The organism is Streptomyces sp. NPDC027189, from assembly GCF_055566975.1.
This window is the reverse complement of record NZ_JBVHRI010000028.1, coordinates 57,138-110,391: the sequence shown is the minus strand read 5'-3', so window position 1 is coordinate 110,391 and position 53,254 is coordinate 57,138. Positions and strand designations below refer to the sequence as shown.

46 protein-coding genes and 2 pseudogenes (1 of these 48 running past the window's edge) are annotated in these 53,254 nt (G+C 70.9%); 16 read left to right on the top strand and 32 right to left on the bottom strand.

Annotation, left to right across the window (positions count from 1 at the left end):
• Nucleotides 1-501 precede the first annotated feature (501 nt).
• Together ACZ4RZ_RS41600 and ACZ4RZ_RS41595 are read left to right on the top strand one after the other, a co-directional pair.
• Complete coding sequence (locus ACZ4RZ_RS41600) at nucleotides 502-999, top strand: winged helix-turn-helix transcriptional regulator (protein WP_467752755.1); 498 nt, start codon at nucleotides 502-504, stop codon at nucleotides 997-999.
• Between the two features lie 180 nt (nucleotides 1,000-1,179).
• A complete protein-coding gene (locus ACZ4RZ_RS41595) occupies nucleotides 1,180-3,120 on the top strand; it encodes an NAD-binding protein (RefSeq protein ID WP_467752753.1) in 1,941 nt (646 codons plus the stop codon).
• A 167-nt stretch (nucleotides 3,121-3,287) separates the two neighbouring features.
• Here ACZ4RZ_RS41595 and ACZ4RZ_RS41590 read toward each other — a convergent pair whose 3' ends face one another.
• Entirely contained in the window at nucleotides 3,288-5,147 is a 1,860-nt protein-coding gene (locus ACZ4RZ_RS41590) for a S9 family peptidase (protein ID WP_467752751.1), read from the bottom strand.
• 281 nt (nucleotides 5,148-5,428) lie between these two features.
• Between ACZ4RZ_RS41590 and ACZ4RZ_RS41585 the strand changes: the two genes are divergently transcribed.
• Complete coding sequence (locus ACZ4RZ_RS41585; protein WP_467752750.1) at nucleotides 5,429-5,803, top strand: nuclear transport factor 2 family protein; 375 nt, start codon at nucleotides 5,429-5,431, stop codon at nucleotides 5,801-5,803.
• Nucleotides 5,804-5,847: 44 nt separating this feature from the next.
• Nucleotides 5,848-6,711 carry an SURF1 family protein gene (locus tag ACZ4RZ_RS41580; protein ID WP_467752748.1) on the top strand — a complete coding sequence of 288 codons (864 nt, stop codon included), beginning with the start codon at nucleotides 5,848-5,850 and terminating at the stop codon, nucleotides 6,709-6,711.
• A gap of 148 nt (nucleotides 6,712-6,859) precedes the next feature.
• On the opposite strand, the gene ACZ4RZ_RS41575 is transcribed toward ACZ4RZ_RS41580, so the two are convergent.
• The 4 genes from ACZ4RZ_RS41575 to ACZ4RZ_RS41560 all read right to left on the bottom strand — a co-directional run bounded on the left by ACZ4RZ_RS41575 (nucleotide 6,860) and on the right by ACZ4RZ_RS41560 (nucleotide 11,397).
• Nucleotides 6,860-8,002, bottom strand: a complete 1,143-nt coding sequence (locus ACZ4RZ_RS41575) for a hypothetical protein (RefSeq protein WP_467752746.1) — start codon at nucleotides 8,000-8,002, stop codon at nucleotides 6,860-6,862.
• Entirely contained in the window at nucleotides 7,999-8,574 is a 576-nt protein-coding gene (locus ACZ4RZ_RS41570; protein ID WP_467752764.1) for a SigE family RNA polymerase sigma factor, read from the bottom strand. The genes ACZ4RZ_RS41575 and ACZ4RZ_RS41570 overlap by 4 nt, the downstream gene beginning before the upstream one ends.
• A 469-nt stretch (nucleotides 8,575-9,043) precedes the next feature.
• Nucleotides 9,044-10,120: an aspartate-semialdehyde dehydrogenase gene (locus ACZ4RZ_RS41565; protein WP_467752744.1), complete on the bottom strand. Its 1,077-nt coding sequence runs from the start codon at nucleotides 10,118-10,120 to the stop codon at nucleotides 9,044-9,046.
• Nucleotides 10,120-11,397 carry an aspartate kinase gene (locus tag ACZ4RZ_RS41560; RefSeq protein WP_467752742.1) on the bottom strand — a complete coding sequence of 426 codons (1,278 nt, stop codon included), beginning with the start codon at nucleotides 11,395-11,397 and terminating at the stop codon, nucleotides 10,120-10,122. The genes ACZ4RZ_RS41565 and ACZ4RZ_RS41560 overlap by 1 nt, the downstream gene beginning before the upstream one ends.
• Before the next feature lie 259 nt (nucleotides 11,398-11,656).
• Between ACZ4RZ_RS41560 and ACZ4RZ_RS41555 the strand changes: the two are divergent.
• Nucleotides 11,657-11,937 (top strand): annotated as a pseudogene (locus ACZ4RZ_RS41555) (response regulator); the annotation flags it as partial.
• Here ACZ4RZ_RS41555 and ACZ4RZ_RS41550 read toward each other — a convergent pair.
• Nucleotides 11,938-12,300 (bottom strand): annotated as a pseudogene (locus ACZ4RZ_RS41550) (SgcJ/EcaC family oxidoreductase); the annotation flags it as partial.
• A 183-nt stretch (nucleotides 12,301-12,483) separates the two neighbouring features.
• Here ACZ4RZ_RS41550 and ACZ4RZ_RS41545 point away from each other — a divergent pair.
• Complete coding sequence (locus ACZ4RZ_RS41545; RefSeq protein WP_467752740.1) at nucleotides 12,484-13,203, top strand: sulfite exporter TauE/SafE family protein; 720 nt, start codon at nucleotides 12,484-12,486, stop codon at nucleotides 13,201-13,203.
• Between the two features lie 114 nt (nucleotides 13,204-13,317).
• Complete coding sequence (locus tag ACZ4RZ_RS41540) at nucleotides 13,318-13,836, top strand: hypothetical protein (RefSeq protein WP_467752738.1); 519 nt, start codon at nucleotides 13,318-13,320, stop codon at nucleotides 13,834-13,836.
• A gap of 16 nt (nucleotides 13,837-13,852) precedes the next feature.
• Here the strand turns inward: ACZ4RZ_RS41540 and ACZ4RZ_RS41535 are convergent, their stop codons facing one another.
• The 3 genes from ACZ4RZ_RS41535 to ACZ4RZ_RS41525 all read right to left on the bottom strand — a co-directional run bounded on the left by ACZ4RZ_RS41535 (nucleotide 13,853) and on the right by ACZ4RZ_RS41525 (nucleotide 15,530).
• Nucleotides 13,853-14,512, bottom strand: coding sequence for a DUF5063 domain-containing protein (locus tag ACZ4RZ_RS41535; protein ID WP_467752736.1), 660 nt, complete (start codon nucleotides 14,510-14,512; stop codon nucleotides 13,853-13,855).
• Entirely contained in the window at nucleotides 14,505-15,104 is a 600-nt protein-coding gene (gene recR / locus ACZ4RZ_RS41530) for a recombination mediator RecR (protein WP_018529216.1), read from the bottom strand. Before recR ends, ACZ4RZ_RS41535 begins: the two co-directional genes overlap by 8 nt.
• An 81-nt stretch (nucleotides 15,105-15,185) precedes the next feature.
• Nucleotides 15,186-15,530 (bottom strand): YbaB/EbfC family nucleoid-associated protein, encoded by a 345-nt coding sequence (locus tag ACZ4RZ_RS41525; protein ID WP_189773117.1) that lies wholly within the window; start codon nucleotides 15,528-15,530, stop codon nucleotides 15,186-15,188.
• A 278-nt stretch (nucleotides 15,531-15,808) separates the two neighbouring features.
• Between ACZ4RZ_RS41525 and ACZ4RZ_RS41520 the strand changes: the two genes are divergently transcribed.
• A complete protein-coding gene (locus ACZ4RZ_RS41520; protein ID WP_467752734.1) occupies nucleotides 15,809-16,549 on the top strand; it encodes an SLATT domain-containing protein in 741 nt (246 codons plus the stop codon).
• Between the two features lie 88 nt (nucleotides 16,550-16,637).
• On the opposite strand, the gene ACZ4RZ_RS41515 is transcribed toward ACZ4RZ_RS41520, so the two are convergent.
• From ACZ4RZ_RS41515 to ACZ4RZ_RS41490, 6 genes are all read right to left on the bottom strand, one after another.
• A complete protein-coding gene (locus ACZ4RZ_RS41515) occupies nucleotides 16,638-17,585 on the bottom strand; it encodes an NmrA family NAD(P)-binding protein (RefSeq protein ID WP_467752732.1) in 948 nt (315 codons plus the stop codon).
• A 181-nt stretch (nucleotides 17,586-17,766) separates the two neighbouring features.
• A complete protein-coding gene (locus tag ACZ4RZ_RS41510; protein WP_467752730.1) occupies nucleotides 17,767-19,200 on the bottom strand; it encodes a M20/M25/M40 family metallo-hydrolase in 1,434 nt (477 codons plus the stop codon).
• 136 nt (nucleotides 19,201-19,336) lie between these two features.
• Complete coding sequence (locus ACZ4RZ_RS41505; protein ID WP_467752728.1) at nucleotides 19,337-20,869, bottom strand: substrate-binding domain-containing protein; 1,533 nt, start codon at nucleotides 20,867-20,869, stop codon at nucleotides 19,337-19,339.
• Between the two features lie 128 nt (nucleotides 20,870-20,997).
• A complete protein-coding gene (locus tag ACZ4RZ_RS41500; RefSeq protein ID WP_467752726.1) occupies nucleotides 20,998-22,956 on the bottom strand; it encodes a serine/threonine-protein kinase in 1,959 nt (652 codons plus the stop codon).
• 79 nt (nucleotides 22,957-23,035) lie between these two features.
• Nucleotides 23,036-23,536 (bottom strand): MarR family winged helix-turn-helix transcriptional regulator, encoded by a 501-nt coding sequence (locus ACZ4RZ_RS41495; RefSeq protein WP_467752725.1) that lies wholly within the window; start codon nucleotides 23,534-23,536, stop codon nucleotides 23,036-23,038.
• On the bottom strand, nucleotides 23,533-24,177 hold the full coding sequence (locus tag ACZ4RZ_RS41490) for a DJ-1/PfpI family protein (protein WP_467752723.1): 645 nt from the start codon (nucleotides 24,175-24,177) through the stop codon (nucleotides 23,533-23,535). The genes ACZ4RZ_RS41495 and ACZ4RZ_RS41490 overlap by 4 nt, the downstream gene beginning before the upstream one ends.
• 169 nt (nucleotides 24,178-24,346) lie before the next feature.
• Here ACZ4RZ_RS41490 and ACZ4RZ_RS41485 point away from each other — a divergent pair, with 169 nt between their 5' ends.
• The 4 genes from ACZ4RZ_RS41485 to ACZ4RZ_RS41470 all read left to right on the top strand — a co-directional run bounded on the left by ACZ4RZ_RS41485 (nucleotide 24,347) and on the right by ACZ4RZ_RS41470 (nucleotide 29,080).
• Nucleotides 24,347-25,702 (top strand): aminotransferase class III-fold pyridoxal phosphate-dependent enzyme, encoded by a 1,356-nt coding sequence (locus tag ACZ4RZ_RS41485; protein WP_467752721.1) that lies wholly within the window; start codon nucleotides 24,347-24,349, stop codon nucleotides 25,700-25,702.
• A 250-nt stretch (nucleotides 25,703-25,952) separates the two neighbouring features.
• Nucleotides 25,953-26,666 carry a GntR family transcriptional regulator gene (locus ACZ4RZ_RS41480; RefSeq protein ID WP_467752719.1) on the top strand — a complete coding sequence of 238 codons (714 nt, stop codon included), beginning with the start codon at nucleotides 25,953-25,955 and terminating at the stop codon, nucleotides 26,664-26,666.
• A 144-nt stretch (nucleotides 26,667-26,810) separates the two neighbouring features.
• Nucleotides 26,811-27,461 (top strand): hypothetical protein, encoded by a 651-nt coding sequence (locus tag ACZ4RZ_RS41475; RefSeq protein ID WP_362027169.1) that lies wholly within the window; start codon nucleotides 26,811-26,813, stop codon nucleotides 27,459-27,461.
• A gap of 224 nt (nucleotides 27,462-27,685) precedes the next feature.
• A complete protein-coding gene (locus ACZ4RZ_RS41470; protein ID WP_467752762.1) occupies nucleotides 27,686-29,080 on the top strand; it encodes a condensation domain-containing protein in 1,395 nt (464 codons plus the stop codon).
• A 73-nt stretch (nucleotides 29,081-29,153) separates the two neighbouring features.
• Here ACZ4RZ_RS41470 and ACZ4RZ_RS41465 read toward each other — a convergent pair whose 3' ends face one another.
• Both ACZ4RZ_RS41465 and ACZ4RZ_RS41460 read right to left on the bottom strand, forming a co-directional pair.
• On the bottom strand, nucleotides 29,154-30,971 hold the full coding sequence (locus tag ACZ4RZ_RS41465; RefSeq protein WP_467752717.1) for a bifunctional metallophosphatase/5'-nucleotidase: 1,818 nt from the start codon (nucleotides 30,969-30,971) through the stop codon (nucleotides 29,154-29,156).
• A gap of 265 nt (nucleotides 30,972-31,236) precedes the next feature.
• Nucleotides 31,237-32,520, bottom strand: a complete 1,284-nt coding sequence (locus ACZ4RZ_RS41460) for an adenylosuccinate synthase (RefSeq protein WP_467752715.1) — start codon at nucleotides 32,518-32,520, stop codon at nucleotides 31,237-31,239.
• Between the two features lie 191 nt (nucleotides 32,521-32,711).
• Here ACZ4RZ_RS41460 and ACZ4RZ_RS41455 point away from each other — a divergent pair, with 191 nt between their 5' ends.
• The gene (locus ACZ4RZ_RS41455) at nucleotides 32,712-33,575 is read left to right on the top strand and encodes a diacylglycerol kinase family protein (protein WP_467752713.1); all 864 of its coding nucleotides are present in this window, start codon (nucleotides 32,712-32,714) and stop codon (nucleotides 33,573-33,575) included.
• A gap of 155 nt (nucleotides 33,576-33,730) precedes the next feature.
• Here ACZ4RZ_RS41455 and eutC read toward each other — a convergent pair whose 3' ends face one another.
• The gene (eutC, locus tag ACZ4RZ_RS41450) at nucleotides 33,731-34,534 is read right to left on the bottom strand and encodes an ethanolamine ammonia-lyase subunit EutC (protein WP_467752711.1); all 804 of its coding nucleotides are present in this window, start codon (nucleotides 34,532-34,534) and stop codon (nucleotides 33,731-33,733) included.
• Entirely contained in the window at nucleotides 34,531-35,925 is a 1,395-nt protein-coding gene (locus ACZ4RZ_RS41445) for an ethanolamine ammonia-lyase subunit EutB (protein ID WP_467752709.1), read from the bottom strand. The genes eutC and ACZ4RZ_RS41445 overlap by 4 nt, the downstream gene beginning before the upstream one ends.
• Before the next feature lie 205 nt (nucleotides 35,926-36,130).
• On the opposite strand from ACZ4RZ_RS41445, the gene ACZ4RZ_RS41440 reads away from it, so the two are divergent.
• A complete protein-coding gene (locus tag ACZ4RZ_RS41440) occupies nucleotides 36,131-37,651 on the top strand; it encodes an APC family permease (RefSeq protein ID WP_467752707.1) in 1,521 nt (506 codons plus the stop codon).
• Between the two features lie 399 nt (nucleotides 37,652-38,050).
• Here the strand turns inward: ACZ4RZ_RS41440 and ACZ4RZ_RS41435 are convergent, their stop codons facing one another.
• From ACZ4RZ_RS41435 to ACZ4RZ_RS41415, 5 genes are all read right to left on the bottom strand, one after another.
• Entirely contained in the window at nucleotides 38,051-39,271 is a 1,221-nt protein-coding gene (locus ACZ4RZ_RS41435) for a cytochrome P450 (RefSeq protein ID WP_467752705.1), read from the bottom strand.
• Nucleotides 39,272-39,357: 86 nt separating this feature from the next.
• Nucleotides 39,358-40,116, bottom strand: coding sequence for a response regulator (locus ACZ4RZ_RS41430; protein WP_467752703.1), 759 nt, complete (start codon nucleotides 40,114-40,116; stop codon nucleotides 39,358-39,360).
• On the bottom strand, nucleotides 40,113-41,465 hold the full coding sequence (locus ACZ4RZ_RS41425; RefSeq protein ID WP_467752701.1) for a sensor histidine kinase: 1,353 nt from the start codon (nucleotides 41,463-41,465) through the stop codon (nucleotides 40,113-40,115). The genes ACZ4RZ_RS41430 and ACZ4RZ_RS41425 overlap by 4 nt, the downstream gene beginning before the upstream one ends.
• Before the next feature lie 531 nt (nucleotides 41,466-41,996).
• Complete coding sequence (locus ACZ4RZ_RS41420) at nucleotides 41,997-42,677, bottom strand: response regulator (RefSeq protein WP_467752761.1); 681 nt, start codon at nucleotides 42,675-42,677, stop codon at nucleotides 41,997-41,999.
• Nucleotides 42,678-43,477: 800 nt separating this feature from the next.
• Entirely contained in the window at nucleotides 43,478-44,455 is a 978-nt protein-coding gene (locus tag ACZ4RZ_RS41415) for an alpha/beta hydrolase (RefSeq protein WP_467752700.1), read from the bottom strand.
• A gap of 184 nt (nucleotides 44,456-44,639) precedes the next feature.
• Between ACZ4RZ_RS41415 and ACZ4RZ_RS41410 the strand changes: the two genes are divergently transcribed.
• Entirely contained in the window at nucleotides 44,640-45,248 is a 609-nt protein-coding gene (locus ACZ4RZ_RS41410) for a TetR/AcrR family transcriptional regulator (RefSeq protein WP_467752698.1), read from the top strand.
• Nucleotides 45,249-45,517: 269 nt separating this feature from the next.
• Here ACZ4RZ_RS41410 and kynU read toward each other — a convergent pair whose 3' ends face one another.
• The 3 genes from kynU to ACZ4RZ_RS41395 all read right to left on the bottom strand — a co-directional run bounded on the left by kynU (nucleotide 45,518) and on the right by ACZ4RZ_RS41395 (nucleotide 48,183).
• Nucleotides 45,518-46,726 carry a kynureninase gene (gene kynU, locus ACZ4RZ_RS41405; RefSeq protein WP_467752696.1) on the bottom strand — a complete coding sequence of 403 codons (1,209 nt, stop codon included), beginning with the start codon at nucleotides 46,724-46,726 and terminating at the stop codon, nucleotides 45,518-45,520.
• A complete protein-coding gene (locus ACZ4RZ_RS41400) occupies nucleotides 46,719-47,567 on the bottom strand; it encodes a tryptophan 2,3-dioxygenase family protein (protein WP_467752694.1) in 849 nt (282 codons plus the stop codon). The genes kynU and ACZ4RZ_RS41400 overlap by 8 nt, the downstream gene beginning before the upstream one ends.
• A gap of 202 nt (nucleotides 47,568-47,769) precedes the next feature.
• Nucleotides 47,770-48,183 (bottom strand): DUF3151 domain-containing protein, encoded by a 414-nt coding sequence (locus tag ACZ4RZ_RS41395; protein ID WP_467752692.1) that lies wholly within the window; start codon nucleotides 48,181-48,183, stop codon nucleotides 47,770-47,772.
• Between the two features lie 127 nt (nucleotides 48,184-48,310).
• Here ACZ4RZ_RS41395 and ACZ4RZ_RS41390 point away from each other — a divergent pair, with 127 nt between their 5' ends.
• A complete protein-coding gene (locus ACZ4RZ_RS41390) occupies nucleotides 48,311-48,541 on the top strand; it encodes a hypothetical protein (RefSeq protein ID WP_467752690.1) in 231 nt (76 codons plus the stop codon).
• Here the strand turns inward: ACZ4RZ_RS41390 and ACZ4RZ_RS41385 are convergent.
• The 5 genes from ACZ4RZ_RS41385 to ACZ4RZ_RS41365 all read right to left on the bottom strand — a co-directional run.
• Nucleotides 48,510-50,048 carry an MFS transporter gene (locus ACZ4RZ_RS41385; protein WP_467752688.1) on the bottom strand — a complete coding sequence of 513 codons (1,539 nt, stop codon included), beginning with the start codon at nucleotides 50,046-50,048 and terminating at the stop codon, nucleotides 48,510-48,512. The genes ACZ4RZ_RS41390 and ACZ4RZ_RS41385 overlap by 32 nt on opposite strands.
• Nucleotides 50,049-50,111: 63 nt before the next feature.
• Nucleotides 50,112-51,134 (bottom strand): class II fructose-bisphosphate aldolase, encoded by a 1,023-nt coding sequence (fbaA, locus tag ACZ4RZ_RS41380; RefSeq protein WP_467752686.1) that lies wholly within the window; start codon nucleotides 51,132-51,134, stop codon nucleotides 50,112-50,114.
• 185 nt (nucleotides 51,135-51,319) lie between these two features.
• Nucleotides 51,320-51,868, bottom strand: coding sequence for an orotate phosphoribosyltransferase (gene pyrE / locus ACZ4RZ_RS41375; protein WP_467752682.1), 549 nt, complete (start codon nucleotides 51,866-51,868; stop codon nucleotides 51,320-51,322).
• A gap of 10 nt (nucleotides 51,869-51,878) precedes the next feature.
• A complete protein-coding gene (locus ACZ4RZ_RS41370; RefSeq protein ID WP_467752681.1) occupies nucleotides 51,879-52,673 on the bottom strand; it encodes an aldose epimerase family protein in 795 nt (264 codons plus the stop codon).
• A 243-nt stretch (nucleotides 52,674-52,916) separates the two neighbouring features.
• Nucleotides 52,917-53,254, bottom strand: the 3' end of a protein-coding gene (locus ACZ4RZ_RS41365; RefSeq protein ID WP_467752679.1) for an SRPBCC domain-containing protein. 697 nt of this gene lie beyond the right edge of the window; only the last 338 of its 1,035 coding nucleotides appear in the window; its start codon lies off the right edge, out of view; the stop codon is at nucleotides 52,917-52,919.

Genomic DNA, 53,254 nt, shown 5'->3' with positions numbered 1-53,254 from the left:
ATCCGCCGCTACATCATCTGGCGAAACCGCCACGCCGATGACCGGCGCCTATGCGCCCTCGTGGACAGGGCAAACGTTGCCTGATGCGGCACTAGGGAGAGACTACCGGGTGACGGGGCCCGATCCCGTATCGCTCATGTGGGTTAACGGTGGTGCGTCAAGGGGCTGAACCCACAACTCCTCGGCCAAGAGGCGCCTTTTCGGGTAGATGAGTCGACAATCGCGCCTGAGGGGCGCCGGTTTCCTTCCATCTGAAGGGTTGGCCGCTCAAGTGCTTTGCAAATGACGGGCGTTGTTACCCTCAGGTAGGGCGAAAAAAGTGTGGGCAACATCTGCAACGGATCACGACGTGGACGGCCCGCCTCCGATTCCGATGTACCATCTTCCGCTCATCTGGCGCCAGTTGCCCCGATGCACCCCCGCGATGCCGATACGGTGCCCGGTCGCACCCCGCCCGAACAGGACGCGAAGCGTGGTGAGACCGGCCGTACCCTGACGGGCATGAGGCGGACCTCCTTCGCGAACTGGCCCTGCTCCATCGCCCGCACCATGGATCTGCTCGGGGACTGGTGGACGCCGCTCGTCCTGCGCGAGGCGTTCTACGAGGTACGGCGCTTCGACGCGTTCCAGCAGTCGCTGGGGATCGCACGGAACACCTTGGCCGAGCGGTTGCGACGGCTGGTGGACGAGGGGCTGCTGGAGAAGCGGCCCTATCAGAGCGAGCCGGTGCGGTACGAGTACCTGCTCACCGCCAAGGGGCGGGACTTCTTCGGCGTGCTGATGGCCATGAACGCCTGGGGCGACCGATGGCTCGCCGGGGAAGAGGGCGCGCCGATCGTCTTCCGGCACGAGCGGTGCGGGCACGAGGGGCGTGCCGAGGTGGTGTGCTCCTCGTGCGGCGAGATGATGACCGCGGCCGACACTCGGCCGCGGCTCGGGCCCGGGTATCCGGCGCGGCTGGCCGAACGGGCCGAGGTACGGGAGCGGTTCGGGGGGTGAGACGGCCTCTGCGACCTCGTAGCGGAGACATCCTCCACCAAGCCGTGGCGCACGGGGATTCGTCGGTGCTCACCGGCCCGTCCCTGTGGAACCACCCGTACCAGTACGGCAGTCTTCTCCTCCGTGGGAAACCCGGGGAACCTTCCGTCTCAGAGCGCGTCGAGCGATGGCGCCGCACACATGGTGGTGGCCGGGGACGACGCCCTGGCCCACCGGCTGGCCGCCGAACTGCGCGGGGTGTACGGCGAGCAGGTGACCCTGGTCGTGCCGCCCGCCCAGCGGAGCGTGCGACCGCCGGTGGTGGGGCGGACGCGGGCCACGGGCCTGTTCGACCGGGTGTCCGCGGCGGTGAACCGAGCCTCCGGGAACGGGGAATCCGGCGGCACCCGGACGCTCGAACCCCAGGGTGCCGAGCGGCTGTTGGAGGCCACCGAACTCACTGAGGCCATGCTCGCCGACGCGGGCGTCGAGCGGGCCGCCGCGCTGGCGCTCGTGTACGACGACGACGAGACCAACATCCGGGCCGCGCTCACCGCCCGGCGGCTCAACCCGCGGATCCGGCTGGTCCTGCGGCTCTACAACCGGCGCCTGGGCCAGCACATCGAGGCACTCCTCGACCAGGCCTCTGCGTTGGCCGCCGCGCGAGCCGCGGCAGACGCGGCGGCCGCGGGAGTCGACGGTGGCGTCGAGGCGTTCGACGCGTCCACCACCGTGCTGTCCGACGCCGACACCGCCGCGCCCGCGCTGGCCGCGACCGCCGTGGCCGGCACCAGCAAGGTCGTCCAGACCGACGGGCTGATGCTGCACGCGGTGGAGCGGCCGCCGCCGGGGCCCGGAGAGGTCGCCGATCCCGGGCTGTGCACGCTGGCGCTGCTGTCCGCGACGACCAACGACCCCGCCGGCGCCGACGGATCCGAGAGCAGTGGGGCGCAAGGACCGCAACTCCTGCCCGACGAGCGGGCGGTGGCCGCCGCCACCGGGCGCGGCACCGTCGTACTGGAGAACGTCTCGTACTCCGGTCCCGAGCTGTCCGCCGGGCGCAGTGTCGTGCCGTTCGCGTCGCTGCTGTCGCGACGGCTGCGCTGGTCGTTCGCGGGGCTCGTGGGGTGTGTGGTCGGCCTCGCCGTCGCGTCGATGGTGGTCACCGGGGAGCATCCGCTGCGAGCGACCTATCTGACGCTGCTCGATCTCTTCGCCATCAACGACCCCGCCATCGGGAAGCCCCTCGGGCGGCAGATCCTCCAGCTCTTCTCCGGACTCGTCGGGTTGCTGCTGCTGCCGGTGCTGCTGGCCGCCGTGCTGGAGGCGCTCGGTACGTTCCGCAGCGGGTCCGCGTTGCGGCGGCCGCCGCGGGGGCTGTCCGGGCATGTGGTGCTGCTGGGGGTCGGCAAGATCGGCACGCGGGTGTTGGCGCGGCTCCGGGAGCTGCACATTCCCGTCGTGTGCGTCGAGGCCGATCCCGAAGCCCGGGGGCTGGCGCTGGCGCGGCGGCTTCGGGTGCCGGTGGTGCTGGGTGATGTGACGCAGGAGGGGGTCCTGGAGGCCGCCAAGATTCATCGCGCCCATGCGCTGCTCGCGTTGACCAGCGCGGACACCATGAACTTGGAGGCCGCGTTGTACGCGCGGACCGTGCGGCCCGATCTGCGGGTGGTGCTGCGGCTGTACGACGACGACTTCGCGACCGCGGTGTACCGGACCCTGCGGGCCGCGTATCCCGATGCGCTCACCCGGAGCCGGAGCGTGTCCCATCTGGCGGCGCCCGCGTTTGCCGGCGCCATGATGGGGCGGCAGATCCTTGGGGCGATTCCTGTGGAGCGGCGGGTGTTGCTCTTCGCCGCGGTGGATGTGGGTGGGCATCCGCAGTTGGAGGGGCGGACGGTGGGGGAGGCGTTTCGGGCGGGGGCGTGGCGGGTGCTTGCGCTGGACACCGCGGCGCAGCGTGAGCGCCAGGGCCATCCGACGTCGTCCGGCTCGGGGTCCGGCTCGCGCAGCCCTGGGCTGGTGTGGGACCTTCCCTCCACGTACGTGCTCCGCCCCGAGGACCGGGTGGTGCTGGCCGCGACCCGGCGGGGGCTCGCGGAGCTGCTCGGGCGGCGGCGGCGGGAGCGGGCCGGGGCGTAAGGCCTTTTTCGCCCCCTCCGCCCCTGCCCGTCCCGTACCTGGGGGCTGCGCCCCCAGACCCCCCTAAGAGCTCGCGCAGTTTCCCGCGCCCCTGAAGGGGTGCGGGAAACTGCGCGACCAGCCACCACGGGCAGGGGCGGAGGGGGCGGGGGCGGGAAACCCGGCAGTCAGCGGCCCAAGTGCCTCTCCGCGAAGTCCAGTTCCAGGCGGACCTGCTTGATGCGTTCGTCGACGACCAGGGAGCCGTGGCCCGCGTCGTAGCGGTAGACCTCGTGGGTGGCTTCGCGGGCGGCGAGGCGGGTGACGTAGTTGTCGATCTGGCGGATGGGGCAGCGGGGGTCGTTGACGCCTGCGGAGATGTAGACGGGGACCTTGACCGCGTCGACGTAGGTGAGCGGGGAGGACGCCTCGAAGCGTTCGGGGACCTCCTCGGGAGTGCCGCCGAGGAGCGTGCGGTCCATGGCCTTGAGGGCCTCCATCTCGTCGTGGTACGCCGTGACGTAGTCGGCGACCGGGACGGCGGCGATGCCGAGGGTCCACGCGTCGGGCTGCGTGCCGAGGCCCAGGAGGGTGAGGTAGCCGCCCCAGGACCCGCCGGTGAGGATCAGGCGGTCGGGGTCTGCCAGACCGGACGTCACGGCCCATTCGCGGACCGCGGCGATGTCCTCCAGCTCGATCAGGCCGACGCGGTGCTTGAGCGCGTCCGTCCACTCCCGGCCGTAGCCCGTGGAGCCTCGGTAGTTGACCCGGACCACCGCATAGCCGTGGTCCACCCAGGCGGCGGGGCCCGCCGCGAACGAGTCGCTGTCGTGCCAGGTCGGGCCGCCGTGGATGTCGAAGACCGTGGGGAGGGGGCCCGTGGTGCCCGCCGGCTTCTGGACCAGGGCGTGGATGCGGCCGCCGGGGCCCTCGACCCAGACGTCCTCCACCGGGACCGATCCCGGGGACTTCAGGCCGGGGGGATCGAGGACGATCTCGCCGGTCGTCGAGCGGATCGCCGACGGCTCGGCCGCCGAGGACCACAGGTACTCCACCGTGCCGTCCGGGCGGGCCGTCGCCCCGGACACCGTGCCGGGAGACGTCGGGACCCGCGTCAGCTCGCGGGAGGCGAGGTCGTAACGCCACAGGTCGCTGCGCGCCTCGAAGCTGTGGGCGATGAGGAGGGCGGAACCGTCGGGGTACCACTCGGCCGCCACGTCGCCGGGCAGGTCGAGCCCCAGGTCCGTCTCCTCGCCGGTCCCGACGTCCCACACCAGCGGCTCCCAGCGGCCGCGCCGCTGATGCCCGATGAGCAGCCGCGTGTCCCCGTCGACCGGCGCGAAGCCCAGCACCTCCAGGCCCAGTTCGACCGTGCCGCCCTTGGTGTCGTCGAGCTCCGCGACCATCGAGCCGTCCGGGCGCAGCACCCGCAGCGCCGAGTGCATCGCGTCGCCGTGCTCGGTGTGCTCGATGGCGATCAGCGAGCCGTCGTGCGAGAGGTCGCCGACCCCGGCCGACTCGCGGTGGCGGTAGATCTCCACGGGGGCCTCGCCGGCCCGGGCCACATGAATCGTCGAGCCGTCGTCGTCCGTGGAGCGGCCCACCACCGCCGTGCGCCCGTCGCGTCCGATGGCGAGTCCGGCGGGGTAGGAGGGGTCGAGGCCGGAGACGGCCGGGTCGTCGACGTCCCCTCCTGAGGGTTCGCCGGTGAAGCGCTGGCGGCGCCAGATGCCGAACTCGTCGCCGTCCTTGTCGTCGAACCACCAGATCCACTCGCCGTCGGGCGAGAGCACCCCGTCCGTCGTCCCGTTCGCCCGGCGCGTGACCTGGCGCTGCTCCCCCGTCGCGCGGTCCCAGGCGTACAGCTCGTACGTCCCCGTCGCGTTCGAGACGAACAGGGAGCGGTGCGGGGCGGCCTCCGCCCAGTCCGGCAGCGACACCCTCGGCGCCCGGAAGCGCTTCTCCCAGTCGGGCATGGCCGCCTGCCGCTGCTCCCGCGGCTGCTCGACGGCCGCCTGCTGCTCGATGGACCCACTGCTCTCAGTCATGGCCCCATAGTGCCTGGCCCGCCCGACAAGTCGCCGGCGAGGTCCTCAGCCTGTGGACAACTTCGCGGCCATGTGGCTTCTCCGCCGACCGCGCGGCCTTCGTCGCGGCCGACGTGTACGACGCCAGGGAGGCCGTGCCAACCGCTTCCCGGCGGACCGGCCGCGCATCCCGCTCATGTACTCGCAAGGCCGGCCAGGGACAACCCCGCGACGGATAGCGCCGTCCGAGGCATTTGCGCAGGTCAGGCCGACTGTCAGTGGCGGGGTGCAGACTTCTTCGCATGACCGATCTGCGCAAGACAGTCGAGCGGTTCTGGGCCGCCGCCGAGGCCCGGGACTGGGCCGCGTTCTCCGACACCCTGGCCGAGGACGTCGAGTACACGCTGCCGCAGACGCGGGAGCGTATCCGCGGCCGCGAGCGGTACGTCGAGTTCAACCGTGAGTATCCGGGCGACTGGCACCTCACGGTCGAGCGCGTGATAGCCGAGCCCGATCAGGTCGTCACCTGGGCCCACTTCACCGTGGGTCTGGACGAGATGTACGCCATCTCGTTCTTCACCGGGGACGGATCAGGGCGAATAGCCTCCGTCACCGACTTCTGGCCGGAGCCGTACGAACCCCTGGCGGGGCGGGATCACCTGACCGAGCGGTACTGACCCCGCGACCCGGCCGCCCGTACGGGCCCCGTACCTTGGAAGGCGTGTACCGGTTCCTGCTGACGCCCCGCTGGTGGGGGATCAACGTCTTCGTGCTGTTGGCCATCCCCTTCTGCATCTTCATGGGGTCGTGGCAGTTGGGGCGCTTCGAGGACCGGGTCAAGGACCACCGGACGGCGAGCGAACAGGTCACGTCGGCCAGGTCGGAGGCGGCCCGTCCGCTCACCGAGCTGCTGCCCGTGGACCAGAACACATCGGGCAAGCAGGCCACCGCCACCGGACGGTACGACACACAGCTGCTGGTGCCCGACCGCGAGCTGGACGGCAAGCGCGGGTTCTATGTGCTGACGATGCTGCGCATCGACGGTGGCAAGGCACTGCCCGTCGTCCGGGGCTGGCTGCCCGGTGACGCGGACCCGGCGAAGGCACCGGCCGCACCCACCGGCGAGGTCACGGTGACGGGTGCCCTGCAGGCGTCCGAGAGCCCGGGGTCGAACGGCGTCAGTGCGGCCGGCGGGTTCCCCAAGGGGCAGACCGGCGCCATCAGCTCGGCTTCGCTGGTGAACCTGGTGCCGTACAAGCCGTACGACGGGTGGATCACCCTCGACAAGGCGGACAGCGGGATGAAGGCGGTGCCCGCCACCGCGCCGCAGAACAGCGGCCTGGACCTGAAGGCGTTCCAGAACCTCGGCTACACCGGGGAGTGGTTCGTCTTCGCGGGCTTCGTCGTCTTCATGTGGTTCCGGCTGCTGCGCCGCGAGGTGGAGTTCGCACGGGACGCGGCGCTGGGCCTGGCCCCGGACGAGTCCGAGGAGCGGGTCGGGGGCGAGCCGGGGGCCGAGGACGAGGCCGAGCAGCGGCCCGAGGGCGGGACGAGCGCCCCCGCGTCGGCGTCGCCCACCGCCTAGGGATCGCCGCCTCGTCCGAAGACGAAGAGTTCGTCCGAAGACGAAGTGGAAGAAGACGAGGGACAAGGACGCCATCAGGCCCAGGATGTGACGCCTCTCCCCGCAAACCCAAGGAAGCCGCCACGCCCAAGGGGCCGAACGCGTCCGCTCAGGAAGCCGCCAGGATCCCCGTGTGAATAACCGTGCCGGCGCACGCGTTGGAGACCGTCACCGACGATGTGGCCGTGCCCGTCTCCGCCGTGTTGGAGACGAGGACGCTGCCGTCGGCCACCCCGTCCTCCGTGGCGAGCTGTGCCGTGGTGCCGCCCGTCTCGGTGGAGGTGCCGCCGGTGTCGGTGGTGCCCTCCGTGGGGGACGGGTCCGGTGAGGGCTCCGAGGTGGTCGGACAGGTCTCCGAGGGCACCCAGGCGAACTTCACCACGTACGAGGTGCCCGGCTGGAGCACCATGGAGGTGACCTCCGTGGAGGGGTCGGGCAGCCCGGTGGCCGCGTCGCCCGGCACATGCGTCGCCACACCGACCTTTGCGGGGTCCGCAGCGCCCTGCGCCGCCGCGCTCACCGTGCCCGCGCTGGAGACCGTACAGGCGGTCGTGGAGACGTTCGAGACGGTGAAGGAGCCGTAGACCGCGCCGGCGGCGTCCGGGGTGCCGACGGCGCTGGTGGCCCCGCCGAGCTGCTCGGCCGTACACGCGGTCGCGGTCACGGCCGAGGCCGTCGGGTCGGCACCGCCCGTTGCGGCTCCGCCGCCCCCGTCCTTGCCCTTGTCCGGCGTGCCCGTCTGGCCGTCGTTGCCCTTGTCCTTGGAGGTGTCGCCGGAGCCGCCCGCGGCCTTCCCGTCGCCGCCGTCCGGGCCCTTGCCCTCGCCCGCGCCGCCCTGGGCCTGTGAGCTGTTGGCGGCTATGGACGGGTCGGCGTTCGACCCCGAGGAGTTCGAGACGTGCACGAAGGCGGGGACCGCCGTGCCGATGAAGAGCGCGGCGGCCGCCATGCCGACGACGGCCTGGCGCTTGCGGGCTCGTCTGGCCGGAACGGCGCGACGCAGGTGCTCCAGGGTGCCGTCGGTGGGCTCGATCTCCTGGACGGCCTGGTGCAGTAGCCGGCGCAGCGCCAGCTCGTCCGAGCCGAGCCCTTCGGGTCCTGGTCCGTCGGGGTGGTGTCCGTCGGGGCCGTGGTTCACAGTTCCGTTCCCAGCATGTTGCTCGCGCTCGTCTTCGTGGGGCTCGAGCCGGTCCATCGGCTCATGCCACTCGTAGGGCTCGTGTCGGTCGTGGGTGTCACGTCGCTCGCTCATGCCGGGGCCTCCATGGCGACACGGAGCGCCGCGATGCCGCGCGAGCCGTACGCCTTCACCGAGCCCAGCGATATCCCGAGCGTCTCGGCGACCTGGGCCTCGGTCATGTCCGCGAAATAGCGCAGGACCAGGACCTCGCGCTGACGGCGCTGGAGTCCCTTCATGGCCTTGATCAGCGCGTCCCGCTCAAGCTGGTCGTACGCGCCTTCCTCGGCGCTCGCCATGTCGGGCATCGGCTTCGAGAGGAGCTTGAGGCCGAGGATGCGCCGGCGCAGAGCGGAGCGCGAGAGGTTCACGACGGTCTGGCGCAGATAGGCGAGCGTCTTCTCCGGGTCGCGGACGCGCTTGCGCGCCGAGTGCACCCGGATGAAGGCCTCCTGGACGACGTCCTCACAGGAGGCGGTGTCGTCGAGCAGGAGTGCCGCGAGGCCCAGGAGCGACCGGTAGTGGGCGCGGTAGGTCTCGGTGAGGTGGTCGACGGTGGTGCCCGCCGCCAGGCTGTCCTCAGCGCCGTCGCGCTGGTTCGGTATGCGGGCTGGCCGCGCTGCGGGCATGGGCGCGATCACCGGCATGCCGCCGGGCGCGCCGGGGCTGCGGAGTCGGCGGGGTGGACGCAGGGCTGTGCCCCTCGTCTGGACCGCGGTGAATTCGAGTACCTCTGCCACGCCAGTTGGACACGCGTCCCCCCGGGAGGGTTGTACGCATCAGGCATCGCTTTTGCGTCAGGCACCCCGTTTGACAATGCGTCAAATGCCCTCATGCGTACCAGCTCATCCCCTATGCCCCATATGCCATACCGCTCCGGCCGCCCCCTGAATGGCGACCGCAAAGACGCTCCCCGTCCTCCGCGCGGTTGCGGAGGACGGGGAGTGAAATCTTCGAACGCCGAGTGGGTTCGTTTCAAGTGGTCCGGACCATTACTCCGGCCACAGAACTGACATAGATCCTACAAACGAATCCCCGAGGGCCACCGAGATTTCCGGCTGCCGGACATCGGGGGCGCAGAACCTGCGGACCCCGCCCACGCCCAGAACGCAGAACCTACGCCCCGATGATCTCCGCCGCCACCAACTCCGCGATCTGAGCGGTGTTCAATGCAGCACCCTTGCGCAGGTTGTCCCCGCACACAAACAGTTCGAGAGCCGTCGAATCGTCGAGCGCCCGGCGCACCCGGCCCACCCAGGTCGGGTCGGTGCCCACCACATCGGCGGGCGTGGGGAACTCACCGGCGGCGGGGTTGTCGAACAGGACGACACCGGGGGCGGTGGCGAGGATCTCCCGCGCCTTCGCCACCGTGACGTCGCCCTGGAAGCGGGCGTGCACGGTCAGGGAGTGCGTGGTGACGACGGGGACGCGTACGCAGGTCACGGCGACCTTCAGCTCCGGGAGCCCGAGGATCTTGCGTGACTCGTTCCGTACCTTCATCTCCTCCGAGGACCAGCCGTCCTCGGTGAGGGACCCGGCCCACGGGACCACGTTCAGCGCCACCGGCTCCGGGAACGGCCCGGTGTTGTCGCCCACGGCACGTCGCACGTCACCGGGGCTGGTCCCCAGTTCCGTACCGGCGACGAGGGACATCTGCCGGCGCAGGGTTTCGACGCCCGCGCGGCCCGCGCCGCTGACCGCTTGATAGCTGGACACGACCAGCTCGCGCAGTCCGAACTCGGCGTGCAGCGCGCCCAGGGCGACGATCATGGAGAGGGTCGTGCAGTTCGGGTTGGCGATGATCCCGCGCGGGCGCACGCGCGCGGCGTGCGGATTGACCTCGGGCACGACGAGGGGCACGTCCGGGTCCATCCGGAAGGCGCCCGAGTTGTCGACGACGACCGCGCCCCTGGCGGCGACGATGGGCGCCCAATGGGCGGCCACCTCGTCCGGTACGTCGAACATCGCGACGTCGACCCCGTCGAAGGCCTCCTCCGACAGGGCCACGACCTCGACCTCCTCGCCGCGCACGGCCAGCTTGCGGCCGGCCGAGCGCGGCGAGGCGATCAGACGGATTTCGCCCCAGATGTCCGCATGCTGGGACAGGATCTGGAGCATGACCGTGCCGACGGCTCCGGTCGCTCCCACGACCGCGAGCGTCGGCCGGTCGGACCGCGCCCCTGTGCGGGACATCAGCGGCCCGTGCCTCCGTAGACGACGGCTTCGTCGCTGTCGGAGTCGAGGCCGAAGGCGGTGTGGACGGCACGGACGGCCTCGGGGACGTCGTCGGCGCGGGTGACCACGGAGATACGGATCTCGGAGGTGGAGATCAGCTCGATGTTCACCCCCGCGTCCGAGAGGGCCTCGAAGAAGCCGGCGGTGACGCCCGGGTTGGTCTTCATACCGGCGCCGACCAGGGAGATCTTGCCGATCTGGTCGTCGTAGCGCAGCGAGTCGAAGCCGATCACAGCCTTCGCCTTCTCCAGGGCGTCGATGGCCTTGCGGCCCTCGGTCTTGGGGAGGGTGAAGGAGATGTCCGTCAGCCCGGTGGAAGCGGCGGACACGTTCTGCACGACCATGTCGATGTTGATCTCGGCGTCGGCGATCGCGCGGAAGATCGAGGCGGCCTCGCCCGGCTTGTCCGGCACGCCCACGACCGTGACCTTGGCCTCGGAGGTGTCGTGCGCGACACCGGAAATGATGGCCTGCTCCACCGTCTTGTCCCCTTGCTGAATCGGCTCGTTGCTGACCCAGGTGCCCTGCAGCCCGGAGAACGAGGAGCGCACATGGATCGGGATGTTGTAGCGGCGCGCGTACTCCACACAGCGGTGGAGCAGCACCTTGGAGCCGGACGCGGCGAGCTCCAGCATGTCCTCGAAGGCGATCCGGTCGATCTTCTTCGCCTTCTTCACGACCCGCGGGTCGGCGGTGAACACGCCGTCCACATCGGTGTAGATCTCACACACCTCGGCGTCCAGCGCGGCCGCCAGCGCCACCGCCGTGGTGTCGGACCCGCCCCGGCCGAGGGTGGTGATGTCCTTCTTGTCCTGGCTGACGCCCTGGAAGCCGGCGACGATGGCGATGTTGCCCTCGTCCAGCGCGGTACGGATCCGGCCGGGCGTGACGTCGATGATCCGCGCTTTGTTGTGGACCGAGTCGGTGATGACACCCGCCTGGCTGCCGGTGAAGCTCTGGGCGCTGTGGCCCAGGTTTTTGATCGCCATGGCCAGCAGGGCCATGGAGATCCGCTCTCCGGCGGTCAGCAGCATGTCGAACTCTCGTCCGCTGGGCATCGGGGATACCTGCTCGGCGAGATCGATCAGCTCGTCCGTCGTGTCGCCCATCGCGGAAACCACCACGACCACCTGGTGGCCGTTCTTCTTCGCTTCCACGATCCGCTTGGCAACACGCTTGATGCCCTCGGCATCGGCTACGGAGGAGCCTCCGTACTTCTGCACGACAAGGCCCACGTGCGCTCCTCGCTCAGTCTGTCTCTGCACCGCACAACTGCGGTCGGCTCAGTCTAACGAGCGGCCGGAAATCCCTTCCGAAGGATCGCATCGTGAGATGTCCCGCTCACGACGTGATCACTCCGAGGACGTCAGGTCAGCCGGGCCTTCCGGCCGCTCCGAGACCGCACCTGCCCGCGCTCCCGCCCGCCACTCCGGAAAGTGCCCCGTGTCACATGGGACCCCGGTGACTTAAGTTTCAAGCACTAGCGATCCGCCTGTGCGCGTACTCCTGGTGGAAGACGACGAGCCGCTCGCCGAATCGCTCCGGCGCGGACTGCTGCGCTACGGCTTCGAGGTCGAGTGCGTGACCACGGGGGGGCGGCGCTGGCGCACGAGGGCCCGTACGACGTCGTCCTGCTCGACCTCGGGCTGCCCGACACCGACGGCCTCGACATCTGCAAGGCGCTGCGGGCGCGCGGCGAGATCCCGATCATCGTGATCAGCGCGCGCAGCGACGAGACGGACCGGGTGGTCGGCCTGGAGATCGGCGCGGACGACCCCGGTGTCGATGGCGGAGTTCTTGTCGAGGACATCGACGATGGTCTGGATCTTCTTGCCGACCGGCTTGTTCTCCAGGAAGTGCTCGAAGTAGTCGACGATCCCGGCGTGGTCGGTACGGACCTTGTTGGACACGGTGGGCAGGAGGACCGCGTCGCTCGCGTACCGGTCCGCCACCTTCGCCGGGTCGCCGGTCCCCAGGGTCGCGTTCCAGCCGTCGAAGAGGGAGGCGATCTGCGCCTTGGTGGGCTTCTCCGTACGCTCGGGACCTGCGGCGCCGATACCGGCGGTCACGGTGCCGGCGGCGACGAGGACGGTGGCGGTGACGACGGCTGCGCGCTTGCTTATGGAACGACGGGTCATCGCGTCTCCAGTGCGGGTGAGGTGGGGTACTCCCCTGCGGTGGGAGTGACTCCAGACTCGCTTCGCGCCGGTTAGCGGACGTGCAGGACTGATCCAACTCCCGCCCAACTCACGCAGCGCGACTGATCGGTCACCTGCGGGCCGGGCCGAGTGCCCAAGCCCGCGCGGGGGCAAAGGCCTTCCATGACAGGTGAGTTGCTCCTGGGTGTCATCGTGCTGGTGGGGTCCTGCGTGCAGTGGCTCACGGGGATGGGCTTCGCGCTCGTCGCGGTGCCCGCGCTGGTGCTGCTGCTCGGTCCGGCCGAAGGGGTCGTCCTCGCCAACTGCGCCACCGGGGCGATCAGTGTCGTGGGCCTCGCGGGCGGGTGGCGGTCGGTACGGCCGCGCGCGATGGTGCCGCTGTGCGTGGCGGCGGCGTGCACGGTCCCGGCCGGGGCGTGGCTGGCCCGGCGGCTGCCGGAGCCGGTGCTGCTGGTGCTCATGGGCGCGCTCGTGACCGTCGCCGTGGCGCTGGTCATACGGGGCGCGCGGGTGCCCGCCCTGCGCGGGACCAAGGGCGCGGTGGCCGCGGGGGCGGCGGGCGGGTTCATGAACTCCGCGGCGGGGGTCGGCGGTCCGCCGGTTTCCCTGTACGCCGTCAACGCCGGTTGGGCGGTACGGGAGTTCGTGCCGAACGCGCAGTTCTACGGGGTGGTGGTGAACGCGTTCTCGGTGGCCGCGAACGGGGTGCCCCATCTCGGCGGGATGCGTTGGGGGTTGACGGTGACGGGGACGACGGTGGGCGCCCTGGCGGGCCGGGCGCTCGCGCAGCGCGTCTCCGAGAAGCGGGCCCGCATGCTGGTGTTGTTGCTGGCGTTGACCGGCGGGGTCACGACGCTGGGGAAGGGGTTGTGGGGGCTGTGAAGGCGGCGCGCGCATCCCCGGCGCATGGTCACCGGAGGCATCGACTTCGGCGCGTGCTCACCGGAGGCATCGACTACGGTGCCGACCAGGTCGACGGTCGCGGGGAGGAGTGAAGTGCAGGACATGATGGAGGGCCCGGTGCGCCGCTGGTGGCCGGTCGCGGCCGCGCTGACGGTGGCGCTGATCGGTGGTCTGCTCCTGGCCGGCCAGCTGCTCCGACTCCAGCGCGGAGACGCGGAGTTGGCCGCGCTGCGCGACCACGGGCGGCACACGTCCGCCCATGCCACCCTCGCCACCGCCTGCTCCTCCGGGGGGCGCGGGACGAGTTGCGACACGTCCTCCGTGTGGCTCGACTTCACGGATACCGCAGGTCAGCCCGTCGCCGAGTCCGAAGAGGCGATCGACGGCTCCCTCTATGTCCCGCACGGCCCCCGGGACGCCGAGGACCGGGTGGCGACGACGGTCGTCTACAACCCGGCACACCCGGAACATGCGCAGGCCGCCGGCGCCCTGGACCAAGGGGTCCTCGACCTGGCGACGCACCACTGGGTCGCACTGACCCTCGCGCTCGCCCTGCTCGGCGCGGGCATCAGCGGTGGCATCGCCGCATGGCCGCAGCGCACCGGGAGATGAGGGCGGCGGGCGGGAGTTACTTGACCGTTCGCAGGCCCAGCGGCCCCGCGATCTCCTCCGCCATGACCTTGCCCGCCTCCTCCGCGAGGGCGTCCTCGCCGAGGCCCTGGTCGGTGTCGAGGCCGTCGAGCTCCTCCAGGGGCTGGTTCAGCCGCACGTGAGCCACCACTGACTGCAGGGCGCGCAGGGTCGCGGAGGCGGTGGAGCCCCAGTTGGAGAAGTAGGAGAACTGCCACCACCAGAGGGCTTCCGTGGTGCGGCCCGCGCGGTAGTGGGCCATGCCGTGGCGGAGGTCGGTGATGACGTCGGCCAGGTCGTCGGAGATACGGGCCGGGACGGGGGCCTTGCGCGGCTCGTACGGGTCGAAGACCTCGGAGTAGACGTCGATCGGTTCCAGCATCGTCGCCAGTCGCTCGCGGAGTTCGTCGACGTCCGGCTCGGGACCGAGGTCGGGCTCGTAGCGCTCGTCGGGGACGATGTCCTCGTGCGCGCCGAGACGGCCGCCGGCCAGGAGAAGCTGGGAGACCTCCAGGAGGAGGAAGGGCACGGCCGAGTCCGGCTCGTCGCCCTTGGCCACCTCGGTGACAGCGACCAGGAAGCTCTCTACCTGATCCGCGATCTGGACCACGAAATCGTCGGGATCCTGGCTGGTCGCGTGCAGCGTGGCGTCAGACATCTAGGAGTCGTCTCCCCTCGAAGGCGCGGCCGAGCGTGACCTCGTCCGCGTATTCCAGGTCGCCGCCCACAGGGAGGCCGCTGGCCAGGCGGGTGACCTTGAGGCCCATGGGCTTGATCATGCGGGCGAGGTACGTGGCCGTGGCCTCGCCTTCCAGGTTCGGGTCGGTGGCGAGGATCAGTTCCGTGACCGTGCCGTCGGCCAGGCGCGCGAGGAGTTCCCTTATCCGGAGGTCGTCCGGACCCACGCCCTCGATGGGGCTGATCGCCCCGCCGAGTACGTGGTACTTGCCTCGGAACTCGCGGGTGCGCTCGATCGCCACCACGTCCTTCGGTTCCTCCACCACGCAGATCACCGACAGGTCGCGGCGCGGGTCGCGACAGATGTTGCACAGCTCCTCCTGCGCGACATTGCCGCAGGTCGCGCAGAAGCGGACCTTCGCCTTGACCTCCATGAGGGCCTGCGCGAGACGGCGGACGTCCGTCGGCTCGGCCTGCAGGATGTGGAAGGCGATCCGCTGCGCGCTCTTGGGACCGACGCCGGGCAGCCGCCCCAGTTCGTCGATGAGGTCCTGGACCACGCCTTCGTACAACGGATTGCCTTTCCTGGTTCCTGGATCCTGCTTCGTCTTGTCTGTCGTCCTGGTGCGTACGGTAGTTGGCCGCCGCTGGTCTTAGAAAGGCAGGCCGGGGATGCCGCTGCCGCCGCCGAGGCCCTGGGTGAGCGGGCCGAGCTTCTGCTGCTGGAGCGCCTGCGCGTTCTCGTTCGCCGCCTGGACGGCCGCGACGATCAGATCGGCGAGGGTTTCCGTGTCCTCGGGGTCGACCGCCTTCGGGTCGATCACCAGGCCGCGGAGCTCTCCGGAGCCCGTCACGGTCGCCTTCACCAGGCCGCCGCCCGCCTGGCCGTCGACCTCCGTGCGCGCCAGCTCCTCCTGCGCGTTCGCGAGGTCCTGTTGCATCTTCTGGGCCTGCTGGAGCAGCTGCTGCATATTGGGCTGGCCACCACCGGGAATCACGATCAGCTCCTGGTTCGTACGGCTTTCCGGCAGGGTTTTCCCGCCTGGCACGAGCCTACGTGCTTCAGTGGGCGATCGCTCCAGCACTCTTTCGAGTGAGACGATCTGGATTCCTATACCTGATCAAGGCCCTCTTCCGGGCGGAAAAGCGGTGAAACCCGGGCCTTCGCCACCCATTGGGAGGTAGGAAGGGTGCGGCGCTTTGGCACCACACGTCACGATGCGTCACACAGCGTCGTCAGTGCAGCGTCATCACCGTCGTCAGTAGGGAGTGCCGGGTGAGTCAACCGGAGATGCAGCCCGAGGGGCCGCCCCAGGACGGGCGGAGCGACGGCGCGGCGGAGCTGCGGCCGGGCGACCTGACAGGCCGGCCATTTCCGCTCGGGGACTGGGGGGAGCCCGCGGAGCGGCTCCACGAGTTGTACCGGTGGGTGGAGCGCGGGGCGCTCGACACGGCTTCCTGGTATCTCGCGGACCGGGTGTGGAAGCGGTGGGGGGCGCGGGTGCTGCGGTGCGGGGCCGCGGTGGGGGCCGTGGCCGGGGCCGCGCTGCCGCTGCTCGACCTCACCAGGGCGGTGAGCGGGGTCGCCCCGTGGGGGTATCTGGCGTTGCTGCTCGGGGTCGCGTGTGTCGCGGGGGACCGGTTCTTCGGGGTGACCTCGGGGTGGATAAGGGATGTGGCCACGGCTCAGGCCGTGCAGCGGCGGCTGCAGGTGTTGCAGTTCGACTGGGCGTCCGAGTGCGTGCGGGAGGTTCTGGGGCCGGCGGAGGGGACGGCGAGTGAGGCCGCGGAGCGGTGTCTGGGGGTGTTGCGACGGTTCTCCGAGGATGTGACGGAGCTGGTGCGGGCCGAGACCGCGGACTGGATGGTGGAGTTCCGGACGGGGTCGGCGCCGCTGGGTATTCAGTCCTCCCTGGCCGGTTCGCCCCGGCCCGAAGGTGCCCAGCCCAGCCGGCTGCCGTTGCCTCCGGGGACCCGGCCCAACATGCCTCGGCAGCGGCCGCCGGAGCCTCGGTAGAAGCGGGGATTCGCCCCTTCCTCCCCCACCCGTCCCGTACTTGGGGGCTCCGCCCCCAGACTCCCGTATCGCGCTGACGCGCTCGTCCTCAAACGCCGGACGGGCTGAATGCCCCCGCGTGCGCCCCCGCCCACTGGGCGAACGTCCGGGCCGGGCGGCCCAGGAGTTTCTGGACCGTGGGGAGGACCTCGGTACCTCGGTCGTCGTGGAGGGTGCGGTTCATGATCGCTTCCACCACCTCCGGCGGGAAGCCGTAGCAGGTCATGCCGGTGCGGGCCGCTTCGACGGGGACTTCGCGTACGCGCAGAGGACGGCTCAGGATGTCCGCGAGGATCGACAGTTCCTCTGTCGGGGTCAGGGATTGCGGGCCCGACAACTCGTAGGCGGCACCAGCGTGTTCATCACCCCGCGCGGTCAGCGCCGCGCACGCCACCGCCGCGATGTCCGCCGGGTCGATGCTCGCCGCCGGGCGGTCGGCGAACGGGACGGGGACCTCGTCGGCCGCGCGGATCGCCGACGCCCACTGGAGCGCGTTCGACATGAAACGGCCCGGGCGCAGCAGGGTCCATGCCCACCCGTTGGCGGGCGAGGTCACCGCCCCTTCCGCCGCCGCGTGCCAGCGGGCGATGACATCCGCACCGCCCCCCGCTTCCCGTCCGTTCCCTCCGCCCTCTCCGTTCCCTGCACCCTCTCCGCTCCCTCCGCCGCCCCCGTTCAGTACCGACAGCTTCACCAACCGCTCCACCCCCGCCCGGGCAGCCGCTTCCGCGAGGCCCGTGTCGTGGGTCGGGCCCGGGGCCGACCCCACCGCCTGGGACGACATCAGGAAGGCGCCGCGCACACCCGCGAACGCCCGGTCCAGGCTCGCCGGATCGTTCGCGTCGCCGTAGACCGTCTCCACCCGCCCCTCCACCCCGGTGGAGAACCGCGTCTGCGCGGGCCGGCGCGTCATGGCGCGCACCGGCTCCCCGGCCTCGGCCAGCTGTCGTACCAGCTCGCCGCCCACATGCCCCGTCGCTCCGGTCACCAGGATCATGGTGCGCCTCCCTCGGAAGTCGTCCGGATGTCGTTCGACTCCGGATTCCGTTCCAGATTGGTCGCACGACCGCCCGTCGGCGTCCCGCGGCAGGAGACACCTCCCCTGCTTCCCCCGGAGTACCGGAGTCGCGGAATACCTGAGAACCGAAGCACCGGAGTACCCCGTACGCGGACGTACGTCAGGTCTGCGGGTCCGGGAACGCCACCGGGCTCCGGTTCCCGGCCCGGTTCACCGCGCGTACGCCGAAGAAGACGTTGTCTTTGGACAGGTCGACCTCATACGTCGTCACGTCGCCCGCCGCGATGACGTGGGTCCACTCGGGGGCCGTGGTCTCGCGCCAGACGACCTCGTAGCCCGCGAGGTCGGGTTCCGTGCCCCGGGTCCAGACGAGCTGCGTGGAGTTCGTGAGGGTGGAGGTGATGATCTTCGCGCCGCGCGGGGTGCCCGGCGCCTGGGCCAGGGTCCACAGCGCCGCCGCGTTGACCTTCGCGACCCGCCCGACGAAGGCAAAGTCGCAGAACTCCGGGAGGTCGCCGAACTGTTGGCCGTTCTCGTCGACGCGCACGTCCTGGTGCTGATGGGCGAAGTCCTCGGCCGGTTCGGTGAAACGGGCGGCGGGGTAGGCGCGTTCGAGGAAGGGGATGTGGTCGCCGCCCCGGCGGTAGCGGTCCCGGCGGTAGATGACTCGGATGTGCATGCCGGTCGCGTCGTTGTCCGCCACGTCGCGCACGAAGCGGGCCAGCTGGCGGGACGGGGAGTCGTTCTCGCCGCCGACCGAGCGGCGCGTCGCCGCCTGCTCCGGGGTCTCCGAGCTCGGGACGCCCTCCGCGAACAGGCGGAGGGTGTACGGGTCCCGAGTGCCGTCGTCCGCCGTGGAGCTGCCCACGATGTCGTTGGTGAACATGCCCTGGACGTCCGCACCCGCCGACTTGAACTGCTCCGCCATGTGCGTGGCGCCGTACAGGCCCTGTTCCTCCCCCGCCACCGCCGCGAACACGATCGTCGACGCCGGGCGGCGCGTCGCCATCACCCGCGCAAGTTCCATCGCCACGGCGACCCCCGACGCGTCGTCGTCCGCGCCCGGGGCGTCCGAGGTGGCGTCCATGACGTCGGTGACCCGGGAGTCGTAGTGGCCGGACACCACGTACACGCGCTCGGGGGTGACCGATCCCCGGAGCGTCGCGATCACGTTCGTGATGCGGGTCGCCGTCGGGATCCGCGTCGCCGGCTGTTGGACGTACGACTGAAGGTCCACCGTCATACGGCCGCCGGATGCGGCGGCGAACGAGCGGAGTTCGGCCGCGATCCAGTCGCGCGCGGCGCCGATCCCGCGCGCCGGGTCGTCCTGCGTCGAGAGGGTGTGGCGGGTGCCGAAGGAGACCAGTTTGCGGACCGTCGCCTCCATGCGGTCGCGGTCGATCTCCTTGAGAAGGGCGCGGAGTTCGCGGGTGGGCGGCTGGGCCGATGGGGTGCGCCCCTGCTCGAGCGAGGCCGAGAGCTTGGGGGAAGGCGGTCGGGCACCGGACGCGTTCGCCTCGGCCGGTGAGCCCAGCGCTGCCGCCCCCATCCCCGCCGCCGTGGTGGTCAGGACCGTTCTCCTGCTGGGGCGCATGTGTCCTCCCGGGGCTGACGCGAAGCGTTGGAACCGGACCCCGTAATGGTTGTGTACGCGACAACTCTCGGGCAAGTGTGCGTACCCGCAGGACGGCCGTACCCCCCAAGTGCCGGCACCGGTCGAACGGTGAACGTCACCCCTCGCCGCAGATCTTCAGCCCCACCGGCGTCCCGCACGGCAGATGCCCGTGCGTGCGGATCACGTCCTGGCCGCTGCCCCGGCTGATGTAGGAGAGGAAGCTGGAGGCGAGGGAGTCGGCGGGCGGCTGGCCGTAGGTGTAGGCGTACTCGATCTCGCGGTACGGGTAGTCGGAGGTGCCGTGCTCCAGATCCTCGACGGACGGAGTGTGGCCGTCGAGGTTGAGCTTGTGCAGGCCCTTGTGACTGGTGGCGCTGTTGAGTTCGCTGTAGCCGATCGCGCCGAAGAGCCGGGCGACCGTGCCCAGCACCTGGTCGGTGGAGTCGAGTTCGCAGCGCACGACGGGGGCCGTGGGGTCGTCCTTGTGGACACAGTCCAGCGAGGAGTTGGCGATCTCGCCACGTCCCAGCACCCGCCGCTGGAAGACCTGCCGCGTGCCGGAGTTGGCGTCCCGGCTGACGAGGAGGACGGGCCGGTCGGGGCCGCCGAGCTGCTTCCAGTTCTTGATCTCGCCGTGGTAGAGACGGCGTACGTCGGCGAGCGAGAGGTTCTTCACCGGGATGTCGTCGTTGACGACGAGCGCGAAGACCGAGACGGCGATCCGGTTCTCGCGCAGCCGCGGCAGACCGCTCGGCTTGGGGCCGTCGGACAGGGCGACGACCGCCGGCGAGCCGTTCTTCGACCTCACACCGGCGGCATCGAGTTCGCGCACCCCGGCGGTGCTGCCGTGCGGATCCACGGTGACGGTGGCGCCCACGCAGTCCTTCTCGTACTTCTTGGCCAGCTCGCGCATCACCGGTTCGAAGGCGGTCGAGCCGGTGACCGTCAGCGTGCCCTTCTCACAGCCGACCGGCGGTGGGGTGTCGTCGCGCAGCACGACGATCAGCGCGAGCGTGACGACGCACACGGTCAGCATCACGGTGATCATCCGGGCCGCGCGGCTGAACAGCGGCGGCTGATCGTCGGGGGTCGTACTGCGGTTGGGGCTGACCTCGCCGTCCCGGATGCCGCCGATCAGCCGTACCGCGCTGCCCACATGGCCGCCCGACAGCAGCACGAGCAGCTTGAAGTGCTCGCCCCGGTTGAGCGGGACGCGCGGGATGCGCAGGGTGCCGCCTTCGTAGTCGAGGCCCGCGGACGGGGTGAAGTGGTCCATGAGGTGGTCGGTGCCGGGCGGCTGGGTCACCGACACACCACGGATCGTGCGGTCGGCGAACACCGCTGTCAGACCGTGGAGTTCGCGGCCCGTGTAGTCGTTGTCGGCGATGCTCTGCGAACCGTCGTTCTCGACCCGCAGCAGGACGAAGGTGGCGTCCGCCATGCCCGGCGCCTCGTCGAACCAGCCGAGCCGCACGTTCGCCCGCCCCGAGCTCACGTTCTCGCCGATCGGGTTGTCCATTTGGACGCGGTACCCGATCCTCTTGCGCCGCGGCACCCGGCGCTCGTACCAGACCATTCCCGCGGAGGCCACGATGCCCACGACAGCGGTCGCCACGGCCACGACGTTCTCTGCGCTCAGCCACTCCACTTGAGCCACTCCCCCGAGCCTCACCGTGCGGTCACGGTACGACTCGGGCCGGAAACACCCGACATACGGGAAGTGAACTTCAACAGCCTTTCATTTCACACCAGTTGGCTACTGAAGCCGATCCTTCATCAGCCGCCCTTCGTGTACGTCAGCGCCTCGCCCGAGTCCTTGTTGACACGGCGCAGGCTGCCGTCCGAGAGGAGGGTGACCTCGGAGGCGGCGCCCGGTGAGCAGGAGGTGGCCGGCCCTTCTGTGACTTCGGAGGGGCCGATCTCCAGGGGGCCGCCGGCGCTCGGGGCCTCCGCCAGCTTGGCCTGGAAGACGCAGTGGTAGGTGCCGCTGCCGGCCGGACCGTCCGCAATGAGCGAGAGCACCGTGTCACCCACCTCGCCCTGCTGGATGGTCAGTCGGCGGGTGTTGTGGCCGGTCGCGTTGTCGATGCTGGTGTTCCAGGTGCCGAGGAAGGCCTCCGGGATCGTGCCGCCCTCGGATGCCGACGCGCTGGGCGAGTCGGTCGTCGGGGACGGTTCCGACGTGGTCGGGCCGGGCGTCGTGGGCGCGCTGGACGCGGGCGACGCCCCCGCGTTCTTGTTGTCGTCGTCGCTCCCGCTGCCCTTCATCAACGCGTACACACTGCCGCCCGCGCCGAGCGCGACGACCAGGGCCACGACGACCAGGGCGGCGGTGGAGCGGCTGCTTCTGCGCGGGGGTTCCGGCTGATGGGGGGCGACACCGGGACCGTACGGGGGTGTCGCGCCGCCCGGGCCGTACGGATGGGGGGCGACGCCCGGACCGTACGGGGGTGTCGAGTACGGCCCCGGCTGCTGGCCCCAGCTCTGCTGGGGATAGCCGTACGCGGGGTGGGGCGTGCCGGGGCCGGTGGGCTGGGGGTGCTGCTGGGGGTAGCCGTAGGCGGGGTGCGGGGTGGCGGGCGGTGCGGTCGGCGGAGGCGTCTGGCCGACGCCCGCGATCATCGTGGGCAGGTGGTTGACGGGGGCAGGCTGCCCGGGGGCGGGCGGAGTGGCGCCCTCCTCGGCCGGGGTGGGGGCGTGTTCCGGGGAGGCCTCGGGCGGGGTGGACGGGGGCTTGGAGAAGTCCGGGGCCGCAGCCGGGAGTGCCGGCGGCAGGGCCGGTGCGCTCGGCACCGGGGTCGCGCCCGACGCCTCGTCGGGGTTCTCGGTGTCCAGCAACTGCACCGCATGCCGCCCGAGTTGGGCGACCAGCGCACTCGGCAACCACGGGTCGCGGGTGCGCCCGTCCGAGACGGTGTCCTCGGCGCCGGTGCGTTCCAGGATCCGGTCGAGGGTGGGCCGGGCGGCGGGGTCCTTGCGCAGACAGTCCCGTACGAGGTCGGCGAGGCCCTCGGGCAGGCCCTCCAGGTCGGGCTCCTCCTGCGCGATGCGGAACATCATCGCGTGCACGCCGCTGTTGGTCGACCCGAAGGGAAGGGCACCGGTGGCGGCGTACGCGAGGACCGAGCCGAGGCAGAAAACGTCGCACGCGGGCGTGATGCGGTCACCGCGGACCTGCTCGGGGGCCATGAAACCGGGCGAGCCGACGAGCGCGCCGGTGCGTGTGAGGCCGCCGTCGGTCACGGTCTCCAGGGCGCGCGCGATGCCGAAGTCGATGACACGCGGCCCGTCGATGGTGACCAGCACATTGGACGGCTTGAGGTCGCGGTGGATCAGCCCCGCGGTGTGGATGTCCTGCAGCGCGTGCGCGAGCCCGGCGGCGAGGATGCGGACCGAGCGCTCGGGGAGCGCGCCGTGGTCGTGTCCGACGACGGCCTGCAGGCTGGGCCCGGCGACGTAACCGGTGGCCACCCACGGGATCTCGGCCTCGGTGTCGGCGTCGAGAACGGGCGCCGTCCAGTACCCGCCCACGCGCCGCGCGGCCTGCACCTCCTGCCGGAAGCGCGCCCGGAACTCCTCCTGTTCGGCGAGTTCCTCGCGTACGAGTTTGACCGCGACGGTACGTCCCCGGTCGGACCGGGCGAGATACACGTGCCCCATCCCGCCGGCGCCGAGCCGCGCCAGCAGCCGATACGCCCCGATCCGCTGCGGATCCCCGGCCCCCAGCTTCTCCATGGCTGTGCCCACCCTCCCCCGTACGTGTGCAACAGACCGAGGATAGTGCGGCCGTACGGCGAGGTGGATGGGGCGGTGTCTACGGTTCCGTAACAGCGGATGCCGTTTCTGTAACCGGCGCCGCGATCTCCGTGACCGGTGCCGTGAGGTCGTCGAGCGCCGCGGACAGGCGCTCCAGCACGCGTACGGTCTCCGCGAGCTCGGTGTCGCCGAGGGCCTCGGCGAGGCGGTCGGCGAAGGCCGCGTGGCCGGGCCCGATCCTGGCGATCGCGGCGCGGCCCTGCTCGGTCGGGGAGAGCAGCTTGGCGCGGCGGTGGGCGGGGTTGGGTAGATACTCCGCGAGGCCCTTGTCCACCAGGAGGTCGGCGATGCGCTGCACGCTCTGCCGGGTGATGCCCATGACGCGGGCGATCCCGGACACGGGCAGGGGGTCGGCGAGCACCGCGCCGAGCACCTGCCACCAGGCGGCGGTCAGCCCGGCAGGCCTGGCCAACTCCTCGGCGACGGACAGGAATTGACCGTTGAGCCGGAACGCCGCGAGGGCGCTGCGGCTGAACAGGTCCTGACGCTCCCGGCTCACCGCGCGGCCTTTTCGAGTACGGCGTAGGCGGCCGCGTCGGAGTCGTGGAACAGCCGGTACCAGGCGTCCAGCACCTCGCCCTCGTACACGCCGAGCAGCCGGAAGACCTCGCGGGCGAAGGCGACGGGTTCGGTGGGACCGGCCGTGACGAGCTTGCCGTCGGTGACGGCGTCGGCGTCCACGTACCGCTCGCCGCCCGCGTACCCGGTGGCGGCGAGGTAGAAGGACACGGCGCTGGTGTGGTCGCGGTCGTCGAGCAGCCCTTCGCGGGCGAGCCCGGCCGTGGCCCCGCAGATCGCGGCGACGGGCACGCCGGCATCGAGGAAGGCGCGGGCCTTGCGGGCGAAGGGGGCGAGGTCGCTACTGCCCGCCGCGGTAGCGGCCGATGTCTCGGTCCAGAGATCCGCGCCCGTCAGGATCAGCAGCGAGCTGTCCTCGGGGCAGACGCTGTCGAGCGCGAGGTCGGGCTGGATGCGGACTCCGCCGATGGTGGTGACCGGCTCCCGGATGGGGCCGACGGTCCGGATCTCATACCCGGCGCGGGCGAGATACGCGGTCGTGTGCCCCGTCTCCCAGTCGGCGAAGGTGTCATAGACGGCGAGGTGGACGGGCTTGCGGCCGGCGGTGGCGACGGCGTTCATGGCTCCTCCTCGGGCAGGCCAAGCTTATGTAAGCATGCTGTCAATTCGACAGCATGCTGTCAAGGCGTCCGGCCTGGCGGCCAAGCCCGACAGACTGTCGCGGAAAGCCCCCGACCACAGACAGGACGCCGATATCGCGTCCACTCCGTGGACATTTACGCTTCGGCGCATGACCCCTCAGCCCAACCCCCAGGTCGGCGCCGCCGTGAAGGCCGCGGACCGCGCGCACGTGTTCCACTCCTGGTCCGCGCAGGAGCTCATCGACCCGCTCGCCGTCGCCGGCGCGGAGGGGTCGTACTTCTGGGACTACGAAGGCAACCGGTATCTGGACTTCACCAGCGGGCTCGTCTTCACCAACATCGGGTACCAGCACCCGAAGGTCGTCGCCGCGATCCAGGAGCAGGCCGCAACCCTGTCCACGTTCGCGCCCGCCTTCGCCGTCGAGGCGCGCTCAGAGGCGGCCCGGCTGATCGCCGAGCGGACCCCGGGCGACCTGGACAAGATCTTCTTCACCAACGGTGGCGCCGAGGCCGTCGAGAACGCCACGCGGATGGCCCGGCTGCACACCGGGCGGCCGAAGGTGCTCTCCGCGTACCGCTCGTACCACGGAGCCACCTCCACCGCGATCAACCTCACCGGTGACCCGCGGCGCTGGCCGAACGACATCGGCGCGGCGGGGGTCGTCCACTTCTGGGCGCCCTTCCTCTACCGCTCGCCCTTCCACTCGGAGAATGAGCAGCAGGAGTGCGAGCGGGCGCTGCAGCACCTTGAGGACACGATCGCCTTCGAGGGCCCGGGGACGATCGCGGCGGTGATCCTGGAGACGATTCCGGGCACGGCGGGGATCATGACGCCGCCGGCCGGCTATCTCGCGGGCGTTCGGGAGATCTGCGACCGGTACGGGATCGTCTTCGTCCTCGACGAGGTCATGGCCGGGTTCGGGCGCACGGGCAAGTGGTTCGCCGCGGACCACTTCGACGTGACGCCGGACCTGATGACCTTCGCGAAGGGCGTGAACTCCGGTTACGTGCCGCTGGGCGGTGTCGCGATCTCCGGTGCGATCGCGGAGACCTTCGCCCGTCGGCCCTATCCCGGTGGGCTCACGTACTCCGGGCACCCGCTGGCCTGTGCGGCCGCCGTCGCCACCATCAACGTGATGGAGGAGGAGGACATCGTCGGGCAGGCCGCGCGGATCGGTGAGAGCGTCATCGGCCCCGGGCTGCGTGAACTCGCCGAGCGGCACCCCAGTGTCGGTGAAGTGCGCGGTACGGGGGTCTTCTGGGCCCTGGAGCTGGTGAAGAACCGGGAGACCCGGGAGCCGCTGGTTCCGTACAACGCGGCGGGTGAGGCGAACGTTCCCATGGCCGCGTTCGGCGCCGCCGCGAAGGCGCAGGGTCTGTGGCCCTTCATCAACATGAACCGCACCCATGTCGTGCCGCCGTGCAACATCACGGAGGCCGAGGCCAAGGAGGGCCTGGCGGCGCTGGACGCGGCGCTGGCGGTGGCGGACGAACACACGGCGTGAGGCCGTGGGGGGGTTCTTCGCCCCCTCCGCCCCTACCCGTCCCGTACCTGGGGGCTGCGCCCCCAGACCCCTGTGGGTCGTCTTTGGGGTGCGGGTGGGTGGGGGCTTGTCGCGCAGTTCCCCGCGCCCCTTACGGGGCTCGGGGGGGCGAGAGACCCACCCCCCAACCCCCACGGCGTAGGGTGACGTGCTCGAAGAGATACGCGAGTAGACCGACCACGTACCCACGCGATGGGGGGAGCGAGACACCATGCCCGGCAGCGGCGGCAATGGGGCCGTAACCCGCAGCACCCTGCGGCAGCAGATCGCGGACGCACTCCGCGACGAGGTGCTCGCGGGCCGTCTCCAGCCGGGCCAGGAGTTCACGGTGAAGGAGATCGCCGAGCAGTACGGCGTCTCCGCGACCCCCGTCCGCGAGGCCCTGGTCGACCTGTCGGCCCAAGGCCTGCTGGAAGCGGACCAGCACCGCGGCTTCCGCGTTCACGAGTACTCGGCGGCCGACTACCGCGGCATGATCGAGGCCCGCAGCCTGGTCACCGACGGCATGTTCCACAGCCTCGTCGCCGGCGGCATGCAGCAGCTCAACGCCGCCCGCGCCGTCGTCGCGCTCGCCGGCGTCCGCCGCCGCGGCGAGGAAGCCCAGCGCGCCGCCACCGCCGGCGACCTGAACATCCTCATCGGCTACGACCTCCGCTTCTGGCGCGAGCTCAGCGGCCTCTTCGGCAACCCCTACCTCACCGACTTCCTGCACCGTCTGCGCGTCCAGACCTGGGTCTGCACGGTCCAGCACCTGCGCCGGGTCGAGGACCTGAAGGGCTACCTGTGGTCCGGCCACACCGAACTCGTGGACGCGCTGGCCCGCCGCGACCCGGAAGCGGCCCAGGCGATCGTCGCGGCGTACAACGAGCACTCGCTCTCCCTGATCGAGCACCTGGACACAGGTTCCGGCCCGTCCGGAGTTTGAGGACGAGCTCTCCGGGCGATCGGGGGTTTGAGAGCGGCCGACCCCCGCGAACCCGACGAGTTGTGCACCGGACCTTCCCAAGACCGCCGCGCGCACTACGCTGCCCTGACCACCCTGCACCCAAGGAGCAAGAGGAGCCGTCTGTTGGCCTGTGACCTGTGGTTGGTCCCGCTCGTCGACGTGCTGTGCCACACCCCCGACAACCCCTTCGCCGAGGAACTCGCGCTCTACGACAAGGTGCTGGGCGAGGCCGGACTCCCGCCGGTCCCGGTGTACGCGTACATGCCGGGCCTCTCCGGCGACGTGGCCCCGGTCGCGGGCTTCGACTACGACGCGCTGCACTTCCTGCGCCGCGCGTACCTCCTCCAGATGTGCGGGCTCGCGGTGACGCCGGTGGACGAACTCGGGGGTGACTACGAGCAGCTCCTTGAGATGTTCGAGACGAACGCCCAGCAGTCGCACCTGGTCTGGCACTACGACCACGCGGGTGCGTACGTCCCCGTGGACTTCCCGCACCCCCTCGCCAACGACGAACTCCTCGCGGGCGGCGGCCCCCTGGGCTCCTCCCAGACCCTCCTGCGCGAACTGGAATTCGTCGCCCCGTCGATCGGCATCGACCCGGCGAACCCGCCCGCCGCCCCGCAGCCCCCCATGGCCCCCACGGAGCTGGAGGAACCGGCCGCCCCCGCCCCCTACGACGCCAGCCCCTTCGCCCGCGAACGTCACGTCTGGCTGGGGCTGCACGCCGCCGCGACCCGGAGCCTCGCCCAGGGGTCGATGATCATCTTCAGCTGATCCGGGGGCGCGGGGCGGAGCCGCAGGTGGCCCACCCCGCACCCGCACCGGCACCCGCACCGGCATCCGCACCGGCACCGGCACCGGCACCGGCACCGGCACCGGCGAAGCCTTGGCCGCCTTCCTCCAGGGCGCCTCCTGACCGCGGCGTCTCTTCAGGATCATCCGTTCGTTGGGCTGGTCGTTGGCATCGAGCGATGCCGCGATCGGAGAGCCGCGTGCGTATGACCGACATCCAGCATTGCGAGATCCGGCCCGGACGTCTCGTGGAGTGGACGCTGCATCCGGCGGCCGTCGAGGCCTCGGCGAGACTGCCGGACGACGACCGTCCGCCCGCATACGTCCAGGAGTCCCACGTCCGGACGGCGCGATCGGTGCGCGAGGACGGCCTGTTCGTACCGACCTGGCTCGGGACGGCGTTCGACATCCCGGGACGGGTCGATCTCGACGTGCTCGAAGGCGCGCTGCGGGCCTGGACGCTCAGACACGAGACACTGCGCAGCGGTTTCCGCTGGGCCGGCGACGAGATGCGGCGCTTCACGCTGGACGCCGATGCCGTCGTGCTGCACCGGAAGGACGTCGGCGAGTTCTCGGACGCGGCGGCGCTGACCCGGTATTTGCAGGACCGCTTCGACGTCGCGGCGAACGCGCTCGCCTGGCCGAACTTCATCTTCACCGCGGTCGTCAGGGAGGACGGCGGGAGTGTCTACATGGCGTTCGACCACAGCAACGTCGACGCGTACTCGATCCAGCGCATCACCGCCGAGATCCACGAGCTCTACGCGGCCGGTCTCGAAGGCCGGGCCGCGGACACGGCGCCGGTCGCCAGTTACGTCGACTTCTGCGCGGGCGAGCGCGCGAACGCCGACCGGATCGGCGACACGCACGCGATCGTGGCCCGCTGGCGTGAGTTCATCGGCCGGTGCGAGGGGAAGCTGCCGAACTTCCCCGTCGACCTCGGCCTCGACCCCGACGGGCCGCTGCCCGCCCAGAAGTTCCTGCACGAGATGCTCATGGACGGCGCGGACGCGGCGGCCTTCGAGGCGTACTGCCGCCCGCACGGCGGAAGCCTGGTCGGCGTCCTCGCGGCCACCGCCCTCGCCGTCCACGAGATCAGCGGGCAGCAGGTGTACCGCACGGTCGTGCCGTTCCACACCCGGGCGACATCCCAGTGGTCGGACTCGGTGGGCTGGTACGTGGGCGGCGCGCCGATCGAGATTCCCATGGCGCAGGCCCCGGACTTCGACCGCGCACTGGCGATGGTGCGCGCCGCGCTGCGGGAGAACCGGCCGCTCGCACGCATGCCCATCGCCCGCGTGCTCCGTCTGCTGGGCTCCGACTTCCGGCCCACGTCTCCGGACCTGTACTCGATCGTCTCGTTCGTCGACACGCGCGGCATCCCGGGATCGGAGCGGTGGCAGGACCTGAAGGCGTACGGGCTGATCCGGGTGTCGTACGGCGACCAGGTGTGCGCGTGGACGACCCGGCTCCACGAGGGCGTGCAGTTCGCCTGCCGCTACCCGGACACCGACGTCGCGTACAAGAACATGCGGCTGTACGTCGAGCGGCTGCGTGAACTCATCGTCTCGACAGCGCGGCACGCGGCCCTGCGCACCTAGGACCACCACCGCGACCGACAGCCCCCTCAAGAGGACATCGGTCGCGGAGATCAGGTGGTGTCCGCGTGATCGCCTAGAACACCGGCGTCCCGTCCTGCGTCAGCTTCCAGTTGGTCGCGGCGAAGTCGGCGGGGTCCAGCGTGCCCTTGGACGTCACGTAGTCGATCATCAGCTGGCGGATCGCGTTCGTCGAGCTGTACGCGATGTCGGCCGAGGCGATGTGCGGATAGCCGCTGCCGCCGTTGGCGCGGTAGTTGTTGACGGCGACGACGAAGACCTGGTCGTCGGCGACCGCGGTGCCGTTGTAGCTGAGGTTCTTGATCCTCGACCCCTCGGCCTGGGCGATGTCGATGTCGTACGAGACGCCGGCGGCGGTGTCGTACATGTAGTCCCAGAAGTTGTTGGCGTTCGTCAGTGTCGCGGTGTCGACCTTCGTGCCGCTCGGCACCTGGTGGTAGTACTTCGCCGCGTACTCCAGGTATTCCTTGAGCTGCGCGCCCGTGAGCTTCTTGCCGTACAGGGTGTTGTCGTAGATGTAGAGCCCCGCGACGTCGCGGATGGTGACGTCGCCCTTGGGGATGTCGGCGGTCCGGCTGAAGGGCGCGGCGACCGAGATGAGCGGGAGCGCCGCGTCGGCCGTGGACAGGCCGGAGGCCACCGTCGCCATCTGGACCTGGTGGATGAAGTCCATGACCGGGACGTCCTTCCAGCAGGCCTCGGCCGCGGACAGGTCCGCGGTACACGTGCCCACCGGCGTGTTGACGTACTTCACCACGAGGTCGTGGTCGGCCTTGAGGAGCTCGGTGATCTCCGCGTCCTCCTCGACCGTGTTGCTGTTGAGGGTCTGCGCCTTGGTGCCCGTCACCTTCCACTGGCCGTGGTCGAGTTCGAGCTCGAAGTCGAAGACGGTCAGGCGCATGCCGTAGCAGTACGGCTCGGAGAGGACCACGTCCTTGCCGGTCTCGGTGTTCGTCACCGTGTAGGACGAGACCTCGGTGTGGGTGTGGCCCACGAGGATCGCGTCGATACCGGGAACCTGCTCGGCCACGAGGTTCGACGCGTTCTCGACGTAGGGGAGTTCGGTGCCGTAGGAGGAAGAGCCGTCGAGCCCGGAGTGGTCGGTCAGAAACACGACGTCGCAGCCGAGGGCGCGGAGGCGGGGGACGTACTTCTTGGCCTGCTCCACGAGCCCGGTGAACGCCATCTTCCCGGAGACGTTGTCCTTGTCCCACAGAGCGATTCCGGGGTTCGTCAGCCCGAGGATGCCGACCTTGATGTCGGGAGCGCCGGGTACGCAGATGCGCTTCACGGTGTACGGCAGGAACGCCGGCCGGAGGGTCTTCGCGTCCAGCGCGTTGGCGCCGAGCAGCGGGAAGTGGCACTGCTTCTCGAACGTGCGGAGCGTCTCGATGCCGTAGTTGAACTCGTGGTTGCCGAGCGCGGCGGCGTCGTACCGCATGGCGTTCATGGCGATCGCCATCGGGTGCTTGGGCCCCTTGTGACCGTCGGCGCCGGTGATCGGGGCGACGCGCGCGTAGTAGTACGCCAGCGAGGTGCCCTGGATGATGTCGCCCGCGTCGACCAGCAGGACACGGTGCTCACCCTTGGCGGCCCGCTGCTGCTTGATGAGGGTGGCCACGCGGGCGACCCCGACCGAGTTGCCCTTGCTGTCCTTGTACGCCGCGTCGGTGTAGTAGTCCCAGTCGAAGACGTGGCTGTGCAGGTCGGTGGTGCCGAGGATGGAGAACGACCAGGTGCGCGGCGTCTTTTCGGGGTGCCGGTCGGCGGCCCGGGCGGGCGCCGCGGCGGCCGTCCCCGCGACGGCCACGGCCGCACCGGTGACGGCCGACTTCTTCACGAACTCCCGGCGGTTCAAGGGGTTCACGGGCATACGGGGCTCCTGGGAGTGGGGTGGCGAGGGCAGGTGAACGGGCCGTGCGAGCCGTGCGGGGACTACACGCGTAGATCGTGGTCGCACCTGGCCCCTGCCGAAACCAGGAGCAGCCCATGTCCCGGTCAAGGATGGGCATGGCACGACAACGCCCCCGGGTCGGCCGAAGCCTCACCGGGGGCGCTTCCAAGAGCCTTGCGAGCCCTACGAGTTGGTCAGGAGCCGTACTCGACGAACGAGTTGCTCAAGAGCCGTACCAGAGGTACTAGATGAACGAGTTGATCTCGATCGTCTCGTCGCGGCCCGGGCCGACACCGATCGCGGAGATCGGCGCGCCGGACATGTCCTCGAGGGCCTTGACGTACGCCTGGGCGTTCTTGGGGAGGTCCGCGAAGGTCTTGGCCTTCGTGATGTCCTCCGACCAGCCCGGGAGCGTCTCGTAGACCGGCTTCGCGTGGTGGAAGTCGGTCTGGGAGTACGGGAGCTCCTCGACGCGCTTGCCGTCGATCTCGTACGCCACGCAGACCGGGATCTCCTCCCAGCCGGTGAGCACGTCCAGCTTGGTGAGGAAGAAGTCGGTCAGACCGTTCACACGGGTCGCGTAACGGGCGATGACCGCGTCGAACCAGCCGCAGCGCCGGTCACGACCGGTGGTCACACCGCGCTCGCCGCCGATCCGCCGCAGCGCCTCGCCGTCCTCGTCGAAGAGCTCGGTCGGGAACGGGCCCGAGCCGACGCGGGTCGTGTACGCCTTGAGGATGCCGATGACCCGGCTGATCTTCGTGGGGCCGACGCCCGCACCGGTGCAGGCGCCACCCGCGGTCGGGTTGCTGGACGTCACGAAGGGGTACGTGCCGTGGTCGATGTCGAGGAGCGTGCCCTGGCCGCCCTCGAAGAGCACGACCTTGTCCTGCTCCAGCGCCTGGTTGAGGACCAGGACGGTGTCCGCGACGTACGGCTTGAGCCGGTCCGCGTAGCTCAGCAGCTCCTCGACGACCTGGCCGGCCTCGATGGCGCGGCGGTTGTAGAGCTTGGTGAGCAGCTGGTTCTTGACCTCGAGGGCCGCTTCGACCTTCTGCGTCAGGATCGACTCGTCATAGAGGTCCTGGATACGGATGCCGACACGGTTGATCTTGTCGGCGTAGGTCGGCCCGATGCCGCGCCCGGTCGTCCCGATCTTCCGCTTGCCGAGGAAGCGCTCGGTGACCTTGTCCACCGTCACGTTGTAGGGCGTGATGATGTGCGCGTTTCCGCTGATCAGGAGCTTGGAGGTGTCGACGCCTCGCTCGCCAAGGCCGTTCAGCTCGGAGAACAGCACCGACGGGTCGACGACGACTCCGTTTCCGATCACCGGAGTGCACTCCGGTGTGAGGATTCCGGAAGGGAGGAGGTGGAGGGCGTACTTCTGATCGCCCACGACTACCGTGTGGCCGGCGTTGTTGCCGCCCTGGTAGCGCACCACATAGTCCACGGATCCACCGAGCAGGTCGGTGGCCTTTCCCTTGCCTTCGTCACCCCACTGAGCACCGAGCAGCACAAGTGCGGGCACAGGCGTACACCCCTTCCGGGCGGGGCATGTCCAAGGTCGGGGACGTACGCGGCTGGTTTTCGATACGGCTGCGTACGCCGGCGACCTCCTTTGGCCGCGACCGTCGGACCGGATGCCCCGGAATAGACGAAGCCCCTGGCGCAATAGCGCAAGGGGCTCTTGCACCAAGATGCTACCCGAGGAAGCGAGGCATGACCGAGGTGGCGGCTTCCGACCAGCTTCTGGTGGTCATCGACCCGGTCGCCCGACGGATGGACGGCGAGTCTGTACGGATCGCGAAAGACGTGCTCAGCGCGGGTGCGGCGACGAAAGTGTGCCTCCCCGCGGGGCCCGAGGAATTCGCCCGGGCGCTGGCCCGTCGGGGGTCGCGGAGGCCTGTCGTCGTCGGCGACGACCGGGCTCTGCTGCGGGCGGTGTCCCTTTTGCACCGGCAGCGGGAGTTCGCCGCGTGTGCGCTGTCGCTGGTGCCGGTGGGGGGCGTGCTCTCGCTGGCGCGGTCGCTGGGGGTGCCCACGGGGGCCGTGGCGGCGGCCCGGGCCGTGCTCGACGGGGTCGAGCGGCGGATGGATCTGCTCGTCGACGACAGCGACGGGGTGGTGCTGGGGGCGCTGCGGATCCCCTCGTTGCCCTCCCCCGCTCCCGTCGACGGGGATGCCGGCCCCGTCGACGAGGATGCCGGGGCCCGCCCTTGGCTGCGCACCTGCCAGTCCCTCGTCCGGACCCTCGTCGCCCGGCCCCCGCGGCCGGCCTCCGTGCCCGGGCCCGGTCCCTCCCGGCTCCGTGTCGAGGTCGACGGGGTCACGGTCGTCGACCTCGACCAGCCCGTGGAGACGGTGTGCGTGACGCCGGGCTTCCCGGCGGGCGGTGCGGAGGTCGAGGTCCGGCCGGTGTCCGTGGGCGCGGAGGCGTCGCCCCTCCGGGCCGTGGGGCGCCGGGTCACCGTCTCCGGCGCCGATTTCCGGTATCGGGCGGACTCAGTGGTGGGCGGGCCTGTACGGACTCGGACGTGGACGGTGCGGGAGGGGGCGTGGGGGTTGACGTTGCCGGTGCGGTGACGGCGGGGTGTGTTTCGCCCCCGCCGCCCCTACCCATCCCGTACCTGGGGCTCCGCCCCAGACCCCGTTCGCGCAGTTGCCCGCGCCCCTTTTCAGGGGCGCGGGCAACTGCGCGATCTTTTAGCGGGGGTCTGGGGCGGAGGGGGGCGAAAAACCTACCCCGCCGACAGCTGCGGCGCGTCCGACTCGTCCTTCAGGGCCACCCCTGTGGCACCCAGCTCCCGCGCCCGGTGCATGAGGGCGACCAGTTTGGTGGCGGCCACCGCGTGGGTGAGGCCCAGCGGGGGCCGGATGTTGGAGAGGCAGTTGCGCTCGGCGTCGGTGGTGTGGCCGGGGCGCGAGGCATACGTCAGGTACGCGCCGAGGGAGTCGGCCGCCGACATTCCAGGGCGTTCGCCGATGAGGACCACCGCCAACGTCGCCCCCAGCGCCTCCGCGATGTCGTCACCGAGAGCCACCCGCGCCTGCTCGGCGAGGACGACCGGGGCGACGCGCCAGGCCGCGGGCAGCAGGGCCGTCGTCTCACGGATCACCGGCGCCGCGTGGTCATGGACCGCCCGGCTCGACAGCCCGTCGGCGACCACGAACACCACGTCCCAGTCGTCGCGCGGCAGGTGGGCGCGATCGAGGTCGTCCAGCCGCCGGCCCAGATCGGGGCGCTGGAGGTAGGTGAGCCGGTCAGGAGCGGCACTGCGCACCCGTATCGTCGGCACACCGATCAGCGCGGACGCCACCACGTCGGGGTCGAAGGGCGAGTGCACCGCGTCCCGCGCGGCCGCATGCGCAGCCTGCAGTTCGAGCCGGTGCCGTGTAGGAAGCGCCGAGCCGGCCCGGCCGAGCCCGATCCGGGCCTGGGTGTGGCGGCGGAGGGAGGCCCACAGAGCGGCGTCGGACTCGGGCGGTGCCACCAAGGCCCTTACCAGCGTTGCCAGTTGGCCCAGCTCACGGTCGTCCGTCATGCGGCTGTCTCCTTGCCGATCGTCATCAAGGGATGGGCCGTACCCGACACATCCCTGATCCCGCCGCCCACGTCCAGCAGCCCGATCCGCTCCAGCCACGCCTCGAACTCCGGCGCCGGGCGCAGCCCGAGGACCTCGCGCAGGTACAACGCGTCGTGATACGAGGCCGATTGGTAATTGAGCATGATGTCGTCGCCGCCAGGCGTGCAGATCACGAAGGAGGCGCCCGCGACCCCGAGCATCGTCAGCATGGTGGCGATGTCGTCGTCGTCCGCGTCGGCGTGGTTGGTGTAGCAGATGTCCAGGCCCATCGGCAGGCCCAGCAACTTCCCGCAGAAGTGGTCCTCCAGGGCCGCGCGCAGGATCTGGCGGCCGTCGTACAGGTACTCCGGGCCGATGAAGCCCACCACCGTGTTCACCAGCAGCGGGTCGTAGCGGCGGGCCACCGCGTACGCCCGCGCCTCCACCGTCTGCTGGTCCACCCCGTGGTGTGCGTCGGCGGACAGCGCGCTGCCCTGGCCGGTCTCGAAGTAGAGGGCGTTCTGCCCGACGGTCCCCCGGCCGAGCCCCTTGGCGGCCTCGTACGCCTCGTCGAGCAGCCCGAGGGTGACACCGAAGGAGGCGTTCGCGGCCTGCGTACCGGCGATGGACTGGAAGACGAGGTCGACGGGGGCGCCCCGTTCCATCAGGTCGAGGCTCGTCGTGACGTGGCACAGGACGCAGGACTGGGTGGGGATGGAGTAGCGCTCGATCACCCCGTCCAACAGCTCCAGCAGATCCCGTACGGCCTTCGGGCTGTCCGTCGCCGGGTTGATGCCGATCACCGCGTCGCCCGAGCCGAGGAGGAGTCCGTCCAGCAGGGCCGCCGCCACGCCCGCCGGGTCGTCGGTGGGGTGGTTGGGCTGGAGGCGGGTGGCGAGGCGGCCGGGCAGGCCGATCGTGGAGCGGAAGGCGGTGACCACCCGCACCTTGCGGGCGACCGCCACCAGGTCCGCGTTGCCCATGAGCTTGGAGACGGCGGCCACCATCTCGGGCGTGAGCCCGGGTGCCAGCGCGGCCATGCTCGCGGCGTCCGCCGCCTCGGACAGCAGCCACTCCCGGAACTCCCCCACCGTGAGCCCGGAGACGGGCGCGAAGGCCACCGCGTCATGGCCGTCCACGATCAGCCGGGTCACGTCGTCGTCCTCGTACGGGATCACCGGCTCGGCGAGGAACCGTGCGAGCGGCACCTCGGCCAGCGCCCACCGCGCCGCGACCCGCGCCTGCGCGGACTCGGCGGCGAGCCCGGCGAGCCGGTCGCCGGAGCGCTCGGGGCTCGCGGCGGCGAGCAGCCGGGCCAGTCCGTCGAACTGGTGACTCCGGCCGCCGAGGGTGGCGGTGTAGGTGCTCATGACGGCGACCGTACGAAGGGGTACGGCGCCGGGTCCACGCCCGGCCGGAGAGTTAACGCAGACGTTCGTTCCCGTGTCGCTCTAAAGGTCTGATTGACAAACATTTAACGCCCGGACTCGCCGGCCGACTCATTCGCCCAGCAGGATTCCGGCTCGTCGCACACCAACGATCACCGACTGAGCGCATGCGGAAAGGGGCCACCCGATGGCAGTACAAGAGGGCGTGATCCCTGGGGCACCGGCCACGGCGGACGAGCCCGGAGGCACCGTCCACCGGCTGAAGCCGAACGCGATCGGCCTGCTGGGCGTGGTCTTCATGGCCGTCGCCACCGCGGCCCCGATCACCGCCATGACGGGCAACGTGCCGTTCATGGTGTCGGCCGGAAACGGCATCGGCGCCCCCGCCAGCTACCTCGTCGCAATGGTCGTCCTGGCCATCTTTGCGATCGGCTTCACCTCGATGGCGAAGCACATCACCTCCACCGGCGCCTTCTACGGCTTCATCTCGTACGGCCTCGGCCGCACTGTCGGACTCGCCTCGGGCCTGCTGGCCACCTTCGCGTACGTCGTCTTCGAGCCGGCCCTGATCGGCATCTTCTCGACCTTCGCCACGGGGACGTTGAAGGACCAGACGGGGGTGGACGTCCCGTGGTGGGCGTTCGCGATCCTGATGCTGGCCATCAACGCCACGGGCACGTGGTTCGGTGTCTCGGTCGCCGAGAAGCTGCTCGTCGTGCTGCTCGCCACCGAGGTCACCGTCCTCGCCGCGATGGCGATCTCCGTGGCCCTGCACGGCGGCGGCCCGCACGGCTTCACCTTCGGCCCGGTCAACCCCGTCAACGCCTTCAAGGGCACCAGCGCCGGGCTCGGTCTCTTCTTCGCCTTCTGGTCGTGGGTCGGCTTCGAGTCGACCGCCATGTACGGCGAGGAGTCCCGCGACCCGAAGAAGATCATCCCCAAGGCGACGATGATCAGCGTGCTCGGCGTCGGCGTCTTCTACGTCTTCGTCTCCTGGATGGCCATCACGGGCAACGGGGAGGCGGAAGCCGTGAAGGCGGCCTCGTCCGCGAACCCGCTGGCGCTGTTCTTCAACCCCACCGAGCACTACGTCGGCCACTGGGCCGTCGACGTCATGCAGTGGCTGATGATCACCGGCTCGCTGGCCTGCGGCATGGCCTTCCACAACTGCGCCGCACGCTACATGTACGCGCTGGGCCGCGAGGGCGTACTCCCGTCCCTGCAGAGGACCATCGGCCGCACCCATCCCCAGCACGGCTCCCCGCACATCGCGGGTCTCGTGCAGACGGTCGTGAGCGGTGTGCTGATCGGCGCGTTCTGGATCGCCGGCAAGGACCCCTACACCGGTACGTACGTCCTGCTCGCCATCCTCGGCACGATGGCCATCCTCGTGGTGCAGGCCGTCTGCTCCTTCGCGGTCCTCGCCTACTTCCGCACCAACCACCCCGAGAGCAAGCACTGGTTCAAGACCTTCACCGCGCCGCTCCTCGGCGGCCTCGCGATGCTCGGCGTGGTGGTCCTGCTGGTCTCCAACATGGGCGCCGCGGCCGGCACCGAGTCCGGCTCACTCATCCTGAAGTCCACGCCCTGGATCGTCGCCCTGATCGCGGTGGGTGGGGTCGGCTACGCGACCTACCTGAAGCGCCGGGCACCGGAGCGGTACGCGTTGCTGGGACGGACGGTGCTGGAGGAGACAAAGGAACGGTGACAGCCGACTCCTGGGACCGGGAGCGCCGCTAAGAGGCGCGGAGCTGTGACACATGCGGCTCCGCCGCGTGGGCGCGACCAGCCACGATGGGCCCGCAGCCGCCGGTCCACCCCTTCGGCGAGGGCTCTCAGCCCTCGCCGAAGTGCTGTTCCACGGGGATCGCGGTGCTGCTGACTGCGGCGGGGCTGGTGGGGTTGCGGCGGCGGGATCTGAGTACGTGAGGGGGACAAGGGAGAGGGTGCGGGTGGGGTGGGGGTGGAGGTGGCGTGGGTTTTCGCCCCCTCCACCCCCACCCGTCCCGTATCTGGGGGCTGCGCCCCCAGACCCCCCTGGGTTGATTTTTGGCTCCGGGTGGGTGGGGGCCTGTCGCGCAGTTCCCCGCGCCCCTGACGGGGTTCGTCAGAGCGTCACCCTCAAGCCCTCCAGGCCCCGGATCACGAAGTTCGGCTTTCGGGTGGGCTCTTCCGAGAGGGTGAGTGTGGGGGCGTGGGTCAGCAACGCGGTCATGGAGGAGGCCAGTTCGATGCGGGCCAGAGGCGCGCCGATGCAGTAGTGGATGCCCGCGCTGAAGGAGATATGGGGGTTGTCCGTGCGGGCCAGGTCCAGCTTCTCCGGGGTGGCGAAGACCGCGGGGTCGTGGTTGGCGGAGCCGAAGAGCATGGCGATCTCCGCGCCGCGGGGGATGGTCGTACCGTCGATCTCGATATCGTCGAGCACCCAGCGCTCGAAGAGCTGAAGCGGCGTGTCGTAACGCATCAGCTCCTCCACCGCCGTGGGAATCAGGGAGTGATCCGCGCGGAGGGCGGCCAGCTGGTCGGGGTGGCGGAACAACGCCCACCAGCCGTTCACCGTGGAGTTGACCGTCGCCTCGTGCCCCGCGTTCAGCAGCAGCACGCACGTGGAGATCATCTCCTGCTCGGTGAGACGGTCGCCCTCGTCGTACGCCGCGATGAGCCCCGAGATCAGGTCGTCCCCGGGCTCCTTGCGCCGGACCTCGATCAGCTCCCGCAGATACTCGGTGAACTCGACCGACGCCCGGACCGCCGTCGCCGCCGTCTCCTCCGACGGGTTCAGCTCGTACATCCCGCAGATGTCCGCCGACCACGGCCGCAACGGCGCCCGGTCCGACTCCGGGATACCCAGCATCTCGGCGATCACCGCCACCGGCAGCGGCTCCGCGACATCGGTCAGCAGATCGCCGCCGCCCGCCTCCACCAATCCGGCGACCAGCTCACCTGCCAGCCGGTCGACGTACGGCTTCAACTGCTCCACCGTGCGCGGCGTGAACGCCTTCGACACCAGCCGCCGGATGCGCGTGTGGTCCGGGGGCTCCAGGTCCAGCATCCCGTGGTCGTTGAGCACATGGAACGGCTCGTGCTCGGCCGGCGGCACCGTCCGCCCGAAGTCCTCGTGCGTGAACCGGTGCTGATACGTCCTGCCCAGGCGCCGGTCCCGCAGCAGCGCCGACACATCCGCGTGATGCGGCACCAGCCACTGGTTGGTGGGCTCGTAGTGGTGCACCCGGCCCCGCGCACGCAGCTCCTCGTACGCCGGGTACGGGTCCGCCACGAACGCCGGGTCCCACGGGTCGAAGGCCTGCGGAGTCTCCAAAGCTGCCATGGACGGACGCTAGCCCCACGCACCCCCCTCTGAACAGGGGCGTCTCGACGAGCGACCCCCGCCCGGTCCACGGACCACACCCCTGATCACCTGGGCGTGACCAGCCGTGCCTCGTACGCGAACACCGCCGCCTGCGTACGGTCCCGCAGGCCCAGCTTCACCAGGATGCGGCTCACATGGGTCTTGATCGTGGACTCGGCCACGACGAGCCGCCCGGCGATCTCCGCGTTCGACAGGCCCTGGGCGATGAGGACCAGCACCTCCGTCTCCCGCTCGGTCAGATCCCCGTACGCCGCCTGCGCCGTGGCCGAGAGCCGGGGCGCGTCCGCCAGCTTGGAGAACTCGGTGATGAGCCGCTTGGTGACGGAAGGGGCGAGCAACGCTTCCCCAGCCGCCACCACCCTTACCCCGTCCGCGAGTTGGCGCGCCGAGGCATCCTTGAGCAGGAAGCCGGAGGCTCCCGCGCGCAGCGCCTGGTACACGTACTCGTCGAGGTCGAACGTCGTCAGGACCAGCACCTTCGCGGCGCCGTCCGCGGCGACGATTTCCCGGGTTGCCTCGATCCCGTTCATCTCCGGCATGCGGATGTCCATCAGCACGACGTCCGGGGCGAGCTCACGGACCCGCTCGACCGCGTCCCGCCCGTTGACCGCCTCGCCCACCACCTCGATGTCCGGCATCGCCCCGAGCAGCACGGAGAAGCCCTCTCGGACCATCACCTGGTCGTCGGCTATCAGGACGCGGATGGCGCCCCTGCCTGCACCGCCGGCGCCACTGAGGTCGTTGATGCCGCTGGAGCCACTGGTGGCGTTGGTGCCGCTGGTGGGGTTGGTGCCTTCCGTCATGCGGGCTCCTCGGCGGGGGGTACGGGCAGGAACACCGTCACCTCATAGCCCCCGTCGTCCGTCTCGCCCGACGTCATCTCGCCGTCCAGCATCGTGACCCGCTCGCGCATGCCGGTGATGCCGTGCCCCGCGCCGTGGGTGGACTTCGTCAGACTCGTCGCCGGCGCGCGGCCGTTGACTATCCGCAGGCCGAGCCCGCCGAGGACGTACCCGATCTCGACGCGTGCCGCCGCGCCCGGCGCGTGCCGCAGGGTGTTGCTGAGGGCCTCCTGGACTATGCGGTACGCCGACAGCTCGACGCCCTGCGGGAGTTCGCGTACCGCGCCGGTGACCGTTTTCTCCACGGTCAGGCCCGCGTCCCGCACATTGGCGAGGAGCGCGTCCAGGTCGGCGAGGGTGGGCTGGGGGGCGTCCGGGGCCTCGTAGTCCTCGGCCCTCACGACACCGAGCACGCGGCGCAGCTCGGTCAGCGCCGCGACCGCGTTCTCCCGGATCGTGACGAAGGCCTGCTCCAGCTCCGGCGGCGGGTTCTCCACCCGGTACGGAGCGGCCTCCGCCTGGATGGCGACCACCGACATGTGGTGGGCGACCACGTCGTGCAGCTCGCGGGCGATCGTCGTGCGCTCCTCCAGGAGCGTGCGCTTGGAACGCTCGTGCGCCGTCTCCGACTGCTGGGCGGTGACCTCCTGCTCCGCCTCACGGCGTATGTGCAGGACGGTGACGACCAGGAGGGCCAGGGCGGAGACGAACAGCAGCGGCACCGTGTTGGTCCCGTAGTAGTGGCCCGAGCCGAAGACGGTCTCGGCGCCCATCCCGTACGTGGCGGTCAGCAGCCACATCCAGGCGGCGGTGCGCGGCCTCGTCCTGAGCGCCACGACCGTCAGCACCGTCAGGTGGGCGGCGAAGGTGCCGGGCAGCCACGGCCAGTCGCTCCAGCTGGAGCCGAACACGGCGACGACCGGGGTCGCCGCGAGGGAGAACCAGAAGGCACCGATCGGCCGGATCAGCGTCAGCAGGACCGGGATCAGCGCGAGGAGGGCGCACAGCAGCGTCCTGACACTGGCGTGGCCCTCGCCGTCGCCGTCGGCTGTGGCGACGGCCATCGCCAGCAGTCCGGCCGCCGCGACCGCGGCGTGCGGGGTCCAGGCCGCGTACTCCCGTATCCCCTCGGGCAGGCGTCGGGTGAGCGGGCCGTCCACTCGCATGCGCGGCAGCGGGCGGTAGGCGAAGGCGTCGTGGAACAAGTCCTGCCGCAGCCCGCGCAGGGCGTCCGCGGCCAGCCGGAACTCCGGGCTGCGTGGCTTGGCCCCGCCCGGCGGCGTCATCTGCGTCTGGGTCGTCTCGGTCACGTTCAAAACGGTAGGCCGTGGTGGGGGTCGCGGTCGTCACCTGCGAGGAGGGTCCTTGTGGGTCCGTCTCAGGTACTACGGGTATGGGCGGGGTCCTTCGGTGGGGTGGCCGGCCGACGGTGGTCCTTCGCCCTTCGCCGGGTGGTGGGTCGGGGCCGTGCCGGTACATCCGCCCGTATCCGGGATCAACCGTGGGTTGCCTGGTGGGCGTCGGCCGCGGATCCGTCCGGATACAGGCATTCGACGTACCGGTACGGCCCCTTCCGTGTGTGGGCGAGTGCGGGTGCGTGGGGGCGTGCGTCGGCGACTGCGAGTGCGGTGGGGCGTGCGGCGCTGCGGGTGCGTGGGGCGTGCGGCGCTGGTGCGGGTGCGGGTGCGTGTGGCGCGACTGCGGGGGCGTGGGCGTGCGGCGCTGGTGCGGGTGGGTGCGTGGGGGCGGGCATCTGCGGACGTGGCGCGTGGAGGTTGGGGGTGGTCGGGGCGGTGACCAGTGGCTGGGGGCTGGGGTCGTCGTGCCCTCGACTCGCGGGGTCAGTAGCCCGCGGGGCGGACCAGGCCGGACTCGTAGGCGAAGACCGCTGCCTGGGTGCGGTCGCGCAGGCCGAGTTTTACGAGGATGCGGCCTACGTGGGTCTTCACGGTCTGTTCGGCGACGACCAGGCATTCGGCGATCTCCGCGTTCGACAGGCCCTGGGCGATGTGTGCGAGGACCTCCGTCTCGCGCTCGGTCAGCTCGCCCACGCGCTGCTTGAGGGGGGCGCGGGGCGTGGAGTCGAGGCGGGAGAACTCGGCGATGAGGCGGCGGGTGATGCCGGGCGCGAGCAGTGCGTCGCCCGCCGCGACCACCCGTACCGCCTCGGCGAGCTGGTCGGCGGACGCGTCCTTGAGCAGGAACCCGGAGGCGCCGGCGCGCAGGGCGTCGTACACGTACTCGTCGAGGTCGAAGGTGGTGAGCACCAGCACCCTGATCCGGGGTGTCTCGTCGGTGATGCGGCGGGTGGCCTCGATGCCGCCCAGCTCGGGCATGCGGATGTCCATCAGGACGACGTCCGGGGCGAGTTCGGCGACCTTGGCGATCGCGTCCAGGCCGTCGACCGCCTGGCCGACCACCTCGATGTCGGGCTGGGTGTTGAGCAGCACGGTGAAGCCCTGCCGGACCATCTGCTGGTCGTCGGCGATCAGTACGCGAATGGTGCCGCTCGCGCTCGTCATGGGGTCTCTTCTCCTGTCGGGCCTGTGGAGTTGTCGTCGGCGGAGCCGTCGTCGGCGGCAGCGGCGCCGTTGCGGGGCAGAAAGGCCGCTACCGCGAATCCGCCGCACGACGTCTCCGAGGTCACGAGGGTGCCACCGAGCATCGACACCCGCTCGCGCATGCCGAGCAGACCGTGCCCGGCGCCCGGGGACGGCGGGGCGGGACGCTCTGGTCTGGAGTTGACGACCCGTACCTGAAGGCCGCGCGGGAAGTGCCAGAGCTCGACACGGACCGCGGAACCGGGCGCGTGCCATCACCCGGCGCAGCGGCTCGCGCAGCACCAGGGCGAGGCCGCACTGGGCCAGGCCGAAGGTGACCGCGGCCAGCGTCGGCGGGTTCAGGTTGGAGACCACCGCGCCGGGCACGCCGACCATCGAGGCCGGATATCCGGCCCACGCCACCAGCGCCGCCGTCGCGGCCGCGCCGCCGGTCAACAGCACCCAGCCCGCGCGCCGCCGGTCCAGTTCACCGCGCGTCCAGGCCGCGCCCAGGGTGTACGGCACCAGCCAGCCCGCCGCGACGTTCACCCAGCCGAGCCAGGACGGGCCGCCGAGACCGAAGCGAATGAGGTCCACATGGAGAACGACGGCCAGCGGCCACAGCGTGGGAAGTTACGGACCGTGACCTGTCGTCGGCGTCCCGCTGGGGAGCTCACCTGAGAGGTAGCTCTCAGGTACTACGGGTATGACCGGGGCGGCTCGAAGGAGAGGCAAGTCCCCTTGGCATCAGGCCAGTTGGACGTCAACAAGCCAGTTGGACGTCACCAGGCCAGTTGGGCGATCTCCTCGGCCACCACGGCGCACGCGTCCGCCGCCGGGTCGATCAGGGGGAAGTGGCCGACCTCCTCCAGGAGCGTCAGGCCGACCACCTCTCCCGCCTTGGCGGCGGCATCGGCGTACGACTCGGCGACCGCCTGTGGGACGACGATGTCGGTGCGGCCCTGTACGAGGGTGGTCGCGATGCCGGTGGGGAGGAGGTGCACCGGGTCGGCGTAGGGCAGTCGCTCGGCGAACTTCCCCTCCCCGCCCAGCAGTTGGCGGGCGGCATTGCCGCACACGTCGAGCTTCTCCGCGACCTGGAAGTCCGCGATCGGAGCGAGGGCGACGACGCCGCGCAGGGGGGCGGGTCGGTCGGTGCGCCAGGGGGCGTCGGCGGGCAGGAGGTGGCGGGCGGCGGCCCACAGGGCCAGGTGGCCACCCGCTGAGTGCCCCGTGACCACTGTGCGCCGGGGGTCGGCCTGCGGGAGCTTCTCGCGTACGAGGGCGGGCAGCGCGTCGAGGGCGGCCGCGATGTCGTCGAAGGTGTCGGGCCAGCGCCCCGCGATCGGGCCCGTGGCGCCTTGACTCTGAGCCGGGATCTGGAAGCTGTTCGGCTCGGGGGCCGCGGCGCCCCGGCGGTACTCGACATTCGCCACGGCGAAGCCGCGGCGGGCCAGGAAGTCCGCGAACGGGGTGATGTGCCGGCGATCGTACGGGGCACGCCAGGCGCCGCCGTGCAGAACGATCACGAGGGGGGCGGGGACCGCGGGGTCCGGCTCGCGCGGGGCGTAGAAGTCGATCACCTGATCCGGGTGGTCGCCGTACGACGCGGTGATGTCGGGGTCCACGGTCGGATGCGAGAAGGCCGACGCCTCTTCCGCGGCGTCGCGCTGCAGGGCCGCCTCGTGCTCGGCGGCGGCGCGCTGTGCGGCGGCTCCGTCGGCGGCGTCGTCCTGGGCTGCGGCGTCGTCGTCCTGCATGCTCCAACCTCTCAGCGGTGAAACGGATTTGGCGGACCAGGAGAGAATTCGGCCGTTGGCGGGGACGGTATCAGGCCCGTGACGTGCGTCGACACGGGGTTGTCACGCTCGGTGAGGGTTAAACGGTTCTGTTGTTTCGTTACGCTGGCGGGTAGCGTCCGTATGCCCGCAGAAGGAGGTCGTCATGTCCGCCGAGCCCGGCACCGTACGTCCCGGGGGGCGTACCGCCCGTGTCCGTACGGCCGTGTTGCGGGCCGCCGGGGATGTGCTCGCCGAGCATGGGTTCGCGCATCTCGATCTGGCCGATGTGGCTCGGCGGGCCGAGGTGGGCAAGACGACGGTGTACCGGCGGTGGGGGTCGGTGACGGGGCTGGTCGCCGACTTGCTCAGCGATATGGCCGAGCAGTCGCTTCCCCGTACGGAGACGGGGAGCGTGCTCGGGGATCTGCGTGCCAATGCCGCGCTGGTGCGGCGGACGCTGGCGGATCCCCGGCAGGGGGCGTTGTTTCGGGCGGTCATCGCCGCGGGGGCGTGCGACGTGCGTACGGCGGAGGCGTTGCGGAGGTTCTACGACGTGCGGGTCGCCGAGTGGGCGCCGTGTGTGGAGCAAGGGGTTGCTCGGGGTGAGCTGCCGGCGGGTACCGATGCCGCGCTGGTCGTGCGGGCGGTGTCGGCGCCGCTCTACTACGCCTTGCTGACCACCGGGGCGGCTCCCGATGACGCTGCCGCCGATCGGGCCGCCGAGGCCGCGGTTGCCGCTGCCGCGGCTGGGGTGTACGTCGTCGGCGGGTGACCCGACGCGGTGGTGCGGGCGAGCAGGGTTTTCGCCCCCTCCGCCAGCCGCACCCGCACCCGCACCCGCACGCTCCCACGCCCCCACGCCCCCGCAGTCGCCAGACCACGGAAGGGGCCGTGCCGGTACACACATGCCCCGTCGCTTACGTGGTTGCCAACAGGCCGAGCCATGAAGCCCAAGCGATCTGCCGCCGGCGACGGGGCGGATGTACCGGCACGGCCCCGACCCACCCACCGACGGAACGCGAGGAGCGTCGGCTCCCAGAGCTACCCCAGCACCTCCCCCAGTACCTCTCCCAGCACCCGCGCCGCCTTCTCCACATCCCCGAACCCCACGTACAACGGCGTGAAGCCGAAGCGCAGGACGTCGGGATGGCGGAAGTCGCCGACCACGCCCTGTTCGATCAGGCTCTTCATCACGGTGCCCGCTTCCGCGCAGCGCAGGGCGACCTGGCTGCCGCGTTCCGCGGGGGCGGACGGGGTCAGGGACTCCACCCGGCCCTCGGGGACGTACGCCGAGACGCACTCCAGGAAGAAGTCCGTGAGGGCGAGGGACTTGGCGCGGACGGAGTCGATCGAGACGCCGTCCCACACCTCCAGCGCCGCCTCCAGGGCCAGCATCGACAGGATGTCCGGCGTGCCGACCCGGCCGCGCAGCGCACCCGGGGCCGGGGCGTACGACGGGCTCATGCCGAAGGGGTCCGCATGCGAGTTCCAGCCGGGCAGCGGGGAGTCGAAGCGGGACTGCAAGTCGCTGCGGACGTACAAGTACGCCGGTGAGCCAGGGCCGCCGTTCAGGTACTTGTACGTGCAGCCGACCGCCAGGTCGACTCGGTGCGCGTCCAGACCCACCGGCAGCGCGCCCGCGCTGTGGCACAGGTCCCAGACCGCCAGCGCGCCCGCGTCATGGATCGCGGCGGTCAGGGAGGGGAGGTCGTGCAGCCTGCCCGTGCGGTAGTCGACGTGGTTCAGCAACACCGCCGCCGTACGGGGGCCCACCGCACCCGGGACCTCCGACGGGTCGAGCGGCCGCAGCTCGCACCCCGTCAGCCGCGCCGCCGACGCCGCGATGTACCCGTCCGTCGGAAACGTCGTCGCGTCGACGACGATCTCATCGCGGCCGTCCCCCGCCAACCGCACCGCCCCCACCAGCGCCTTGAAGACGTTCACACTCGTGGAGTCGCCGACCACGATCTGCCCGGCCGCCGCCCCGACCAGCGGAGCGATCCGGTCACCGATCCGCTCGGGCGCGGTCCACCAACCGCTCTCCTCCCAGGAGCGGATACGCAGCTCACCCCACTGCCGGCGCACGACGTCGTCGACCCGTCCGGGCACCCCCACCGGCAGTGCGCCGAGCGAGTTCCCGTCCAGGTACACCACGTCGTCCAGCACGAACTGTGCGCGCAGCCCCGCCAGTTCATCGGCTGCGTCCAGCTTCTCTGCCCTGAGGATCAGCTCGGACTCAGACTCAGACATGGGACCTCGCCGTCCACAGCTCCGGGAACACGTTCTTCTGCGCCCGCTTCTCCAGCCAGGCCACCCCGGCGGAGCCGCCCGTACCCGCCTTCGCGCCCATGGCGCGCCGGGTGGCGACGAGATGGTCGTTGCGCCAGCGCCACACCAGCTCGGCGACGTCCGTCAACGCCTCGCCGAGGCGGGCGAGTTCGCCGTCCTCGGGGCCCGCGTACAGGGCGGTCCACACCGCTTCGACCTCCCCCGAGGGCTCGTACCGCCGCGACACATCCCGCTCCAGCACGGACGTCGGAATCGCGTGCCCGCGGCGCGCCAGCAGCCGCAGCACCTCGTCGTACAGGCTCGGCTCGTGCAGCGCCTTCTCCAGCTCGGCGTGCACGCGCGGCGCGCCCCGATGCGGGACCAGCATGGACGCGGACTTCTCGCCGAGCAGGAACTCCATCCGGCGGTACATGGCCGACTGGAAGCCGGAACCCTCGCCCAGGGCGGAGCGGTACGAGTTGAACTGGGCGGGGGTGAGCTGCGAGAGCGGCCGCCAGGACGCGTTCAGCGCCTCCAGCTCCCGTACGGACCGCTTCAGCGCGGCCACCGCGGTCGGGACGTCATCGGAGCGGAGCGCGTTCGCCGCCGTCTCCCACTCGTGGACGATGACCGTGAACCACAGCTCCATGACCTGGGTGGTCACCAGGAAGACCATCTCTCCGGGGTCGTCGGAGAGGGTGTGCTGGAGGTGGGTGAGCACGTCCGCCTGTACGTAGTCCTCGTACGGGGTCGTGCCTTGGAAGTCGAGATGCGGGGTCTCGGGCTCCTGAGCCTCTGCGGGCTGAGCCGGATGGGACGACATCGCTGTCTCCTGATGCGTACTCCGGGTAGCGGTCCGCCCCTGCCGTTACCGACACGGGGGCCCCGGTCCCCACCGCGCATCCTCCACAATCGTCCCCCGAAACCGCAAGGTCCGCCCGGTCACACCAGGCGGACCCGCACAAACACCCGCGGAACCAGCGAACCGGCCGACAGCCGAACCAGCTGGCCAGCTGACCGGCGAACTAGCCCAGCGTCTGCGCCGCCGTGGGCGAGGAGTCCTTCAGGAACTGGCTGCAGCGCTCGTACTCCTCCTGCTCGCCGATCGCCTGCGCGGCGCGGGCGAGGGCGTGCAGGGCGCGCAGGAAGCCGCGGTTCGGCTCGTGCTCCCAGGGCACCGGGCCGTGGCCCTTCCAGCCGTTGCGGCGCAGGGCGTCCAGGCCGCGGTGGTAGCCCGTACGGGCGTAGGCGTACGACTCGACGACGCTGCCACGCTCGTACGCGTCGTCGGCGAGCTGCGCCCAGGCGAGCGAGGAGGTGGGGTACTTGGCGGCGACATCGGCGGGCGCCGTGCCGTTCGCGAGGAGCTCACGCGGCTCCGGGTCATCGGGGAGGTGGGTCGGGGGCGGTCCCCCGAGGAGGTTCTCGTGAATCGTCATGGGTTCCAGTCTGCTGCATTGGCCGTGATCGGTAACGGTCGCCTACGGCCCTTCTGGAGCGAACGGTTCCGCGTGCACACTGCGATCACCCACCAAGTTGTACGTGTTCACGACAACGGGGGATCGCATGCGTACGACGACCGCCGCCCGGAACCGGAGAATCGGCGCGCCGGCCTCCGAGACGGCGAAGATCTACATGAACTACCCGATCCACGACACCGACGTGAACAAGCCGATCGCCATCCACACCTTCCCCGACAAGGCCGGCGCCACCGCGAGTGCCAGCCGGATGATCTTCGCCTACAAGATCGACACCGTCGGCACCGTCACGAAGCCGGACCAGCGCTGGAAGCCGTAGCCGGTCCCGAGTCCGGCGGCGCGGCCGCGCGTGCCGGCTCCAGCGGAGGTGCCGTCACACACCCGTGCGTACGGCACTGGGGACGCCGGCAGTCGGGCGCCGGGCGGCGTACGGTCGCGTAGGCCAGCACCGCACCGACCACCAGGACACCCGCGCACAGCGGCATCGCCCGCCGGAAGGCCGCGTTGAAGGCGTCCGCCGAGCGGTACGCCTCCGGGCCCATCCCGGCGAGCAGCGGCAGCGCGGCCACGGCGAGGAGCCCGGCCGCGCGGGCCGCCGCGTTGTTGATGCCGCTCGCCAGGCCCGCCCGCGCGGTGTCCACGGAGGCGAGGACGGTGGCGGTCAGCGGCGCGACCAGGGTGACCATGCCCAGACCCATCACCAGCAGTGCGGGCAGCACATCGACGACGTACGAGGCGTCCTCGCCGACGCGCAGCATCAGCAGCAGGCCCATCGCGCACAGCAGCGGACCCACGGTGAGCGGGATGCGCGGGCCGATGCGCTGGGCGAGTTCCCCCGAGCGCGCCGAGAACAGCAGCATCAGGACGGTCGTCGGCAGCAGCGCCGTACCGGCCTGGAGCGCCGAGTAGCCCACCACGACCTGGAGCTGGAGCGCGGTCAGGAAGAAGAAGCCGCCGAAGGCCGCGTACACGCACAGGGTGACGAGATTGACGGCCGTGAACTGGCGTGAGGCAAAGATGTCGAGCGGCATCATCGGATCGGGCCGGCGCCGCTCCACGTACACGAAGGCCACCCCCGAGGCCACGCCCGCGACCGCTGCCACCGCGACGACCACCGAGCCGCCGCGGGCCTCGATCAGGGCGTACGTCACCAGGGCGAGCGCGAGTGCGCCCAGGGTAGCGCCGAGGACGTCGAAGCCGTGGTGCGTGCGCTCGTCGGACGACTCGGGGACATGGCGCAGCGCGATGGGGGCGCACACCAGCGCCACCGGGATGTTCAGCAGGAAGACCCAGCGCCAGCCGGGGCCGTCCACCAGCCAGCCGCCGAGGAACGGCCCGACCGCCGCGCCGACGCCCCCGAAGCCCGACCACAGGCCGACGGCCCTGGCCCGGTCGTCCGGATGGAAGGACGCCTGGATGAGCGCGAGCGAACCGGGGGTGAGCAGGGCGCCCCCGATCCCCTGCAGGGCGCGGGCGGCGATCAGCACGCCCACGTTCGGCGCGAGACCGCACAGCAGCGAGGCGGACGCGAACCACACCACACCCAGGACGAACACCTTGCGCCGCCCGAAACGGTCCCCGAGCGACCCGCCCAGCAGGATCAGCCCGGCCAGCGTCAGCATGTACGCGTTGACGGTCCACTGGAGGGCCGCGAGGCTCGCGTCCAGGTCACGGCCGATGGTCGGCAGCGCGACGTTGACGACGGTCGAGTCCAGCATGGCCATGCTGGAGCCGAGCACGGTGGTCAGCAGGATCCATTTGCCCTTGGGGGTGGAGATCCGTACGGCCGGTTTCTCTCCCGGTCTCTCCTGCGGAGGGGCAGCCATACCTCGGAGCATACGGAAGGGCCCGGCACCGCGGGGGTGCCGAGCCCGAACCGAAGGTGATCGCTACTTGAGCTTGGTGCCCGTGGAACGCAGCGCGGCGCAGGCCTCGGTCACGCGCTTGGCCATGCCGGCCTCGGCGAGCTTGCCCCAGGTGCGCGGGTCGTAGGTCTTCTTGGAGCCGACCTCGCCGTCGACCTTCAGGACACCGTCGTAGTTGCGGAACATGTGGTCCGCGACGGGGCGCGTGAAGGCGTACTGGGTGTCGGTGTCGAGGTTCATCTTCACGACGCCGTTCTCCAGCGCCGTGGCGATCTCCTCGGCCGTGGAGCCGGAGCCGCCGTGGAAGACGAAGTCGAACGGGCTCGCCTTGCCGTACTTGGCGGCGACACCCGCCTGGAGGTCCTTGAGGAGCTCGGGGCGGAGCACGACGTTGCCCGGCTTGTAGACGCCGTGCACGTTGCCGAAGGACGCGGCGAGCAGGTAGCGGCCCTTCTCGCCCAGGCCGAGGGCCTCGGCGGTGCGCAGCGCGTCCTCGACGGTCGTGTACAGCTCGTCGTTGATCTCGTGGCTGACGCCGTCCTCCTCGCCACCGGTCGGGGTGATCTCGACCTCGAGGATGATCTTCGCGGCGACGGCCTTCGCGAGCAGTTCCTGGCCGATGGCCAGGTTGTCGGCGAGGGTCTCGGCGGAGCCGTCCCACATGTGCGACTGGAACAGCGGGTTCTCGCCCTTGGCGACGCGCTCGGCGGAGATGTCGAGCAGCGGACGTACGTAGCCGTCCAGCTTGTCCTTCGGGCAGTGGTCCGTGTGCAGCGCGACCGTGATGTCGTACTTCGCGGCGACGATGTGCGCGAACTCGGCGAGCGCGACGGCGCCGGTCACCATGTCCTTGCTGTACTGGCCGCCCAGGAACTCCGCACCACCGGTGGAGATCTGGATGATGCCGTCGCTCTCGGCCTCCGCGAAGCCGCGCAGCGCAGCGTGCAGGGTCTGGGACGAGGTCACGTTGATGGCCGGGTAGGCGAACTTGCCTGCCTTCGCCCGGTCGAGCATCTCGTTGTAGACCTCGGGGGTTGCGATGGGCATCTGTCCGCTCCTTGTATGTGCGGGTCTGCGTACTGCTGTACGCCTGGACTGCTGCTTACGGCCCTGACCTAGGGGGCGACGTCATCGTCGGCCCCATCTTTCCAGACTTGACCCGGTGCTCCGGCCACGGCGTCCGACACCCGTCGGTAACCCCTGGGAACATGCATCCCAGGGGTCCGCGTACGTCAGTCCAGCCCCAGCTCGTCCTTCGAATAGGCGAAGAGGTAGGGCACCCCGGCGCCCGCCTCGATCTTCTCGGCGGCGCCGGTGGCACGGTCGACGATCGTCGCGACGCCGACGACCTCCGCGCCGGCCTCACGGACCGCCTCGACGGCGGCGAGCGGGGAACCACCGGTGGTGGACGTGTCCTCGACGACGAGCACACGGCGGCCCTCGATCTCCGGCCCTTCCACGCGCCGCTGCAGACCGTGCGCCTTGGCGGCCTTGCGCACGACGAAGGCGTCGAGTCGCTTCCCGCGCGCGGCGGCGGCGTGCAGCATGGCCGCGGCCACGGGGTCGGCGCCCATGGTCAGCCCGCCCACGGCGTCGAAGTCCAGCTCGGCCGTGAGATCGAGGAGGACCTGCCCGACGAGCGGCGCGGCCTCCCCGTCCAGGGTGATGCGGCGCAGGTCGACGTAGTAGTCCGCCTCAAGACCCGACGAAAGGGTCACCTTGCCGTGCACCACGGCCTTGTCCTTGATCTGCTGCAGCAGCGCGCCGCGTACGTCACTCATGTCCGCCAGCTTAGATGCGCCGCCAGCTCCAGGTCGTGGTCGCCTCCAGGGGCTCGATGGGGGTGACCAGGCGGGGATGGGTGTTCAGCCCGTTGGGCGGCCCGGTCTGGGGCTCCACGCACACGGCCGCCTCCTGCTCGTCGTACACCACGACCCACTCCTCGCGGCTGGCGACCTTCAGCTCGAGCTGCCCGGGCCAGGTGAGCGTCACGTCGACGCCGTCCGGCATGCCGAAGCAGTCGTCCCAGGGGCTGGGCTTCGGCTCGATCCGCCGCCCGGTCGGCAGGTGGTCGTCGCCGCGCTCCTCCTGCCAGGCGGGCTGGAAGTCGACGCGGGCGTCCTCGCCGTCTCCCCCCAGGTTCCTGTTGAACCACGGGTGCCAGCCGATCTGGGCCGGGAAGGACGATTCGTACGTCTCCACGGACATCGTGAGCGTGAAGGCGTCCTCTGTCAGGGTGAAGGCCTGGGTGACGCGGCCGGGGTGGGGCCAGGGAGTGACGAGGTCGTACGTGATGACGGCCTCGTTCTTGGTGATGCGGGCGGTGCGCCAGGCGCCGTCCCGGGCGGTGCCGTGGATGGCGTGCGGTGGGGAGTTGAGCGGCATCTGCTGGACGGTGGCGCCGTCCAGGAACCGTCCTTCGCGGATCCGGCCGCACCACGGGACCATGGGGAAGCACCCGAACTTCGCGCCCTGCCGCAGCAGTTCGACGCCGCCGACTCGCAGACTTCCGACCCGTCCGCCGTTGGCCGGCGCCACGGTCACCTCCGCGTCGCCCGCGGTCAGCGTGATGTCTTCGTTACTCACGGAGTTGACCCTACTGGGACGGGCCCGGCCTGCGGGATTTCGCCCCCGCCGCCCCTGCCCATTCCCGCCATCAGGGGCTCCGCCCCTTCGACCCGGCCAGGGGGCTCCGCCCCCTGAACCCCCGGGTGGTCTTCCGGGTGCGGGTGCGAGGGGGCTCCGCCCCCTGAACCCCAGGTGGTCTTCCGGGTGCGGGTGCGTGGGGGCTTGTCGCGCAGTTCCCCGCGCCCCTTACGGGGCGCGGAATCAGCGGCGTTTGCGGAGGGCGCGGGTCAGGGCGATCGCCGAGGCGAGGGCCAGGGCCGCGGCGGGGGCCGCCCAGCGGAGGGTGGCGCGGGCGGCGGTGGCCTCCGGCGGCGGGACGGGGGCGTAGCGGCCGCGAGGCGGAGCGTGGTCCACCTCCTCGGCGCTGCGACCGATCATCGTCCGCCGCGCGTGCGCCGCCTCGGCCATGGCATCCTCCCCGTCCGGCTTCCCCGCCTCCACGACGAACTCCTCCTCCACGAGTTCGTCGTCCTCCAGCGGATCGAGCGACGGAGGCGGAACCTCGACGTCGAAGACAGAACCGGACTCCGATTCCGGCT

Bases quoted from the DNA above. Each gene is read 5' to 3' on its own strand.
- ACZ4RZ_RS41600 (WP_467752755.1), top strand. From the start codon at position 502: ATGAGGCGGACCTCCTTCGCGAACTGGCCCTGCTCCATCGCCCGCACC.
- ACZ4RZ_RS41595 (WP_467752753.1), top strand. From the start codon at position 1,180: ATGGTGGTGGCCGGGGACGACGCCCTGGCCCACCGGCTGGCCGCCGAA.
- ACZ4RZ_RS41590 (WP_467752751.1), bottom strand. From the start codon at position 5,147: ATGACTGAGAGCAGTGGGTCCATCGAGCAGCAGGCGGCCGTCGAGCAG.
- ACZ4RZ_RS41585 (WP_467752750.1), top strand. From the start codon at position 5,429: ATGACCGATCTGCGCAAGACAGTCGAGCGGTTCTGGGCCGCCGCCGAG.
- ACZ4RZ_RS41575 (WP_467752746.1), bottom strand. From the start codon at position 8,002: ATGAGCGAGCGACGTGACACCCACGACCGACACGAGCCCTACGAGTGG.
- ACZ4RZ_RS41570 (WP_467752764.1), bottom strand. From the start codon at position 8,574: ATGCCGGTGATCGCGCCCATGCCCGCAGCGCGGCCAGCCCGCATACCG.
- ACZ4RZ_RS41565 (WP_467752744.1), bottom strand. From the start codon at position 10,120: ATGTCCCGCACAGGGGCGCGGTCCGACCGGCCGACGCTCGCGGTCGTG.
- ACZ4RZ_RS41545 (WP_467752740.1), top strand. From the start codon at position 12,484: ATGACAGGTGAGTTGCTCCTGGGTGTCATCGTGCTGGTGGGGTCCTGC.
- ACZ4RZ_RS41535 (WP_467752736.1), bottom strand. From the start codon at position 14,512: ATGTCTGACGCCACGCTGCACGCGACCAGCCAGGATCCCGACGATTTC.
- ACZ4RZ_RS41515 (WP_467752732.1), bottom strand. From the start codon at position 17,585: ATGATCCTGGTGACCGGAGCGACGGGGCATGTGGGCGGCGAGCTGGTA.
- ACZ4RZ_RS41510 (WP_467752730.1), bottom strand. From the start codon at position 19,200: ATGCGCCCCAGCAGGAGAACGGTCCTGACCACCACGGCGGCGGGGATG.
- ACZ4RZ_RS41500 (WP_467752726.1), bottom strand. From the start codon at position 22,956: ATGGAGAAGCTGGGGGCCGGGGATCCGCAGCGGATCGGGGCGTATCGG.
- ACZ4RZ_RS41490 (WP_467752723.1), bottom strand. From the start codon at position 24,177: ATGAACGCCGTCGCCACCGCCGGCCGCAAGCCCGTCCACCTCGCCGTC.
- ACZ4RZ_RS41485 (WP_467752721.1), top strand. From the start codon at position 24,347: ATGACCCCTCAGCCCAACCCCCAGGTCGGCGCCGCCGTGAAGGCCGCG.
- ACZ4RZ_RS41480 (WP_467752719.1), top strand. From the start codon at position 25,953: ATGCCCGGCAGCGGCGGCAATGGGGCCGTAACCCGCAGCACCCTGCGG.
- ACZ4RZ_RS41470 (WP_467752762.1), top strand. From the start codon at position 27,686: ATGACCGACATCCAGCATTGCGAGATCCGGCCCGGACGTCTCGTGGAG.
- ACZ4RZ_RS41465 (WP_467752717.1), bottom strand. From the start codon at position 30,971: ATGCCCGTGAACCCCTTGAACCGCCGGGAGTTCGTGAAGAAGTCGGCC.
- ACZ4RZ_RS41455 (WP_467752713.1), top strand. From the start codon at position 32,712: ATGACCGAGGTGGCGGCTTCCGACCAGCTTCTGGTGGTCATCGACCCG.
- eutC (WP_467752711.1), bottom strand. From the start codon at position 34,534: ATGACGGACGACCGTGAGCTGGGCCAACTGGCAACGCTGGTAAGGGCC.
- ACZ4RZ_RS41445 (WP_467752709.1), bottom strand. From the start codon at position 35,925: ATGAGCACCTACACCGCCACCCTCGGCGGCCGGAGTCACCAGTTCGAC.
- ACZ4RZ_RS41440 (WP_467752707.1), top strand. From the start codon at position 36,131: ATGGCAGTACAAGAGGGCGTGATCCCTGGGGCACCGGCCACGGCGGAC.
- ACZ4RZ_RS41435 (WP_467752705.1), bottom strand. From the start codon at position 39,271: ATGGCAGCTTTGGAGACTCCGCAGGCCTTCGACCCGTGGGACCCGGCG.
- ACZ4RZ_RS41430 (WP_467752703.1), bottom strand. From the start codon at position 40,116: ATGACGGAAGGCACCAACCCCACCAGCGGCACCAACGCCACCAGTGGC.
- ACZ4RZ_RS41420 (WP_467752761.1), bottom strand. From the start codon at position 42,677: ATGACGAGCGCGAGCGGCACCATTCGCGTACTGATCGCCGACGACCAG.
- ACZ4RZ_RS41415 (WP_467752700.1), bottom strand. From the start codon at position 44,455: ATGCAGGACGACGACGCCGCAGCCCAGGACGACGCCGCCGACGGAGCC.
- ACZ4RZ_RS41410 (WP_467752698.1), top strand. From the start codon at position 44,640: ATGTCCGCCGAGCCCGGCACCGTACGTCCCGGGGGGCGTACCGCCCGT.
- kynU (WP_467752696.1), bottom strand. From the start codon at position 46,726: ATGTCTGAGTCTGAGTCCGAGCTGATCCTCAGGGCAGAGAAGCTGGAC.
- ACZ4RZ_RS41400 (WP_467752694.1), bottom strand. From the start codon at position 47,567: ATGTCGTCCCATCCGGCTCAGCCCGCAGAGGCTCAGGAGCCCGAGACC.
- ACZ4RZ_RS41395 (WP_467752692.1), bottom strand. From the start codon at position 48,183: ATGACGATTCACGAGAACCTCCTCGGGGGACCGCCCCCGACCCACCTC.
- ACZ4RZ_RS41390 (WP_467752690.1), top strand. From the start codon at position 48,311: ATGCGTACGACGACCGCCGCCCGGAACCGGAGAATCGGCGCGCCGGCC.
- ACZ4RZ_RS41385 (WP_467752688.1), bottom strand. From the start codon at position 50,048: ATGGCTGCCCCTCCGCAGGAGAGACCGGGAGAGAAACCGGCCGTACGG.
- fbaA (WP_467752686.1), bottom strand. From the start codon at position 51,134: ATGCCCATCGCAACCCCCGAGGTCTACAACGAGATGCTCGACCGGGCG.
- pyrE (WP_467752682.1), bottom strand. From the start codon at position 51,868: ATGAGTGACGTACGCGGCGCGCTGCTGCAGCAGATCAAGGACAAGGCC.